We start from the raw sequence: 57,671 nt of genomic DNA on the forward strand, positions 1-57,671 counted from the left end.
TGTTCGAGGGGAAAGCCAAGTCCGACCCGGGGGCGCTCACGGCACTGCTTCGCAAGCGGGCGCCACAGGCGGAGCGTATCGGCTTTGAGACCGGCGCAATGGCGAGTTGGCTGTGGCATGAACTTCGCAGGGTCGATCTTCCGGTGGTTTGCATCGACGCTCGGCATGCCCACGCGGCTTTGTCGGTACGCATGAACAAGAGCGATCAGAATGATGCTCGAGGTCTGGCCGAGCTGGTGCGGGTTGGCTGGTATCGAGAGGTCAAAGTCAAGAGCGAGGAAAGTCAGAGGATCCGCGCGATACTCGTCGCGAGATCCCGGCTCGTGGCTATTCGTCGAGACATCGAGAACCAGGTCCGAAGTCTGATCAAAGAATACGGCTTGCTGTTGCCACGTGCGATCGGACTGCAGTTTCGCAATCAGGTCTGTGAGCTATTGGGCAAAGATCATCAGCTCCTCGGTGTGATCGTGCCGCTTCTGTCGATCCATGAACAGATCTGTAAGCAGCAAAGCAACTTCGACAACGAAGTCCGCCAGTTGGCAAAGTCGGATGAGACGACGCGCCGCCTGATGACTGTTCCTGGCGTTAGCGTGGTGACCGCCTTGACCTTCCGCCATACGATCGATGACCCATCGCGATTCCGATCAGCATCGAGCGTCGGCGCCTATCTAGGTCTTACACCTCGGCGCAATCAATCTGGCGAAACTGACATCAATGGCAAAATATCACGATGGGGCGACCGTCTTCTTCGAACTTACCTGTTCGAGGCCGCGACCGTCCTGCTTTATCGAACGAAGAAGTGGTCGTCCCTTAAGGCCTGGGGAATGAAGCTCGCCAAGAGGATTGGCATGAGGAAGGCGAAGGTCGCCATCGCGCGCAAGATCGCCGTTGTTCTGCACTGCATCTGGGTCGACGGCACATCGTTTGACTGGGGCCAAGCAAAGGAAGCCTGATCCGATCTTGTAAAGTTCCTGGTCCGGTCTGCCGGACTGGCGATGTCCCGCTGGGACGGTGTTGTGGCGACCTCGTTCATTCGGCTGGTGGCGCTCGACTGTACTCCGCTGCAGACGTTGAGGCGTCCGACCCGGACATCATCATGAGGCGCTGCGCGACCTCGGAAAGGACCATGACCCCGGCGAAGACATCAACCAGCCCGTACTGTCCAATGCCTGGCCAGTAGAGCATGTATCAGCCGCGCCCGCGCCGTCTCCGCAACCCCGACCAGCTCCGACGGCGCGGGCGCTACCACCTTGCCGTTGGAGAGTTCGAAAATGTGAGCTTGACAACAAACCGCAATTAAAGGGCCGAATGACATCTATACTACCTCCGGCAAGGTCTTCACTCGGTACTTCTGATAATCGAGAACGGCCGCTGCAAGTGGCATCGAGCGCGGCACGCTCACAGGTCTGAGGGAGACGACAAGCGCTCTCATCGCCGTCCCCAATGCCTATGACCGGCCGTCAGGGAATCACGAATAGCTCGAAAGCAAAATCCCAAAACGCAAGAAACCGCGGCCCAACACCCGGCTTTCCTGCAAAATCGAATACTTTATCGAGATAACTTCTGCCTCCGTCTGAGGCCGATCTGCATTCTTCACGGACGACCATAAAGCTCTCAATAATTGGGCCGAGAATTCTCATCAGCCGACGCGGCGACGCCATGAGCGTTTCAAATCGTCCCGTCAGGCTCAACGGTTTCTGTCAGTTCACGATCAGGACGCGAGCCTTTTCCGCCCCCCCCTATTCCGGAGCCGTCACTGCCGACTTCCGTCGCGCTTCGCGCGAGCGAGCCTTTGCGACTTGGCACGAGATCTCCACGACAAGCGCTATCGCCGAATCTCGAACCTTTGAGAAGCGCCTCCTTCGGCTCGCGGTCGGTTAAGTTGACGATGCCCCGCTACCTCCAGCAGCACCCCAGACGCCAGAGAATTGCAACCCACGGTGATCCGGGAGAACCGCCCCGGGTTTGCCGGAGGCCATTTAGTTTAAGTTCTGCCGCCATGGCGGATTGTTCCAGCATGGCGTAGTAGCGTTTCTCGGCTTCGGCCGGCGGTATGTTGCCGATGGGCTCGAGGAGCCGTCGGTTGTTGAACCAATCCACCCATTCCAGGTCGCATGTCGCAATCTCGACGGCCTCGAAGCTGCGCCATGGGCCGCGCGGGATCACCTCGGCCTTGTAGAGACCGTTGATGGTTTCGGTGAGAGCATTGTCATAGGAATCTCCGAGGCTGCCGACAGAAGGCCCCACACCAGCTTCAGCCAAGCGCTCGATGTACTTAATGGATACGTATTGGCTGCCTCTGTCGCTGTGGTGCACGAGCCCGCCACGATGGACCGGCCGTCGATCTTGCAGTGCCTGCTCCAGCGCATCGAGCACGAAGCTGCATGCGCCGCGCGCGAGGCTCGCCAGCCCACAATCCTGCGGGCATAGGCGTCGATGACAAAGGCGACGTAGACAAAACCCGTCCAGGTCGCGACATAGGTGAAGTCGGAGAGCCAGAGAACGTTCGGCCTTGGCGCCTTGAACGGGCGATTGACGTGATCCAGCAGGCATGGCGCATCTTGTCGCTGATCGTGGTCTTGATGGGTTTGCCGTGGATCACCCTTGCAAACCCATGTTCCGCATAAGTCGCGACACCGTGCAACGGGCAACATCGAAGCCTTCGCGCTTGAGCTGGCACCAGACCTTGCGCACGCCGTAGAGGGAAAAGTTTTGGTCGAAGGCGCGCCGAACCTCGATCTTCAGTGCGGCGTCCGGCTTGGCGCACGTCGACAGCCTGGCGGGATCGCGCCGTTTGGCCCCATGGGCGTGGTAGGTCGAGGGGGCGATCAGGCAACACCTGACAGATCGGCTCGACCCCATGCGCCCCACGATGATCGTCAATGAAGGCGATCATGGCTTGGACCGGCGGTCGAGCTCCGCCATCGCAAAATAAGCGCTCGCCTTGCGCAGGATCTCGTTGGCCTGTCGAAGCTCACGGTTCTCCCGTTCCAGGGCCTTCAGCTTCTCGGCCATCTCCGTCGGAACGCCGGTCCGCTGCCCGCTGTCGATCTCGACCTTCTTGACCCAGTCATGTAGCGTCTGCGGTGTGCAGCCAATCTTGGCGGCAATCGATCTCACCGCCGCCCACCGCGAAGGGTGCTCGCTGGCGTGATCCGGAACCATCCGAACCGCACGGGCCCGAACCTCGGGTGAAAACTTGTTCGTCGTCTTGCTCGTCATGGCTCCATCCTCTCGGGAGTTGGAGCCTCCGGCAAACCCGGGGCGGTTCAGACTGCAACAAAAGTGAGTCAGAGCCAATTTTTACGTCGCCCGACAGCGCTCGTCAGGTACTCGACAGCTTCCTCTCATAGCAAAATTGTGGGGAAGAACATCCGAGTGTCCGACTGCCTGCGGCGCGGACGGTTCGGACCCACGGTGGTTTGTTGCTGGATCCAACGTTGAGAGCTCATTCTGTGCCGCGGATTTGGTCGCCGCGCTGCCGTCTCGATTGCCCCGCGCATGAGATCCAAACCGAGCTCTGATTCGCCTACATCTTCGAAAGTGAGAACGGATGGATTTCACCTCAACTAGCCGACTGCAGCAACAATCGAACAGCGCCGCCCAGCAAGAGACTGCACCGGTGTCCCCGTCGACAGACGCGGCGGCCTTTGAGCGGCAGCTAAGCGAGATCACCCGTCCGGGTGATCGTGTGCTGATGCAGGCCCCCCCCATCAAGTCGCCGCATCGCCATCGGAGGCGCAGCCCATCATGCAGGCGAGCGGGCACGAATGCCCTCCAGCGTCGCAGGATGGAGGCGGCGGGCCAATGCCAGGCGCCTCGGCGCTGCAGCCTGGCCAGTCAGCAGAGGTTTACGGTACCCGCAGGCGTCCTCTTTATTCCCAAGATGCTGACCTTATTTTGGGGCTTGAGGAGGCCCTCATCAAAGGGGGGGCTGTCAAACGCACTGCCAAGGAGAATGTAGGTCATCTTCTTAGATTGGGCCGCTGGCTCTTTGAAAACAAAAAGCAGGCCATTGCTGCTCGGCTCGACGACGAGTCGTTGACCGTTGATGCGTGCGAGTTCTTCGGAAAGGGTAATCCCACGAGACTCCTTACGGCAATAGGTCATCTCCGGACCTCGCAGTCGACGGGCGGAATCGTGCCGATCGCAGACCGCGCTAAGCTGAATCCTTATCCCCAGGACGCGGCTCTCATCGAAGAGTACAAAAACGAAGCAACGACAGGTACCGCCAGTACCTATGCATTTACCCTTAGCAGTTTCAGTGACTACCTGCGTGAAAACAACAAGAAGGGCATTGCTGCTCGGCTTTCCGGCAAGGCGTTGGATGGAGATGTCGGAGACTATAAGAAGGACGTCGGTGGTAATAGGCGGATCGGTGCCGCACTGGCTCATCTCCGAAAATCGCAGGCCGGCGTTAAAGCGATGGAGCTCGATCGCCATATTTCCTCCGGTCCTGATCCCGAACGCGCGGCCCTGATGGAGTCGAGGCGGGTCAGCGACGCCGCTGCGGAGCACAGCGCGTCGCAGCGAGCTTTCAGTTGGCCAGAGAAGCTTCCTGCAGAAGGCTACGATCAGGATTTGGTTTTGGGGCTGATGGACGAACCCGCTCCGTCGCACTCGGCGCTGCAGCCGGCTCAGTCAACTGGAGTTTTGAGAAGGCAGAGGAAGCAGCCACTTTATTCCGAGGATGGTCCCCTTATTTCGGGGCTTGAGAAGGCCCTCATCAAGGGCGGGGCCACCGAAATCAGCGCCAAGGCCAATGTATATTCTCTTCGCAGCTTTGGCCGCTGGCTTGTCGCAAATAACAAAGAGTCCATTGCTGCTCGGCTCGACGACGAGTCGTTGACCGTTGATGCGCGCGAGTTCTTCGGAAAGGGTAACCCCACGAGACTCCTTACGGCAATAGGTCATCTCCGGACCTCGCAGTCGACGGGCGGAATCGTGCCGATCGCAGACCGCGCTAAGCTGAATCCGTATCCCCAGGACGCGGCTCTCATCAAAGAGTACAAAAACGAAGCAACGACAGGTACCGCCAGTACCTATGCAGTTGTTCTTAACAGTTTCAGTGACTACCTGCGTGAAAACAACAAGAAGGGCATTGCCGCTCGGCTTTCCGGCAAGGCGTTGGATGGAGATGTCGAGAGCTATGGGAAAGACGCCGCCGGGGGTAATCGGAATATCGGTGCCGCACTGACCCATCTCCGAAAATCGCGGGCCGGCGCTAAAGCGATGGAGCTCGAGCGCCATATTTCCCCCTTTCCTGATCCCGAAGACGCGGCCCTGATGGAGACGAGGCGGGTCGGCGACGCCGCAGCGGAGCACAGCGCGTCGCAAGAAGCTGGCAGTTGGCCAGAGGAGCTGCTTCCTGCGGAAGCCCACGATCAGGATTTGGTTTTGGGGCTGATGGACGAACCCGGCCCGTCGTCCTCGGCGCTGCAGCCGGCTCGATCAACTGGGGTTCGCAGGAAGCAGCCTCTTTATTCCGAGGACGCTCCCCTTATTTCGGAGCTTGAGGAGGCCCTCATCAAGGGCGGGGCCGCTGAAGCCACCGCTAAGGATTATGCAGGTTCTCTTCGCAGGTTTGGCCGCTGGCTCTTCGCAAATGACAAAAAGGGCATTGCTGCTCGGCTCGACGACGAGTCGTTAACCATTGATGCGCGCGAGTTCATCGGAAAGGGTGATCCCGCGAAACTCCTTGCGGCAATAGATCATCTCCGGACCTCGCAGTCGACGGGCGGGATCGTGCCGATCGCAGGCCGCGCTAAGCTGAATCCTTATCCCCAGGACGTGGCTCTCATCAAAGAGTACAAAAACAAAGCAGCGACAGGTACCGTACGTACCTATGCAGTTGTTCTTAACAGTTTCAGTGACTACCTGCGTGAAAATAACAAGAAGGGCATTGCTGCTCGGCTTTCCGGCAAGGCGTTGGATGGAGATGTCGAGAGCTATAGGAAGGACGCCGGGGGTAATCGGAATATCGGTGCCGCACTGGCTGATCTCCGGAAATCGCAGGCCGGCGCTAAAGCGATGGAGCGCGAGCGCCATATTTCCCCTGTTCCTGATCCCGAAGACGCGGCACTGATGGAGCCGATGCCCGTCGGCGGCGCCGCTGCGCAGCACAGCGCGTCGCAGGACGCGGGCAGTTGGCCAAAGGAGCTGCTTCCTGTAGAAGGCTACGATCAGGATTTGCTTTGGGAGCTGATGGACGAACCCGGCCCGTCGTCATCTCTTCTTGAACCAGCCGCGCGCCATGACCAGTCATCGGATCCCGGAGAGTCCATTCGTCCCTTGAACTGGGGCTACGACCGCCAGCAGTTCCCGGACGAGCCGATCGGTGCACTTGCCAGGAGCAACCTCCTGCCAAGCGAGGAGGTCGTCATCAACGATGAGCATGACACAGCTGAATTGAGGCCAGCGAAAAGGCCGAGGACCCTAGACAATCTGCAAGGCCTTGCCATTGAGCGGCAGCTGAGCGAGATCGCCAATTCAGGCGGTCGCCTGCTGACGTCGGCCCCCACCCATCAACTGGGTGCATCGCCATGGCAGGCGCAGCCGACGATGCAGGGGAGCGGGTACCAAGATGCCACGACGCCGCAGCGAGCTGTCAGTCGGCCATTGGTCCTCCCGGAAGGTTATGATCAGGATCTGCGTTTGATGGTGGAAGACGGCCCACCGTGGCCCGGGGTTCCCCCGGAGCAGGCGCAGGACATAGTCCAAGCTGGACAGCAGAAACCTGCCTGGTCCGCCTCAACCTGGTCGCCGCAGATGCCGCTCAACTTTGATTGGGGTATGTGGCCGGTCCTGGAAGCATCGCCAGCGCACTCTGCCAGGGTTCACTCAGACACCTATGGCGGTCTTGAAGCAGCGGTTAATCCGAATTCGCCCGCATCATTTGAGTTGCGTGACAACGCTTGGAGCCCGCCGCCCGACTTTGCGCCGCCGTTTGCCGGGCCGGTACCGGGTCATCACCATGGCGCTCGACAGCTCGGCTCGCCGCAGCGGCTTTCTCCGATGCCAGCCTCCTCGGACGATGAAGCTTTGGCGTGGTTGAGCGAGGAGTTGTCGCGGCGGCAGATGCAAGCACCGGCGTCACCATCAACTGCCAGGGTTCAGCATCTCGCACTGGTGAATCCGAATCCGTCCGAGTTGCGCGACGATGCTCACTTTGCGCCAGCGCCGGCTGCCAGGGCTCGCTCAAGCACCTACGGCGGTCCTCCATTGGTTGATCTGACTGCGGCCACGCCGTCTGAATCACGCGACGATGTTAATTCTGTGCCGGCGTTTCCGAGCACCTCCTACGATGCTCAGATCGGGGCTTTAGGTCCGACAGCTTCGTCTCACGGCCGCGGGCTGGTGCTCGAGGACACGGAATGGCTGGGCGACGAGCATGTCCTGAGAGATTACCAGCTCCTGGCGCAAGAGTTGGGGGGGGACAATCCGAATCTCGCCGCCCGGACGCGGTTCGTGGATCCTCTCATAACCCTTGTTAGCCTGCGCTTGGGCACCGAGAGCGAAATGCTACGCGCATTCCAGCGCATCGTCCATGATCAGAATGGTGACGACACAGCCGACTTCCTGTTCCTGCCAGTGAACAATGCCCGTGCTACGAATCTCCCCGGCACCCATTGGTCGTTGCTGTTTGTTGATCGCCGCGACCGCGAAAGGCCGGTTGCCTATCGCTACGACTCCATGGGGGAATACAACAACACGCCCGCAGCAGAGCTCGCAGCAAGGCTGGGCGCCCGCCTGGAGTCACGCGGCATGACCCAGCAGCTGAACACTTATGATTGCGGCGTCTTCGTGGTGGACGGCACGCGGGCGCTGGTTAGGCAATTGGAGCAAGGACGAGCACCACACCTGCTGAACCTCAGCAGCCTCGTTGCCAATCGGCAGGCGCTGCAGAACCGACTCAGGGGCTGATGTCGTACGCATACGACGAAGACCGCCTGATTGAAGCGTGCGCGCGGGCACGACGAACTCTATGATGGTTTGCGTGAAGGTCAGGCGGCTTGCTGACCGGCGGGCTCGGCGCAGGAGCTTCCATTCCCAGGGCTGCAGTTCGTGCAGATGCGATGCGGGAAGATCGGCGATACGGGCGAGGACGTCGGCGAGTCAGGCCTTGGGATCGACTTTGTTGAGGCGACAGGTCGTGATCATCGTCAGCATGATGGCGGCACGGTCGGCGCCACGCTGGCTGCCGGCGAAGGTCCAGTTGCGCCTTCCCAAGGCGATGCCTCTCAATGCGCGCTCAGCACAATTGTTGGTCAAGCAGATCCTGCCTGTCATTCGGCCCAAACAGGGCTCTGCGTCGAGGGTAGAGGGTACCGCCGCGCTACCGGACAGGGCTGGTATCGGTAGGGTCACGAGATCGGGACGAAGCGCGAAATTGGTTTGCATTTGCACGCCGCCAAGCCGCACCGATCGCGTCCAAGACAAGCCGCCCGAGATCGTATCGCCCCAAGATAGATAATCAGGCGCTCGGTATCCGAATACGCCCACGTGGAGGCGAGGCGCGTCAGACCGCCAAACTCCTGTGACACTGAACCGCCCCGGGTTTGCGGAGGCAATTTAGTCTAGTTTAAGTTATGCCGCCATGGCGGGTTGTTCCAGCATGGCGTAGTAGCGTTTCTCGGCTTCGGCCGGCAGTATGTTGCCGATGGGCGCGAGGAGCCGTCGGTTGTTGAACCAATCCACCCATTCCAGGTCGCAATCTCGACGGCCTCGAAGCTGCGCCATGGGCCGCGCCGATGGATCACCTCGGCCTTGTAGAGACCGTTGATGGTTTCGGCGAGAGCATTGTCATAGGAATCTCCGACGCTGCCGACAGAAGGCCCCACACCAGCTTCAGCCAAGCGCTCGGTGCGCGCGCAATACAGGCTGTCGTAGATCCACTCGGCCGAGCCGACATCAAGGCTGGTGACGACGAAGCGGATGTCGAGGCCGAGCATCGTCGCCTCAATACGGGCGACGGTACGCCGTTCGCGATCCCAGGACTTGGCCTTGTGGCGCGTCTCGGTATAGCCACGCAGAACCGGCAGGTTCTCGATGGCGCGTCGCGTGCGGATGCCGTCGGCGGCCTCGTCGACTTTTCTGGCGAGCGGCTTGGTGCCGGACAGACCGAAGATGTAGTCGATGCCGTTGGTCTCGCACCACGCCATTGCCTCCGGTGCCTCCGGCCGGGCATAGTGCCCAGCCGCAGCTTCACGCTCCGGCTGCGGTCACGCAGCTTGGTCCCGACCGCACCCACGATATCCGTGATCTTCTTCATGGTGCGGGTCAGCACCCGAACTCCATCCCCCAATAACGTGCTGTCGGTCGGATGGTGGATGTTACTCTCCACGACGGGCGTATCCACGCGCATGCGCCGGCCCGCAACGACGCCGTTGTCATGCGCTATTTTCACCATTCGATCATTGATCTGCCTGAGCACCTGCGGCCCGATCGCCAAGCCCCATCGCCCCATGGTCTTGGCATCTGGCATCTTCCCGCTGCCCACTCGGGTGAAGTCGCGGTACACGAGGTTGGCGCGCACCTCGCGTTCTAAGGCGGCATAGCTCAAGTTCCGGATGTGCTTGAGGACAGCAGACGTAACACCACCTCGGCCGGCGAGCCGAGCCTGCCGCGGCTCTTGGGATGCCGCTTCGCCAGCGCTTCGTAGACCGTCGTCACGATGTCGTCGTCCGCCAGCACCCGATAGGCATACGCCATCCAGTCTTCGCGCAGATCGCTCACATCCTCGGTGATCAACCCGTCGCCGAAGCTGAGCTGCGCTCGCCGCATCTCAATCATGCCGTCGCCCCGCGCGCCTTCGATGCGGCTCCGGACGTAGCAGTTCATGGTTGAGCTCGCAGATGTCCTCAATCGCCTGCTTCGGCTGCTGATAATTGTCGAGCCAGCGGCGGACCTCGGCGACCCGCTCGCGGCGAACGCTGAACTGTTGCGTGCGCCGCCAGCGTAAGTCACGGTCAGCACGAACACCTGATGCCCTTCGCCGCGCGCGCATTTCGGGCAGCCCGGGGTGTGCCGGACAGTGCGCTCCAACAACGACCCACGCAGCAATTCGCCGCTAACCGGCAGCTTGCCGACGAGCTTGTCGCGCGCCTGAAGGGTTCGATGGCGAACCATCTACAAAAATGAATCAATGGCGACCGCGCAAGTCAAGCCTTGCTCCGTTCGACCTTGCAGTTTTCCGCCGAAGCGCTGATTCTACACGCGGCCAAGGCCTTCGAATTTTGCGCCGGGAAGTAGACTAGTGGCTCTGCACAGTGATTTTGACAGGTTGGGTCCGGCGGTTAGATTAGCTCCGGCAGGAGTTTCGGATCAATGAGGACCTCGATGCTGCGAGGCGTCCTTGGCTGCCGTCTGATGAGGCCGGCGCGTTCCAGCGTCAGCACCATCTGGTGAACCGAAGGCGGGCTGACGCGGAAATATTCCTGCATGTCGGTTTCGGCCGGGGGCCTGCGATGCAGCCGGGTATAGAGGTGGATAAAAGCCAGATACTGCCCCTGCGTGGGCGTGAAGGGTTTTGTCGAAGGACTCACGCCGGCCATCCGATTCAGTTGTTCGTGCGTGCCTCGAACGAGGAGGCAGGCCATGAATGTACGCTATCGAGTCGAACTCAGCCAAATCGAGCGCACCGAACTGAGGGCGCTGCTCAGCGGCGGCAAGCATGCGTCCCGGAAGCTCAAGCGCGCGCAGATTTTGCTGGCCGCCGATGCTGGGACCAGCGACGAGGAGATCGCAAGGAGCGTCGTCGTGAGCGGCCCGACCGTGTACCGGACTATAGCGCGACAATCAGGATGAGAGCGGCGCGTCAATCAAGATGAGACGAGGCGGCCGAGTCAGGAGATAATTGACGCTGGCCGCCTACTTGGCAAGCGTTGATTGACGCTGCGCGACAATCAAGCGGCGCTGCCAGCGTCAATCACAGTCTTGTCGAGTTCGTTGGGGGTCGTGTGAACAGGTGGCCGGCCTGGACCGCGCTTGCGATCGAGGGCAACTTTTCGACGGTAACTTTCGACGTTCATCTCGAGGATCGTGGCGTGGTGGACCAAACGATCGATGGCAGCCAACGTCATTGCCTGGTCCGGGAAGATACGCCCCCATTCGCCAAATGGCTGATTGGCCGTGATCAGCAGCGAGCGTCGTTCGTAGCGGGCGGCGATCAACTCGAACAGCACACTGGTTTCCGCCTGATCCTTGCTCACATATGTGATGTCGTCGAGGATCAGGAGGTCATAGCGATCGAGTTTGGCGATCGCGGACTCCAGCGCCAGCTCGCGCCGCGCGACCTGCAGCCGTTGCACCAGATCAGTGGTGCGCGCGAAGAGAACGCGCCAACCGTTCTCGACGAGAGCCAGGCCGATCGCCGTGCCGAGATGGGTCTTGCCGCCGCCCGGTGGACCGAACAAGAGCAAATTGGCGCCGGCCTTCAACCAGGCGTCGCCAGCGGCGAGCGCCATCGCCTGTGCCTTTGATAGCATCGGCACGCTTTCGAAGTCGAAGGTGGCGAGCGTCTTGCCGGCGGGCAAACGCGCTTCCACCATGTGTCGCTCGATCCGACGGCGGGTGCGATCGGCCGCCTCGTGCTCGGCAAGGGCGGCGAGGAAGCGGGCGGCAGGCCACCCTTCCTTGTCCGACTGTGCGGCGAGCTTCGGCCAGATCGCCTTGACGCCCGGCAGGCGGAGCTCATTGAGAAGCAGCTCGACACGGGCAGCATCGACGGAGGTAGCGATACCGGTCATGCTGCCTCTCCCAGGTTCGAGCGGCCCGACATGACGCTGACGGAGGCGAGTTCATCGTAGACGTCGAGCGGCGCCAGCTTGACGGCGACACGCGGGATCGAGGCCGCCTCGGGTCGGAAGCGGTCGCGCAGCGCGGCAAGATCGGGTAACTGTCCGGCGTCCAGATCCATCGCGATCACCTCGGCGAGTTCTGCTTCGCAGGCGCGCTCGTGAGCCAGCGCCAGAAGCTCGACCGTCACCTTGCAGGCGCGCCGGTCATCACCATGCTCCCGCAAGGTCTCGAACAGACGTTTGTAAGCTGCACGCGGGAAGAGTTGGTCGCGATAAACGAGATTGAGGAGCGCCATCGGCTTGCGCCGCAGGGCATGGATGACGTGCCGGTAATCCACAACATGACCGCCCTGGCTCTCGGACACAGGCCGACCGCGCCGCAGCGTCACGACCGGCGTGACGCCAAGGAAGCATTCGAGCCGGTCGTCGAAGATGCGCACACGCAGGCGATGGCCGATCAATCTTGAAGGCACGGTGTAGAATACGCGCCGCAGGATGAAGCCGCCTGACGACGTCACCGGGATCACTTTCTCCTCGAAGTCGGTCGTGCGGCCTTTTGGCAGCGGCGCCAAGGCCTCCTTCTCGAGCGCGATCGGCTTGGCGAGGTTGGCGTTGCGCCGGCCGACAATCTCGTCGACAAAAGCCCGGTACGCATCGAGACTGGCGAACTCGCGCGTCCCCCGCAGCAACAGCGCATCTTCCAGTGCCCGCTTGAGATGGCCGTGCGCGCTCTCGATCGAGCCGTTCTCATGTGCGATGCCCGCATTGTTGCGCGTTGGCGCCATGCCATAGTGGCCCATCAGCCCGGCGTAGCGCTGCGTCAGATCCCCCCGTGCGTCGGCGGCCAGATTGCGGAATGCTGCCGACAGGCTGTCGCTGCGATGCTCCCGCGGCACGCCGCCAAGCGCCCACAGCGCGTTCTGCAAGCCCTCCGCCAGGGCGACGAAGCTTTCGCCGCCGAGCACGACATGGACATGCTCGAAGCCGGAGAACGCCAACCGGAAGTGATAGAGCCGGTGATCGAGCGGCTCACCCGCGATGGTAATACCGAGCGCGCTCACGTCGGTGAAGTCGGACAGACCCAGGCGGCCGGGCTCGTGCTGCTGGCGGAAGATCACGTCCTGTTCGGGGCCGTTGAGCGCCCGCCAGGCGTTGATGCGCCGCTCCAGCGTGCGGCGGATGTTCGGGTTCAAGTCATGATGCCGTCGGCGCAGCTCGTCCAGCACGCCGATCACGCGGATGCCGGGCGCAGCCTTCAGGATCGGAACGATCTCGGCGTCCCAATACTGCCCGAGCGGATCGGACCGGCGCCGGCCCCTCGGCGTCTTCTTCTGCGATGGCGGGCGACAATCGCCCTCGATTCGATACGCGCTTGCCTTCGAGAACCCCGCCTTGGCCGCGGCGGCCTCGGGGGACAGTGTCAGTCGGTACGTCATGTACAGCCTCATCTGGTGGTCGGTGATGTGGAGGCCAGGCAAGGCATCGATTCCCTCTTGTCGAGACGAACCAACAGCTTGCACCAGCCGCACCCGGCCGCCAGACGGGTCCAAAAACGCGCGACGCCGATGGGGACGGTCCTCCGGTCGGGCTGCGCCCTCCCTTCGGTCCGTCCCCATCGGCGCAGTCTCACCTTGATTGTCGCTGGAGTCTCACCCTGATCGCCGCCGCGCAACCGGACCAAGCGACGCTTCGTGGAAGGCAATCTGGAGCGGACGCTGAGCGAAGAGCCGCGTGCCGGGGCGGAATGCAAACTCACGGCAAGGAAGAAGCCTTGCTGGTGGCGACAGCCTGCGCCAGTCCCCCAAAGGGCCGTGCCCGCTGGACGCTAAAGCTGCTGGCGGCTGCGATGGTCAAGCTCACCGAACACAAGAGCCTGTCGCACGAGACGGTTCGGCGGCGCCTGGCCGAGAATGGCCTCAAGCCCTGGCGCAAAGACATGTGGTGCATTCCGCAGGTCGGCGGCGAATACGTCGCCCGCATGGAGGATGTGCTCGACCTCTATGCCGAGGTGCCCGACTCCAGACGGCCAGTGGTGTGCTTCGACGAAAGCCCGGTGCAACTCATCGGCGAGGTGCGTCAGCCCATTCCGGCCAAGCCCGGCCACCTCGAACGTTACGATTATGAGTATCGCGCAATGGCACGGTCAATCTCTTCGTTCTCTTCGACGTGCATCGCCCCTGGCGCAAGGTCAAGGTCACCGAGCGGCACGAGATTACGCCCAATGCATGCGTGATCTCGTCGACATCCATTATCCCGACGCCGAGATCATCCGGGTCGTCCAGGACAATTTATCGACCCACTCCGCCGGCGCCCTCTATCAGGCGTTCCCGCCCGCCGAAGCCAGGCGGATTTTGCGACGGCTCGAGTTCCACTACACCCCAAAGCACGCAAGTTGGCTCAACATGGTCGAGATCGAAATCGGCGTCCTGCGAGGCCAGTGCCTGGATCGCAGGATTGACGACCCCAAGCGACTGCGCCGCGAAATCACCGCCTGGGAACGACAACGAAATGCCGCCCGCTCCCGCATCAAATGGATGTTCACAACAGACAAGGCTCGCGCCAAAATGGCAGGCGCCTATCCCGCCACTTCCAAAGAGTCATAATCACTGTGACGAGGTACTAGACGCAGATCTCACGCGGGCCCACGCCAAGCGCAGCGCGTGCCGCAACACGCAGTGCCCATCGAGACGACACGGAGTCGTCGTCAATATTCCGGCGGCACCACCGGCGGACGATCCTGATGGTCTAGGAGCCCAACCTGTTCCAGCACCGAGTGAATAAAATGCGGGGCGCCTGCCTCATGGGGAGACAGCCCATAGAATTCCTGCGCCGCCATCGAGACCAACTGCTCCTGCTGTTCCCGCGGAAACTGCTCTAGGGCTTCCCTCGCTTTTGCGGCGAACTCGGCCGACACTACCTGAGTTTCCAAAAAGCGATCATGTTGGGTGGGATTTCGGCGCAAATGCTCCAGCCAATTCGCTGTGTGTTCGTCTTCGTCCGGGTGGACGAGAGGTATCAGTTGTTCGACGCGATCTTTCAACCACAGGGCGCCGTCCTTGTCGGTACTCAGGTCCTCTCTCTCCACCTGGACGTGCGCCCACGCGCTGTCTTTCAGCCGCACCGCCGGGCCGTTCGACCAGCCGTCCTGCACGATGGTCGTCTCTCCATCGCGTCCGTTGCCGCGGCGTAGCTCGTTCCATGCGTGTCCAGTTCGCGTGGCCGAGATGGTGTGATCGGCGTTCAGTTCCATAATTTCCACCTCGCCGCCTGCATTCACGACCGATTCACCATCGCGCAAATGCGGCGCGTGCGAGACTGCAGCGAGGCGCGCGAATTGATCGCAAAAGCCTGCGCCCAGCGCGCCCGCCAATGCCATCTGGTTGTTGCGATCGAGTCCGCGGTAGGCCAGACGTGAGGCTACGACGTTGTGCCCGTGGGACGGCTCGCCATCCGCATGAACGTTGCCGCGTCCGTGCCTGAGCAGCAGGCGAACGTCGTGCACTGTCTGACCGGCCGCGGTGATCCGAGCGGGGCTTCTGACCGGATCGCCAGTCATCATGGCCGCAATGAGGTAGGCGAGTTGCTGCATCTCATGTCGCTGTAGTGCCACACCGCGTCGTTGTTGCAACGTGTTCGGCGACGTTCCCAGAGCAACTCGGGGAGCCATCGCGGCCGGTCCCGATGCCGTCGAAATTAGCGCGGACCATTGGCGATCGCTGGCGCTGCGGGCCGTTGAGTGCGATGCGCCGTCGGCGCTCGAACTATCATAAGGCGAGCCTACTACTGAAGGCTTTGAACAACAAATTCCCACAAGCAATCTCCTTTATGCTGATGAAATTTCACTGCACCAATGCTCCTACAGAGGAGCTCAGGCGGCACCGTTAAGCCAACGGATTGGAGCGGCCGGGATATCCCCTTCGCGCCCGGCACGCGGAAAACGGAACATGATAGCCTTCATGCACATTCCCGTTAGTCTATCTAGACTCTCATTCCGCTGGTCCGCCGCGGAAATTGAGCGCACGCGCCACGTACCAAGAAAGATCATCGTCGGACGACGCTGACTCGACACATCCTTCGTCTTCGTCGCTACTTCGTTCAGCGGGATCCTCGCTCTCGGCTTGAAGATACAGCCGGGGCTTGTCTGCCCGCTGCCATTCACCCTCGTTGTTCATCGTCCACTTATCGGACCGTCGAGGGTCAAGCACGAACTGGTTCTACCCCACGTCAACAAAGCCCATCTGCTCCAGACGGGGCTTCGCCGCATCGTTGTGGGTTGGCTGGATGAACATGTGATTCTGCTATCCACGCGATTCGCTCTTATCGACTGATCTGCGCTGTAGTCAATATCGGTCTTCTTAGGACTTGCTAGCAGGGTAAGCGAGCAATCTGACAACAAGCTGACGCACAGAAGAGTGCAGAGCCGGCCCCGGAATTCTGCACAGGGCGATAAGTGGAGTTTCTGCCTGACAGCGGGCACGCCGTGCCTGCGAATCAGGAGCGACAATGAGCAGAAGAACACGCCGGAACCACACGCCGGCCTTCAAGGCGAAGGTGGCGCTCGCCGCCGTGAAGGGCGATCGAACGCTGGCTCAGCTTGCCGAGCAGTTCGACGTCCACCCCAATCAGATCACGGCGTGGAAGGCTCAGCTTGAAAGCAAGGCCGCCGGTGCGTTCGGTCCCGGCGGCGGCTCCGGAGCGGAACAAGCAGCCATCGATGTGAAGTCGCTGCACGCCAAGATCGGCGAACTGACGCTGGAGAACGATTCCTAAGAAACGGCAGCATCTACTTTTCGGCTCCAAGGGATGGAGAACAAAGCCGAATGGCTTGGCACGCCGATGCAAATTGTTGACCACTCGCGTCCGGTAACGCGTCTCGTAGGACGAGGCCTTGGGATCGACATAGTCCATTCCGTATCGCACAGCATTGTAGAACAGAACTGCGATCTTCCGGGCCGTGGCGGTCACGGCCTTGGCCTTGCCGATGCGTGCTGAGAGCCGTCTATAAAAGGCGCCGAGCGCAGTGTCTGTACGCCCCACGGTCACGGCAGCAAGGCGCAGAAGTGCCGCCGCTCGGCCGCCGGATCGGCGCGTTCGGGACGAGAGCATTTTGCCGCCGGAGACCTTGTTGCTCGGCGCCAGTCCCAGCCAGGAGGTAAAATGCTTTGCACTTGGCCACGAGGAGAGGTCGTCGCCGCATTCAGCGATCAGCTTCAGCGAGAGGTAAGGACCGAGGCCGTCGATCGCGGTGAGGTCCTTTCCGAGCAACGCGAACAGCGCCTCGCGGACGTCGAAAGCTGGAGCGTTCGCCTGATCGGTTCGATTCCGACGCCGCGAGACCTGCGGCGCTGATCCGTGGCCATGACCGCGATGGAAGCTCAGTTCCTTCAACACGGCTTCAATTCGGGCGTCGCAGGCAGATGCCTTCTCGTGGTAGGCGTCGTAAAGCGCAAGTGCCTGCTCGAGCGCAAACAGATGCTCGGCGCGGTAGCTTCCGGTGAGCACCTTCGCGATCGTCTCGGCGCTGGAGCGGCAACTATAATGGCGCAAGCACGCCAGCGCCTCAGGATCGCGCTCGCCGGCAAGGATCGCTCGTATGATACGCAGGCCGGTCACGCCGGTGATGTCGGTGACGACGTGGTGCAGCTGAAGATTCATCTCCGTCAAGGCCTTCTGCATATGCTGGATGTGTGAGGCCGCGTACTCCAGCAGACGCTCGCGCTGACGCACGTAGGCTCTCAGCTCGGCAATCTGCCCTTTGGGCCGAAAGCTGGCCCGCAAACCCGAATGAATGGAGCCGCTGCAGCCATTGCGCATCGCTGACATCGGTCTTGCGCCCCGGCACGTGCTTGGCATCGCGCGCGTTGACAAGAAACACGTTAAATCCCCGGGCATCGAGAAGCTCGAAGATCGGAATCCAGTAGACGCTGGTCGATTCCATGACGACAGTCTCGACGCCGCATTCAGTAAACCAGTCGACTAGCCGATGCAGATCAGCCGTGAAGGTACCGAAGCTGCGGACTGGCTCCGGTGCGCGATCTGCCCTCACGGCAGCCATGTGCATAGTCGCTCCGACGTCGATGGCAGCCGCGTCCGGGTGCACCATCTGCATCTTACCTCCGTTCCTCGACTTCGATCTTTTGGGGTTCATCTCTAATCCTCCTGCTGACGGCGGCGGAAGGGCTGGGCTGCGCTATCCGTCAGATTCCTAAACGGGATCGCCGGATGGCGTCACCACTCTCAAGTGCGCGACAACCCATGGACCAGGTTTTTTGACGGGGTCACGTGCCACCAAAATCGTATCGGCCGCTCCCTCCCGGTCGGCAATCTAGCGCCGGTCCGTTTCTATCCCACAGGGGGAGCGCAGCGCCGCGCATAGTTTTTTAGAAGGAGCGCTCACCAAGGCGGGATTGCTGAGCGCAAAGCGATGATCGACCGTGAGCACGAGCTGTCGATCACCAGGCAAGCGGAGGCTTTGAACATCGGCCGCGGCAGCGTGTACTACCTGCCGCGGCCGGTGCCGGACGCCGACCTTGCGATCATGCAGCGCCTCGACCGGCTGCATCTGGAGTTCCCTTTTGCCGGCTCTCGCATGTTGCGAGGGCTGCTGGCTGCCGATGGGTGCAAGATCGGCCGTCGGCATGTGAAGACGTTGATGCGGCGGATGGGGATAGAAGCGCTCTGTCGCCGTCCACGCACGACAAAGCCCGAGCCGGGCCACAAGATCTACCCGTACCTGCTGCGCGGAATGGAGATCACGCGGCCGAACCAGGTGTGGGCGATGGACATCACCTACATCCCGATGGCCCGCGGCTTCGTTTATCTGGCGGTTGTGCTCGACTGGTTCAGCCGCCGCGTGCTGTCGTGGCGCGTATCGATCACCATGGAGGCGACGTCCTGTGTCGAGACGCTTCAGGATGCCCTGGCTCGTCACGGCAAGCCGGACGTCTTCAATACGGATCAGGGCTCGCAGTTCACCGGACAGGCTTTTACCGGCGTGCTCGCCGACAACGGCATTGCGATCAGCATGGACGGCAAGGGAGCCTGGCGAGACAACGTGTTTGTCGAACGGCTATGGCGCAGCGTCAAATACGAGGAGGTGTATCTGCGGGCCTATGACAGCGTCAGCGAGGCCCTCGCGTCGATCGGCCGATACCTCGACTTCTACAACGGTCGGCGCCCGCATTCGAGCCTTGACGGCGTCACCCCCGATCAAGCCTACTTCAACCCGCTGCCACTCCGCTTGGCAGCCTAACCATGGCAGAGACTCCACTTATCGACGCGGAAAATCTGTTCAGACAACCGGAGCCAGCTCAGGCTCTGACGTATTTCCACACGGTTACGCAAAGGAGACTCGCGCTTGTACTGCCAAAGGCGATTGCGGCTCGTGCGGACATAATTTCATCACAGCCTGCTTCTTGCGCCTTGGCCGACTTCGGCTTGGTTTCGCAAAAGGCTGTCAGGGCGCTCTTGAACAGGGTGATCACAACACATGAATTGTCCGCAACAAGCACCTTGGCTCGCTTTTTATGGGCGGAACGTTCCAAACGGCTTTCTGCATTCTATCCTCCCGTGGCACACTGCAGACAAGCAGGCGTACCACGGTAGCCTGAACGGGAATGTTAGGAAAGCCGCACAACAGGACCAACTCGTCTCCAGGCGACTACCCGACCCAACTGTCGACTGACTGAAAGAAGACGAGCGCGAGCGCTGCTGCATCGAATAAGCCCATTCGGCGGTCCTCACTCATCCACGGTTTGCGAGGCGGCGGGACATGTCGCCCAAGCGCAGGAATGTGCCTCGCGATCAGCCCGGCTAGGCTATGCTTGTTTGTGCATCCGTAGCGCTCGAACGCTGCTCTGACCTGATCGCGCGAATATGCAAAAACGGGAACGTCGCGGTCTTTCGCGAGCATCGAGGCATCGAGACCTGTGATCCACCGCGCTCGTTGTGTGCCCTGCGCGGACGTGTCCTGGATAACGAGGACATCAGGAGCATATCGATCGACGATTTGCGTGATCCGCAGGCGACATCCGTTGCATTTTCGAGGCCCGCGTATCTCGCGTATTCCCCAATCGAACGGCGATGCATGGCCTTCGAACACGACGAATGCGAAACCGCGCGTGTTTATGTAAATTGAGAGAGTGAGCCCATGTCGATCAGCGCGCGTCATACGGCACGAAACACGCGCTTTTCAGCCCGTTCTAGTAATCTCTCCAGGAAGTCCAACTTGAATTGCGTCGTGTTAGATGGGTTTCCTTGAAGCTCCTCATAGAGATCATTTGCGCGCCGAACGGTGACCTCATGGAGCTCCGACATAAGCGCTGGAAATAGCTCCGACGGAGTTGTGTCAAACAGCAGCGCGAATATAAACGCGGCCTCAAGGCTCGATTTGCGCTTCGCGCCCTCAAGGCGCGAGATAGCCGTGCGGCACTTGACCCCGATAAGAAAAGCAATCTCCTTTTGCGTAAATCCAAAGCGGCGGCGAAGAGGTCGAACGTATGATCCAAGATCGTGTTTCATAATTTGCGTGGCCTATGGCTGGCACACACGCAATTATTCACTTGAGAACGCCTCGGTTCGAGGGCACGAAAAAGTGCCGACTCGGTACCGAAATAAAACGCCGTACCCCATTTTGGCTTAGGCAATACTGCCAGCGGTTCGATGAAAGGAGTGTGGAGCGGAACAGGGAGATGTGGGGAGTTCGCGCGGCGTGACCGTGAGTTCGAAAATGGCGATCAGCCCTTGATCAGCGCCACCCTATGGCGTACCTGCTACTTCCCCGAAGTCCCCATGTCCCCTTCTGTATCCATCATTACGTTATCGGCAAAAACATTCACGCCGTACCGTTCGCATAGAAGCTCCACTTTCTCCTTCTCGCGGGAACGACATTCACCCCGTGAGATTTGTACGTTTGACGATTGAGCTTGTTGCGGAGGATGCTCCCTATCCACCGGTTGGTGATTGGCCGATCCTATTCGGCGCCGTGCCGATTGATGAAACTCATCGTAATCTCGCCGACGGCAAGAACGGGCCGCCTAGAGCATTTTCCGATCATGTTGCGTCGCAACCAGCCGCGACGAGATAATTTTGACATTCCTCGGGTGAGAAGCGTTTGAGAGAGTTGGCGATTGCTTGCCAGAGATCGGGCATGGTGCGCGCTGCGGCGGCCCGCAACAACGCTTTCAGTTTGGAGAAGGCCATTTCAATCGGGTTGAAGTCTGGACTGTGGGGCGCAAGATAGAACAGGCTTGCTCCGACAGCCTGGATGGCCTCTCGAACGCCATGGACCTTGTGAGTGGGCATGATACGGTATCGCCCGGCCGCAGCGATGGGGCGAGCAATTGCTCGACGTAGGCCAGGAACGCGTCGCCATCCACTGGACCGTCCAGAACAAGCGGCGCGATCAGACCGTCGGAGCGCAATTAGCGGTGAATGTCATCATCGTCTTCCAATGTCTGTGTGGGATAGCTGCACGACATCGCTCGCCGCGTGGCGAGCGCCCGTAACGCCGCGCCATTTTAGTGTTGGCGCTGGTTTCGTCGATGTAAGACGAGACGCTCAGGGTCAAGATCGATTTGCCCTTCGAACCACTCCTCACGCGCGGCATTTATATCGCCGCGCCGTTGCTCGGCGGCGTGCGCTGTCTTTTTATAAGTTTGATCTTTCTGCGCTGGAAAAAACGCTAGAGCGACGTGATGCCAGTCGATATTCCACGACGTTTCAACAGTTCTCGCAACTCGGCGAGCGTGATATCCGGCTTCGCTGTCACCGCCTCCAGAATCAATTGCGAATGCGCTTCGATGCGCTGCGATTTGCGGTCACCGCCCTGGCGTTTAGGAACGATGTCGCCAACTGCCTTGAGGCGAGCGCGCCAGCGGATCGCGCTGGCCGCGCTGGCACCAAAGCGCTCAGCAGCCTGTCGACAGGATACGCCACCGTCAATCGCGGCTACCACCCTTTGGCGAAGATCAACTGAAAGCGCCCTGGCCATACATGCTGGCCTCCCTCGCCAGCATGTAGCTTGAATCTGACTCGCGCCGTTTTGGGAATCCCCACCCGATTCTTTCTGGTCGGAAAATGCTCTAGACATCACCCGCCCCTATCGCGCTTCGATCTGTGTCGTTCCCGGTCTTCGACGAATCGTATGTGTAGAGAAATCGCCAGAACGCGTAGCCGGTAAACGCCAAGGCGATCGTCCCCCAGCCAGGCGAATCGGCCCAAAATCCGGTAGCCATCCAAAGGGCGCACAGCGCGACCAGCACGACGCGGCGCCAAGGCGGGTTCAAAAAGGGATGTTCGCTGTTATCCATCACATCATCCCGGTACGTCGATGTGGGCAACAGAGCCATTCGTACACGAAAGCTGCCGGCAACGGAAAAGCATCCCAATTGCCAGTCAGCGCCAGGGAAAGGTGGGGGCTTCCACAACATAGCCCGCCTTGGTCGTCACCCGCATGAGTTCGGCATAGCCCATTTCGGCCATTCTGAGCGGCGGATTCTTCCTCGGATCCTGCTCGGCCTCAACAACGAACCAGCCCTCATAGCCATAGCCAGCGAGCTTCTGCACGATTGCGCCGAAATCCAGCGAGCCGTCGCCGGGAACAGTGAAGGCGCCCAGCGCGACGGCGTCGAGGAAAGATTGCGTCCTCCAATCGAGCGCTTTGATGACGGGGCCGCGGATATCCTTCACATGCACGTGGCTGATGCGCTTGTGGTGGTTGTCGATGACGCGCAGCACGTCGCCGCCCGCGAAGGCCAAGTGGCCAGTGTCGAACAGCAACGGGATGCCTTCTCCCGAACACTTCATAAAGGTATCAAGTTCGTGCTCGAACTGCACAACCGCGGCCATGTGATGATGGTAGGAGAGCGGCATGCCCTGCCCAGCGCACCATTCACCAAACTCGGTCATCCTCCTGGCATAGGCCTTCATGTCGGCGTCGCTCAGCACTGGCTTGGTCGCTAGAGGCCTTGAGCGATCGCTCTGGATCGAATGGCCAACTTCACCATAGACGATGCAGGGTGCGTTCACGGCCTTGAACAGATCAATCATTGGCTGGATGCGATGCTTGTTGGTCGCGATGTCTTCGTTGACGAGCGTGCCAGAGAACCAGCCGCCGCACAGCGCAACGTTAACCATCTTTAGAATCGACGACATGACCGTCGGATCGTCGGGGAAGCGGCGGCCCTTCTCGATGCCGGTGAAGCCGGCCGAGCGAGATTGGCGTAAACATTCTTCAAGCGAAACATCGTCGCTCAATTCGGGAAGATCGTCATTCCACCACGCGATGGGGGATATGCCCAGTTTGGCCTTCACGTGATACTCCTATCAGCCTAGGAGAGCCCTGAGCCAATTCTCATCTCTGCGTCGCAGTTCGCTGGTTCTCGGCTTGCCGAAGGGCGGGACTGTCCGGCGGACCAGCGGCGATGCTTCTGCAACCCGCGACACCGTCGAGCGATGGATGGATGGGAATTCGCGCAAAGGTGCATTGCCACTTCTAATTCCCGACGCGTTGTTGCTTCACTGCTTGCTCATAGGCCTTGCGCGCTTCCTGCACCTGCTCGCGCGAGCTGACTTCCGGAACCACGACATCCCACCAGTGTCCGCCAGCCTCGGTCGTGACGTGAGGATCCGTATCGATCACGATGACGGTGGTGCGGTCGTTCACTTTCGATTTCTCCAGAGCTGCTTCCAGCTCGGCGATCGATGCTACATGCTCCGAGAATGCGCCCATGCTCGCGGCATGTGCAGCAAAGTCAATCTTCGGCAGCGTATCGTGCTGGCTGTCCTTCAACAGATTATTAAAGTTAGCGCCGCCGGTTGCCATCTGGAGCCGGTTGATGCAGCTGAACCCGCCGTTGTCGAGTACGACGATGGTGAGCTTCAGGCCCAGCATGACGGAGGTGGCGATCTCGGAATTCAGCATCAGATACGAACCGTCGCCGACCGGGATTACGATCTGCTCGTTGGGCCGCGCCAGCTTGACGCCAAGGCCCGCCGCGATCTCATAACCCATGGTCGAGAAGCCATAATCGACGTGATAGGAGCCGGGACGGCCCGCCTTCCACAATTTGTGCAACTCGCCGGGGAGACTGCCTGCAGCCTGCACCAGCACGACGTACGATCCAAAAACGCGATCGAGTGCGCCAATGACCTGTGCGTCAGACGGAAACTGTGCATTCGTGCTGGCTCGCGCGGTGTCTGCTTCCACCTGCCAAGTGGTCTTGCCCTTCTCCGCCTTGCCGGTCCAGCGCACGGGTGCTTTGTAGCCCTTCAACGCGGCCAGAAGCTCGTCCAGTCCTCCACGCGCATCCGTCACGAGTGGCAGCGCGCGATGCTTGTGGGCGTCGAACGGTTGTACGTTGAGGCCGACGATGGTTTTCCCGTCGTTCTTGAACAATGCCCACGACCCCGTGGTGAAATCCTGCAGGCGCGTACCGACCGCCAGGATCAGGTCGGCCTCCTCGGCAAGGCGGTTGGACGCCGATGTACCGGTGACGCCGATGGCGCCCATGTTCAAGGGATGGTCATCCGGCAACGACGACTTGCCGGCTTGGGTTTCGCAGACAGGAATTCCCGTTGCCTCGGCGAAGTTTGTCAGCGCGGCGGACGCCTCGGAATAGAGCACGCCCCCGCCGGCGATGATCAACGGCTTCTCCGCAGCCATCAGCGCCTCGGCTGCTACGGTGAGCTCGCCCAAATCGGCGCGCGGACGTCTTGGCATCCACATCCGCTCCTCGAAAAAGCTCTCGGGGTAGTCGTAGGCTTCCGCCTGCACGTCCTGGCACAATGCCAGCGTCACCGGCCCGCATTCGGCCGGGTCGGTCAACACCTGCATAGCCCGGTTCAACGCCGGAATGATCTGTTCAGGTCGAACGATACGGTCAAAATAGCGAGACACCGGCCTGAAGCAGTCGTTCACGGTCGCCGTGCCGTCGGTGAAATTCTCGGCTTGCTGCAAAACCGGGTCCGGGATGCGGTTAGCGAAGGCGTCGCCGGGCAACAGCAGGACAGGCAAGCGGTTGACGTATGCCATGCCTGCGGCGGTCAACAGATTGAGTGCGCCTGGTCCGATCGAGGTCGTCACTGCCATGAAACGGCGGCGGAAATTCGCCTTGCCGTAGGCGATCGCCGCATGCGCCATCGCTTGTTCATTGTGAGCACGGAAAGTCGGCTGTTTGTTACGCACGGCATAAAGTGCTTCGCCCAGACCGGCGACGTTGCCGTGACCGAAGATCGCCCAGACGCCGCCGAAGATCGGTACCACCCTGCCATCAATTTTGGTCCGCTGGCACGTCATGAAACGTATGAGGGCTTGTGCCATCGTCAAGCGGGTCGTCTTGGGCATGAAATTGCTCCAGCAGAAGTTTATGCCGCCTTGCGCTCGCGGGAGGCTAGCCATGCTTGGCTCAGTCGCTCGAAACGAGCGGCCATGTCGGCGATCGCCTCCTCATCTGACATCTTGCCCGCCAACCACTCTTCGGCGGTATGGGCGATGATCGTGCGCCCGACGGCGAAGCCCTTGATGATCGGAACGTGCGCCGTCGCCACAAACGCTGCCTCGAGCTGGTCCTGCGGTGCTTCCAGTCCGAGCAGCATAACGCCCCTGCACCAAGAGGCGTGCTTGACGATGGTCGCTTCGATCCGTACCCAGGCGGTGGCGGAAACCTGCGGTTCAAGCTTCCACCACTCCGGCTTGATGCCCAGCGCGTAGAGTTCGTCGAGTGCGCGCTGGATCGTGTCGTCCTGCAGCGTGCCGTGCTTGCCGGCGATAATCTCGATGAGGAACTCGCGGCCGACCTTGTGCGATGCGTCGAAGAGCGCGCGAAGCTTTTCCTGCTGTTCCTTCTTCAGTGGCGCGGGATCGTCGGCATGACAGAAGCACAAGCACTTGATGCAGTGATCGAGCGGCCAGCCGATCAACTGAGATCCGATGTCCTGTGAGAACTCGAAACGCAGCGGCCGCGAACCTGGCAGCTCGACCGGCCGGCCGAGCCAGGAGAACGGATGGCGCGCGAATTCGAACAACGCTTCGCGGCCGAAGCGCTCGTCGATCAGCATACCGTAGTCGTCGCGTCCGGCAGCCACTCGGACTGCTGCCTTTACCGCCAACACCTTGAAGGCATTGATGCGCGAGGGCTCTGCGTCCACCCTCACGGCGACCTCCTCGAGCTGGCTGCGGTGATCGCACGCCAGCGCCATGACCGAGGGGATCTCGCGCCGTCGCGTCGTGGCCCAATGGATGTGGTTGATCGTCTCGTCCTTGCGCAGCGCGGTGAACGGGCTGCCGTGCTCGAGGAAATATCGTAGCTCCTCGAACGTTGGATACTCGGGCGCGCATAGCAGCCGCGACACGGCAAATGCGCCGCAGGCATTCGCCCAGGTCGCTGCCGTGGCGAGGCTTTCACCGCCCAGCCAGCCGCGCAGGAAGCCCGACATGAAGGCGTCGCCGGAGCCGAGCACGCTGAAGACTTCGATAGGGAAGCCCTTGCCGAAAATGCCATCCTCGAGATTGTCGCTGATGTTGCCATCATAGACGACACAGCCCATGGCGCCCCGCTTCAGCACGATGGTCGCATCGGAAAGCGCCCGTATCGCCTTCAAAGAGCCAACAACGTCATCCTCTCCGGTGGCTATTCGAATTTCCTCCTCGGTCCCAACGATTAGGTCGCAGTCGGCGAGCACGGCACGAAGCTTGTTGGAAACGGCATCCGATTTCACATAGCGTTCGGCCGCATACCCGGCAAGGCCCCACAGGTTCGGCCGGCAATCGATGTCAAACACCACCTTGCCACCCGACGCCTTGATCGCCTTGAGCTGGGCGGCTTCCGGAGCGGAGAAGTGCGTACCGGTCACCACGATTGATCGCGCGGAGGCAATGAAGCTCCGATCGACGTCCTCAGGCGAGAGCGCCATGTCGGCGCGATCCGGGCGGACGAAAATCATCGGCGAAACGCCTTCGTCCTCGACGGCGAGCAGGACCAGCGCACTCAGTCGGTCCGGATCGCTCTTCAGCGCCTCGACATTCACACCCTGACGTATCAGTTGCTCGCGGATGAAGGATCCCATTTGCTCGCCGCCGACGCGGCTCAGCAGCGCCGAAGGCAGGCCGAGCTGCGCCGTGCCGACCGCTACGTTAGCCGGACACCCGCCAACCGATTTGGCAAAGGAGGCGACGTCTTCGAGCCGCGAGCCAATCTGCTGGCCGTAAAGGTCCACAGAAGCCCGACCGATGGTGACAACATCGAGCTGCCTAGCTCTGGCGATCTCAACCAAAGCGACCTCCTAGCTATGAAATGGCCCTTTCGTATTTGAAACACTGGTTTTTTCTGGTCAAGATGAAATGTTTATAGCATAAATGTCGGGCCCTACTTTTGATGACGGATCTCCGCGACGCGAATAGCCAGCGCGGCCACCAGGGACGTGCTGGCAGCCAGGGAGGGCAATCCTCCAAAATCTGACTCCGCCACCTCGAACCGCACATTCGAAAGGTCCGAAAGCGGTGAGAATGCACTGTCGCTGATCCCGACTGTGGGGACTCCCCGAACTGCAAGAGTGCCGGCGTAGGATGGTCTCCTGGGGGTGAAAAACTTATGGCTATGGCGGCGGCGTGCGGCGTTGCGAAAGAAATGGTCTCGGGATCAAGTCTCGACGATGAATCGATCAGAACATTCCTGGCCTTTAGTAGCTTCCCCAATATGTAGGCAAGATAGCTTGCGACGGGGAACGATCATCGTTTGGCAAGTACATATATTACATTAGCACCAGATAGAATTTTTGTTGCCTGGTCAAAGCGGTCTCTCTCAATCGAATCGGAAAGCGTATCTATCGATTGTATCGATGCATGCATCAGGCCTTTCAGGACGTGGACGCCTTCACCTTCTGCTCCAATCATTTTCAGCGAGGTAAGGCGCTAATCACAGGAGATGTTACGGTCGCGAAGCCGTTCGCGGTATACCGATTGAAGCTTGGTGACTCCCTCAAATCCAAAGTGTTTCGCGAAACGAACCAAGGTCGATGCCTGAACGCCGGCTGAAGCGGCAATGCTGGCGGCGGTACCGAGGGCGACTTCGTATGGATTGTCCAACGAATATGCGGCGACCTTGCCTGATCCATTTGGCATTCTTGTGCGTTGGTCGAGGATACGCTGCCGCAGCTCTTCAAAACCCGCTGGCGGCCCACGGCGGGTTTCGTCTGTCAAATTCACGTTCACCTACGCACCAGATATTCCATTTCGACTGTAACACGGCACCGGTGCCATGGGCATGTGGTCAACGCGTCAGCGTTGTCCGCCATGTTAGCGTCGATTGGTCGTCCGGCTCGGTCGTCGGCTTCTCGGCGATGGTGGCCGCGAGCTTAGCTCAGCCTCGACGTGGGGCAAAGTCGTTTATCCCGACCTCACGCACCTGCCGGCGGTCGTCCCGGTCCTGATCGGTATGGCTGTTTGCCGGTGCCATCAACGGCGCGCTCATTGTCTACACCAAGATCCCGCCGTTCATTGCCACGCTTGGTATTATGGTGTCTGCCCGCGGATTGGCGAAGTGGTATACTAAGGGGCAGCCGATTTCGGGTCTGATGGCTTCACCTTCTTTGGTAGTGGCATAGCACCAGTTATCATCTTCCTGGTGATCGCGGTGATCTTCCAGGTTGCTCTTCGCTATTGGGCTGGCAAGTTCACCTACGCCATAGACGCGAATGCGCAGGCGGCCCGTGTGTCCGGCATCAACAATCGAGCGTCATTTGATCAAGGTGTACGCCATCGCCGGCACGTTGGCCGGTCTGGCGGGTATCGTGACCGCAGCCCGCGCCCAGACGGCACAGGCAGGCATGGCCACGATGAACGAACTGGACGCGATCGCGGCAGCAGTTATCGGCGGCACCCTAGCTCACAGGCGGCTCCGGAAGGATCGCCGGAACGGTCATCGGGACGATCATCCTCGGCACGATGATGTCTGGCTCCACGTTCCTGTATGTCAACATATTGCCAGGCGATCATCAAAGGCGTTATTATCGTCGCCGCATGTCGTGACCGACACGTACCATCAGCGCAACATGAAGCCCATCAGCGCAACAGGAAGCGCCGACACTTTAGCGACCATTTCCGGCACAATAAGGGTGAACGTGTCGGGGACGCGTCCACCCTTCAGCTTGAAAGAGGAAGGAATGACAGTTCGCTTCGGGTTGCTTGGTGCAGGGCGCATTGGGAGAGTTCATGCCCAAGGGGTCGCTGCAACCCGCAAAGCTAAACTAGTGGCTGTGGCTGACTCGTACCAAAATGCCGCGCAAGATATTTCGTCTGCCTATGGCGCCGAGGTCCGGAGCGTTGAGGAGATCGAAATCTCGCACGACATCGACGCTGTCATCATCTGTACACCGACCGACACGCATGCCGTTTTGATCGAACGGTTCGCGAGGGCCGGTAAGGCGATCTTCTGCGAGAAGCCGATTGATCTCAGTATCGAGCGCGTCGAACGATGTCTCGCCTTAGTCGAGAAAACCGGCCGGGCACTGATGCTGGGTTTCAATCGCCGCTTCGACCCGCACTTCGTTGCGGTACGGAAGGCGATCGACGAAGGGGCCATTGGTGATGTCGAGATGGTCACGATCGTGTCGCGCGATCCCGGCCCGCCGCCGCTTAGCTATATCAAGCGTTCGGGCGGAATCTTCCGCGATATGACTATCCATGATTTCGACATGGCGCGCTTCCTGCTCGGCGAAGAGCCGGTCAGCGTTAGCGCCGAAGCGTCCGTGCTCGTCGACAAAATGATCGGAGAAGCCGGTGATTACGATTCAGTGAGCGTTATCCTGAAAACCGCCTCCGGCAAGCACTGTACTATCTCAAATTCGCGTCGTGCCACCTATGGCTACGACCAGCGTATCGAGGTGTTGGGATCAAGAGGGATGGTGGCGGCCGAAAACCAGAGGCCGGTATCGATCGAACTTGCGAGCGGCTCCGGCTACACCCGCCCGCCGCTGCACGACTTCTTCATGAATCGCTATGTCGACGCCTATGCCAACGAGATCTCCGCCTTCATCGCCGCCATAGTCGAAAATCGCGCTATGTCGCCGAGTGGCGCCGATGGTCTCGCGGCGCTTCGGCTGGCCGGCGCTGCGCTCAAATCGGCAGAGACCGGCCGGGTCGTACGGCTCGAGACGTAATTGTTTGGCGCATGAACAACAGCATGGCGGCGCGCCGCTGCCCCATGACGTCGGAGAACGCGATGATTGAGCCATCTTTTGCCATCAATCATATTCTGGCGCCATCGCTGCGGCAGGATGCCTTTTTTGAGCTGTGCCGCAGAGTTGGCGCGTCCGGAGCTGAAATCCGCAACGACCTCGACGGGAACGCGATTCTGGACGGAACGCCGGCTGAGGAGGTGAAAGCTGCGGCCGAAGCAGCGGGTATCCGCATCCTCACCATCAATAGCTTGCAGCGCTTCAACCAGTGGAATGCGGCCCGGGAAGCCGAAGCGATAGAGCTTGCCGACTATGCGCAGGCGGTCGGTGCAGGAGCCATCGCGCTGGTGCCGCTCAACGACGGCAGCGGTCGGGAAGGCGGGGTACGCCAGCGCAATCTTGTCGCCGCGCTCAGGGCTCTCAGGCCGATCCTCGCCGATCGGGGCCTTCGCGGCTATCTCGAACCGCTCGGCTTCGAGATATGCTCTCTGCGCCTGAAGAGCGAGGCGGTTGATGCGGTCCGCGAAATCGATGGGGTTGACATATTCCGTTTAGTTCACGACACCTTCCATCACCATCTCGCCGGCGAAACGAAGCTCTTTCCCGAAGTGACCGGGATCGTCCATGTTTCTGGGGTTACGGATCCGAAACTCGCGATCTCCGGCATGCGCGATGAGCATCGCGTGTTGGTGGATGCGGACGATCGGCTCGGGAACATGGCGCAATTGCGCACATTGCTGGCCGTTGGGCTTGACATGCCGCTTTCGTTCGAGCCGTTTTCTCTGGAGGTTCAGACGCTCGCCGATCCGGCAGGGCCGCTGTCTACCAGCATTGCATTTGTTCGATCCAGCCTTTAAATGAGAGCCATATGTCTGCCTTTCGCGGTGAGGTGGTTCGCCTCCTGGAAAATCCCATCAGTAGCGTTCCTAAGACCAGTGATGTAGTCGTCGGTTAAGAAGCCGATTTGAGTGGTGTGCGGTGGCTGAGAAGAAGGCAGCCAGGAAGAGGTACCAAAGAGCCCTTAGCCAAGCGAGGATGCGGCGGAAGTTGTAACCGACGGCGGAGAGGATGACGTTGGCGGCATCGTCGGCGCGGCCTTTGAGGTAGCAGCGGCCGAGGTGCCCTTCAGCCTTCAAATGGCCGATCACGGGCTCGATAGCCGGAGCGGCGCCGCAGCTGGCGCTTGATAGTGCCGAAGACGCCGCGCTTCTGGCCGGAGATGAGACGCGGCGCGGGTTCTGTGCGTCATGGCCGCGGTATCCCTTGTCGACAAAGGCGCGCTCGATCGCGCAGCCGGTGAGTGTCTCGGTTCGGTCGATGACGTCCCGCAGGGTGTGACCGTCGTATCCGCTTGATGGGCGCGGACCTGCATGAGCACGGGAGAGGACGGGACAGCGACCTCGCTCAGCTGCCTGTGAAAGGCCGCCGCCTCTACCGACGAGTCGGCCGGAGGGGCATCTTGCGCGTCCACGCTATCCGTTTGTTGACGCACGCGATTCATTAAGACGAAGTTGATCTGTACTCACTTTCGAAGATGAAGGGCCAGGAGCGCTGATCGTATGCGTCTGGACTTGAGCGCTGGCATTTGACGGTTCAGCCGCCAAGCGAAAGGAAGTCGTGGTCACGACGCTCCCGATCGAATTTCAATCGTGACCCCGCTGTCGATCTGTTCGAGGAGTTCGTGCTGGCTTCGGCTCATCGAGGATTTCCTCTCGGTGATAACGGCCACTTGATCGTGTCACCACAGCGGCGCTCCGGCGCGAGACAAACCACCTGTAGCTACATCCCCAGGCGCGCCATCTGGGTCGACATGTGCTCCGTCTCGGGAAGGGGATACCACGGGTGGCCACCAACTGCGGTGCTCATCAAGGACCTACAGAACGCCGGCGTGAGCTTCCCGCGGTGGATCACGACGTTCTCGCGCCCCGTCGCAGCTCGAGCGCTCTGCCAGTCCTGATTGTAGCCGCGTTGGTCATTGGACTTCACGTGGCAAGCGGCGAACTCGGCATCGCTCAGCGTTGCCAACTGCCAGGCATGTACCGGCCGCTTGGTATGGATGTGCACCCACATCGGGCTTGGCATCGCGCCATTGCGCAGGGCCTTGGGCTGCAGCTTGATCTCGAATAGTGTCCCCGGATCATCCTTCAAGGCGCGCGGTGGATTCACAGACGCCAGCTCCCCGGCCGCCCGCAACTGTTCAAGATACTTCTGGGACGGAAACGCGTAGGTCTTCATGCAATCGATCGTGATCGCCGCCTTTCGCGCCTTCAAAGAGTTCGCCTGTCCCTGCACCTCGGACAACATCGCCTTGAGCCGGGTTATTTTGTCATGCACTTCCGGCACTTGCGCAGGCGTGAGTAGGACACGTCGGCGAGGCTCCTCCAGCGCGACTACACTGGCCTCAATCTCGGAGGCCTGCGTCTGCAGTCGCTTAACGACGAGATCCACGACGTGATCGGCGTCCTCGGGCTTCATCTGGCGCGCTTGCGAGACGGTGCTTTGCTGAGCGGGCAGATCGAACTGCAAAAGTTCGTCCAATCGCTCGATTAATCCGGTCAGTGCTTTCCTGGAGGGCGGAGCCTGCAATATCTCCAGGTGCCCAGTCGCCGACGATGACACCCTCGCGTCTGCCTCCTCCGCGCTCGCGAGTTTCTTTGTACCCAAATCCGAGAGTACGATCACCTTGCCTGTTGGGGCCGTGGCAGCGTCGGGCGTGGCGAGCTGCGGCTCGCGCAGCCCGCCCGCCGAACTTCGCTCGCCTGCGGCCGGGGCGCGCTTGCCTTTCCCCTTCCTCCGCGCCGCGCCCCCTTCAACCACTACGGCAGTCCGGGCCCGCGGCTCAATCATGGCGGGCGTCTTTGGCTGCACGACCAAAAGACGCGTGACGTCGTCCGCGGTGACCCATGCACCTTCCGCGATCTGGCCCAACAGTTCCAACGGAAGGTCGGCATCCGTTCCGGCGCCCCTTAGTCGGGTAACGATGCCGTGCACCCCTGAGGCAAATTCCGAAAGCCGTTCCATGACTCCTTCCAGAACGGTGCAGTGGTCTGCGTCGAGCGCCGCTCCCTCCAGAACGGCGTGGGAAGTCGAGTTGAATGCCGGAAAAAAATCCGCGATAAAGGTCCCAAGCAGTCGCACCCGCCCATCCTCACCCATGAGGGCGTCGTTCACGGCTGGGCCGAACGTGGCCGCCTTCGACTCGATCAAGAGTCGCGCGAGAGCGATGCGCGATTCCAGGTACATGCACTTCGTATACAGTGCCCAGCCGGTATGCTGGCGTAGCGCGGCCTCTTCCTCCTCCCGCATCTTGGACGTGGTGCTGGGCAAGTTGGCGGTGTCCGTATAAACGGACCGCATCCGCTCCGAGCGCAATACCTTCTTTCCCCACCAATCCAAGCAGGCTTCGTAATGCTTCGCCACGCTGGATACCGCCCGGCCCAGCTGGTCGGACGGAGCGCCGGCATCTCGCATCCGCTCGAACACGGCTGCTGCTTTGCTCCTGTTCTTATCCAGCTTGTCGCCAATCTGGATGGCCACAGCGTTGCCGTTGTTCCCCGAGGCGAGAGTCTCGTCGCGGAGTTGACGAACCTGACTGTCGGAAAGAAGCCTGCGCGCCATGTCCGAGGGGAGGCTCGCGTAATACTCCAGAACTTCCGAGCCCGCCTTGACGCCTTGATCAATCAGGTCTTGCGTCTCCGATAGGCTCCGAGCTTGCATAACCGCAGCTTGGGCAGCAATAAAGTTCCCAAGCAGACTGCGCATTTTTTTCTGCGCTGATTTTCCGTCGCCACTTGAGGAACTCGGGATTGGCGCACCCGAAGCTGGTGGTAGGCCTGCGAGCGGCGCCGTTCCACCCTGAGGCCCGAGGCGCATCCCCACCACGACGGAGTCGAAAGATTGCCTGCCTTCGCCGAGGGCGGCCCCGGGCTCCGGGCTCGAACTGCTCGATCCCCATGTGCTGCCGGCTTCCGCAGGCCCAATGTGCGAATTGCCAGTTCGGCCAATGCCCGTCATATCTCCCCCATCAAGTCGAGAATGCGCAGCCTGTCCGGTAGACCAGCTGGCTGACGAGTAGCTGACGCAGGGCGTTTTTCCGAGGTGCACGGTAACGCCCGGATCGCCGCGGGCATCAATTCCTGGAAGCTGGCGTGCTGCTGGAGGCAGCGGGTAACCTCCGCGACCTCTGCGCACGAGTCCACACTGGTCGTTATCGGCCACAGCCGGTGCGACGAGTCTACATCCCCAAAGCCGACGGCGGTAAGCGGCCTCTCGGTGTGCCGGCGCTAGAGGACAAGATTGTCCAAAGCGCGGTAGCCGAGGTGCTGAGTGCCGTCTACGAGGCCGACTTCCTCGGGTTCTCTACGGCTGTCGGCCGGGGCGGAATCCTCATATGGCGCTTGACGCCTTTGCACACGGCGATCATGAGCCAGCGCGTCAACTGGGTGCTCGATGCCGACTTGAGAGCGGCGAGAAGCAAGATACAGACAGGGGTACGCCGCAAGGCGGCGAGCATTAGCCCGCTCCTTGCCAACATCTTCCTGCACTACATCCTCGATCTCTGGTCCACCAATGGCGTCGTCGCCATGCACGCGGTCGCGTCGTGACTGTGCGTTATGCGGACGACTTCGTCATGGGCTTCGAGAACAAGGCAGATGCGCAGGAAATGCTCTTTGCCCTCAAGACGCGGCTGACCGGCTTCGGCCTAACGCTCCATGAGGACAAGACGCGGCTGATCGAGTTTGGCCGGTTCGCGGCCCTCTCGCGTCAGCGGCGCGGCGAGCGGCGGCCAGAAACCTTCGCCTTCCTCGGCCTCACCCACTACTGCGGGCGGACCAGGGACGGCGGGTTTATCGTGAAGCACAAGACGGAAGGGAAACGCCTGACGCGCAAGCTGACGGCGTTGCGCCAGGAGACCTGGCGGCTCATGCACGCGCCACTGCCTCGCAGCATGAGTGGTTCGCCGCTGTGCTGCGTGGACACTACGGCTACTACGGCAGGCCGCACAATTATCCAGCGCTCAACGGCTTCTACCGCGAAGTGCGTCGGACCTGGATGCGCTGTCTGAGACGGCGCAGCCAGAAAAGTCGGCGCATGGGCTGGTCCGAGTTCGAGACCCTGACGGCACGCTTCCGTCTGCCCGGTCCACGCATCACTCGCACGTGGGCACAGGCGCGGATATGACGCGGGTTACCCTCGGGAAGAGCCGGGTGCGGGAAAGCCGCCTGCCCGGATCTGTGAGGGCAAAGCCAAATTGTCGCGCGCCATGGAAAGCTGCCCCCTCAGCGTCACGAGGAATGGCCCCCTCCTCGGATAGCTGAGGAGAGAGTGAATGAAGCGGGAACGAATCACTGAAGGCTCGCCGTGGAATGATCCACGGGGGCAGGTGATGAAGACGCCGGATGACATGGCGGAAATGATGCGCCTGAGAGCGTGCGGGTGGGGCGTGAAGCGGATTGCGCGGCAGCTTGGCTGCAGCCATCACACGGTGAAGGACTACGTGGCGGCGGGCGGGGTGAAGCCGTTCAAGTCGCCTGAGCGGCCGAAGCGTCTCGACGGCCTTGAGGGCTGGCTGCGCGAGAGGCTCATTCGGCATCGCGGCAATGCCGACGTGGTGCGCCAGGACCTGTTGGCCGAGAAAGGCGTGGCCGTCAGCCGACGGACACTGCAACGCTCCGTGCAGCCCTATCGCCAGGCGCTGAAGGCGGAGGCGCTGGCGACGACGCGGTTTGAGACGCCGCCGGGCCGGCAGCTGCAGATCGACTTCGGGGCGTCTGGTCGAGATCGGAGGGGCGAAAGTCAAGGCATTCGTGTTCGTGGCAACGCTTGGACACTCGCGACGGCTCCATGTGCGTGCGTTCCGGGCCGAGAGGCAGGAGCATTGGTTCGCCGGGCTCGAGAGCACGTTCACGACCTTCAGCGGTGTGCCGGAGGAAGTGCTGATGGACAATCCACGCGCGCTTGTCGTGCGCCACGACGCGGTGAGCCGGTCGGTTCAGTTCAACGACAAGCTGATAGCCTTCGCAAAACATTGGGGCTTCCGTCCTCGCGCGTCCGCGCCATATCGGGCGCGCACGAAGGGCAAGACGGAGAACGGCGTCGGCTACGTGAAGAAGAACGCGATCGCCGGTCATTCCTTAGTTGGGAAGCATTCGAGGCGCATCTCGACAGGTGGGAGCGTGAGGTTGCGAACGTTCGTATCCACGGCACGACCGGCGAGGCGCCGATCATCCGCTTCGCGCGTGACGAAATACATCGGTTGAAGCCGCTCGGCGAGCAGCCGCCGTTCGGATCCTTGCGTGAACTGACCCGCGTCGTCGGCAATGATTGCGCCGTCGAGATTGATACGAACAGCTACTCGGTGCCGTGGCGCCTTATTGGCGAGCGCGTAGCGGTAACGATCGCGGCCGGCGAGGTGCGGATCCGCCATGGCGTGCACCAGGTCGCGGTTCACGAGCAATCGAAGGGGCGCCGGCTGCGGATCGTCGATCCGGTTCATCTCGACGGTGTTGCCGGGCGCAATGGCGCGGTCCGCCGGCCGGAGACTGCAGCGGCGGTGCCGGGATCGTCTCCACCGCATTCGTTGTTGCGTCCGCTTACCGAATATGAAGCCGTGATCGGGGGAAGCTTCTGATGACGCGCGCAAAGAAGGCAACCGAAGCACCGACCGATCCGCTCGATGCCATGCTGGCGCGATTGCAGCTCTCCGGCATCCGCGATCAGCTCGACAGCCTGCTCGACGAGGCGGCGCGCGCGAACCTGTCGGCGCGTGAGACGCTGATCTTGCTGTGCGAACGTGAGATCGCGCGCAAGGATCATCGCCGCATCGATATGGCGCTGAAGCTTGCACACTTCCCGGCCGTGAAGGAGCTCGCAGGCTTCGACTTCGAGGCGCAGCCCTCGATTGATCCCAAGCAGATCCGCGACTTTGCCGCATCACGTTGGATCGCTAACGGAGAGAACGTGCTGTTGCTCGGGCCGCCCGGAGTCGGCAAGACGCACTTGTCGATCGCGCTGGGCGAGAGGCGATCCTGGCCGGGTACACGGTGCAGTTCACCACGGCGACGACACTGGTCGCAGGCCTTGCCAAGGCGCATGGCGAACGGCGTCTGGATGAGAAACTGCTCGCGCTGTCGAAGCCAAAGCTGCTGATCGTCGACGAGCTCGGCTACCTGCCGCTGGAACCTGACGCGGCGCATCTGTTCTTCCAACTGGTCAGTCGGCGCTATGAAACTGGCGCCATGCTGATCACCTCGAACCGCAGTGTTGCCGAATGGGGCACCGTGTTCGCCGATCCCGTGGTCGCCACCGCGATCCTCGACCGGCTCTTGCACCACAGCCACGTGCTGACGATCCGCGGCGACAGCTACCGGCTCCGAGCCAAGCGCAAGAGCGGCCTCATCAAGCCGCCCGCCGCTGACGGCCCTCCGGTCGGCTCCGCCTCCCTCCGTCCCGTCAGCGGCGGAGCCAACCTTCAACCGAGATCATAATCCCGATGGTGGAGGCAGTTCTTCATGACGCAAAGGGGGCAGTTCCGGATGGCGTTTGACAGCCAAATGGCCGAGCTACTCGACCACGACCGTGCGCCGCCGCCCCCAGAAGGGTTCGAGTGAAGTTCGTCGTCAGCAAATAAGGGGATATTGCCGCAACAACGGCCTAACCACTATACACGAAACGAAGGTTAGGCCGAGTTGGCAGTCATTGTGAGTGTCTCGCACCCGGGCGGCCTGTGCTTTCTCGTTATCCGGCTTCCGCACGGCGGTAGCAGAGCCATGAGGTCCCGAAGCAAGAGCAAAAGTTGAACTAAGGGGCGAAATCAAACTGGGTTGTTGCAGTGCAAATGCGTGATTGTCCGACGTACCCGACCCGACCGCGATAGCTAATGAATCAGTCGCAGACGGCGTAATGGAGGCGGCGCCCGCATGCCAGGTTAGCTCGTTGGATGCTGCGCTTCGCTATGATACTCTGTTCGTACCATCGCAGCCGGCGTTGTTCGGCCAGGAAAAGCGCTCTCCACATCAAACCGTCAACGAAATCTCACTCCGCGGCACGCGAGAAAATGAGTTTCGCGATCTTCATCCGGTTGGCCGGAGTTCGTAGGTTTGCCGGCAAGGCATCGACGGCTTGATCGAACAGGCGTCCCAAAACGAGAAGGTCTTCCGGGTAATAAGCGCCGCGGTCCCCGGACATGTGCGTGGTGCGAGCGCCGCCGTCATGATTGCTTGTTCTTGTCTCGCCGAGCTGGCCGAGCTCCAGCTCCGCCGTGATCATTTCATTTGTGAGTGCGTTGAGCAGTCGGATCGCGTCAAGCGCGTCACCATCCTCGCCTACGAGAGTGGCGAGGATGGTCAGTTGCAGGTCGATCCGATCCTTAAGATTCTGTACGCGGGAATTGGAGGGGGCAAGTTCCACGATGTGCTCCTGGTGGTGAAGTGAATGTAAAGTACCTGATGGTTTGTGTTGCGTTTCGCGGTCCGCGAGAGCCGGCAGGTGCGGCGCGACAAGGAATGTCTCCGTCCCAGCTGCGTGTTCATTGAGGCGATCGTCGCGCTCGCTCGACGCCGCACAATGGCAGGGCCTGCGGGCCATGACTGCGACTGACGACTGAAGCCGAGCAGCCCGCGGATGTGCTGTGAGACGCCGCCCGGCATAGCCGCCGAGAGCCAATTGGGGCTCATCGGGGATTGCAGGGCGATCTTCCGCCACAATCGTCTGGGCTGCCACGCTCAGATCGTTAAATGCTCGGCACAGTGAGCGTGCGGCCAGGCGGGGAAAAGGAGCCCGCGAACAGATGGGAGCTCGGCAGCTCGCCCAGCTGCGCCAATTGCTTAGATGATGGTGTGATGCTTGCCGGAAACTCAAAGAGCGCTCGCCCCCGTCGAAAGTTGATCGACAACAGCGGATAAAGCCGGATGAGCATCGTGCAGGTTTGTAGAGCGTAGATCTGGCCTTCGCCGACCGAGCTGGGCTCAGCAAGCGAGCGCAGTGAGGATTTACGGTCACACGACGTTGCAGAGTGGACGGCAAGTTGGCGAAGTTGATCTGTCCATGTCGTCGCAGATCGGGTCCTCGTCCGGGCCGTCGGACACGTATCTTGCAATCGGGGCAGGTACAGACCTGCCAGCACGGCCTCGCTTGCAGCCGCCAGATTGACGGCGCTGCCGACCTGGTCAGGGCGAAAGGTCCAAGCTCCGGCGAGGAGGACGGTTCACCTGGCCGAATCCTAAACGACGTACGCATTTACCGAGGCCACTGGAAGTGCGCTAACGCCGATCGTCTGAAACGCCTTTGGGGGAATGGCCATGGTATCAGCGAGGACGCGGTTGATGACTACGCGCCGCACGCGGCGATCAGGGGACAGACTAAAAATGGTCCGCACATGCGTCGATTTGGACGAATCGAACGTATCTTTGTGGATCCAGGTCGGGGTGGCTTGAACTGACCTGCGACTGTGCTGAAGGCAAAAGGGATCCATAGCCACACGACATTCGTGAAAGGTGCTTTCCGGAAATCGCGATCGACTTATGGGGTATTTGGCTAAATCCGGTAAAATCGAAAGTTTTGATGGGATCGATCCAGTTCGCGGATAGCCCGGGGCGAGGAGTCATTGACCTTTCTGGATGGCGCTGGATTCTCGCGCGGTCCACGAGCCGATGAGACGGGCCGCGGGGCTGACCCGGTGCTGCTCCAGGTGCTCGAGCATGCTCTATTGGTCCGAGGACCCCATGTTGGGCAAGGCAGCGAGCGTGATGGCAGGCGGATATCGGCGTTGTCGGCAGGGCGGCCGATCATGGCACATAGCGTTGCGGCGCTGAACGCAGGTAGCAAAATCGGATCGAACGTTTCAGCCAAAGCCAGGCATGATCTCGGATTGGATTGTGGTTGCTGTGTACAGCGAAACCTCCAACGGAAGGTTCCCGAATGCAAGCTGGCATAGTAGATATTAGTTGGCGCCCGCCTCCTCGCTCTGGTTAAGGAGGAGCTGTCGGATGGAAGCTGGCTTTCCGACAACGCACAGTTCGCTTCAAGCGCTGCATCGAAGGTCAGCTGCAAGTTAGGCGGTGTCGGAGTGGCATCAATTCGTGAGGGAATCTAAAGCTCCTTAGCCATCGTTGATAAGCGGCTTCCGCGGCCGCGCGGGCATCTTTGTCAGACTGCGCAACAACGACCATGCGCAGCAAGCCGAGAAATGGCATCCGATCGTCCGCGGCGGTCTTATGCGCCAGATGAGAGCGGAACGCATCTGTCATGTTTCGGACAGCAGAGGAGTGGCCTGCGCACGCCAGATTGGCGCCGTTTGCAGCAGCCCACGCCGCTGGCTCCGGGCGATTGCTCGCGATCCAGGTCGGCTGATGTGGGCGCTGATGAGGCCTCTGTTCACAGTGTCTCTTTTGAATTTGCCTCTCTGGCGCGCGAGGCGCCTGACACCAAGCGTCCGGGAGATGGTCGCATGGCTACTTTGAAAGCAGTTCGCGAAGCTCCGCGACATCGAGCATGTGCTTGACCAGAAGCATCTTTAGCATCGCGTTCTCCTGCTCCAAGACCTTCAATCGCTTGGCCGCAGGAACGTCCATGCCGCCAAACCTGGCGTTCCAATTCTGGATGGCCGCTTCTGAGGTCCCGTGTTTGCGAGCCAGGTCAGTTGCCTTCGCCCCAGCCTGATGCTCCCTCAAGATCGCGACGATCTGCTCTTCCGTGAATCGTGGCCGCTTCATTTGACAGCCCCTGTTAGGGGGGAGCTTGCATTCCAGCCGGAGGAAGCGCGGAATGATTGGTCATCTGCCGAGCGCGGGTTGGAGGGGGCCGCAGACGATCCGACTGGGGCCAAATGGGCTTCATCGATCTGCCCTAGAGGCCCGTTAGGCGAACCCTTGTCGTCGATAGCTGAAGGATGCGTCAGGATCCCGTCGCCGACGTTGAAGGTATTCCGGATCTTGCCAAAGCACTCGATTGGCGCGTCAACATGCTCGGCTTGATGAGTGCGTGCCACATGGTGAAGTCTTGGTCTGTATGTGTGCCTTGCGATTTGAGCGCAGCGCTGGGTGAGTTGTGCGTTGCGGCGCTCGGCAGCGAGAAGGGGTTTCCATTGACGTCGAAGTTGTAATTCGCGCAGAAAACTGTCTGGCGGAAGGGCATAACGAGAAACTTGCGCAGCTCGAATTAGCGCGAGAGGACGTAAACGACGCAGCGTCTGGCGCCCTGGAAGCTGTGCAGGGCAGGGGCACTTGTCAGCACGGGAACTCCATAGGCTGGAATGTTGCCGAAAATCGATTTTCGCGGCTACGGCGGTTGAAAGGATAACGGCCAGCACCTCCCGACAGCGCCAATCAAATGCTGCAGGGCGAATGGAGGGCTCATATGGCCAACAAGCCCATCGATCAGGGTAGCCAACCATTAAGCGATCAGGCCGTTGCTTAAAAGACTCGCAAACAATGAGGATTGGCACGGTACTACTTGTCTATCATCGGACGCAGCTCGTTATCGAGCGTGTCGACATCGGGGAGCTCTGCTAGCGCTGCAGCAAACGCAAGAAGTGCTCCGAGAGCCGCCAGTACAAGGGCGGACGCAACTATTGCAGCTGCCAGGTCTTGAGAACGTCTCATGTCATTCGCTGTTTAGGGAAACGATGCGTTCGCGCCGGTCAGTTCTGCTCGACGGCTTCAACACACCCGTCGCGTAGCGATAGACCAGAAGGGCGGGAGCCGCGTTGTTGCCATCCAACCGGAGCGGCCCGATCAGGTTATCGATCGCCCCTGAACGAAGTGCCACGACAACTCGCGAGGCGTTGAAGGAACCGGCCCGCCCCACCGCCTGTCCGCTTCGGCGTGGACTTCGGAGCCTGGGATCGACGAGAGGGAACAAAAGTGGCCGACGACTGACTGGACTCGGTCCATTGTGAGCCTATTGGCAACTGCGACCGCTTGCTTCGGATCGCTGGCGTCGTCTGCGACGCTCAACATCACTTTGGTATCTGGTATTGGGCCCGAGGCGTTCAATGCCTCGACGGAGGCCGCCGCACCATCGCGCATTTGCGCGCCAAAACGCAGCGCTGTTCCCGCTCATCGGGCCAGCCACGGCAATATTGACGTCGGAAGCGTGCGCAGTCGAGGCGATGGCGCAGAAGACGAGCGCTGCTCTTGCAGCCGAAGCGTAGCGCCCATTTAGCATTGTAGAACTCCCAATCTCAAATGAAGTGAACGGCCAGCGCCGCGGTCAGCCAGCTGCAGCTCGATGCGGTTGCTTCCGGCAAGCGAATCCATGCGCGGCAGTTCGCCAGACCTCAATCTCGCTAGAGCCTACAATTTGACGTTACGTGCGGTTCAAGCCCCATTCGGGGTTCATGCCGCCAGTTGCAGCAAGTGGCCGTGCGTTAGGCGGGCGGATCGCCAAAGACGCGCTACGCAGACAGGCCCAGTGAGGCCGCAGAACGGCAGGCACGAATCAGAACCAGCAGATCAACCGGCGCTTCAACGCGCTTTGATATTGACCGGGCCGTCCGACAATCCGCCCGTCGGCGCCGCAATCAGTACGGCTGATCTTCCAATCCAGCAAGGGCGAGATCGAGATACTGCATGAGGTGGGGATCCCAACCGGCCAGAGTGCGAGGTGCGCTTAACCGTGCAAGCACCTTCAGGATCGTCGAAACGCGCGAATCGGCGCCGGCTATTTCGCCGATCAGCGAGCGTGCTGCGATCGCGACGGCCTTTGCCCGCTCGCCGCAGGGATGCTCAGCCCTATCCATGCATTCGCGCAGCTCATCGCGGATCCGCCGCCACCGCTCCTCGCGATCTGCAGCCAGCTTGCAAGTGCATCGGGAGGGCTGGCTACGCGTCTCGACCCGTGACATGGCATCCAAGGTGGCGGGTAGCTCATCAACACTTACCTGGATTTCACTGTCCGTCGTCATGTTGCGTAAGCGATCTCGCAACAGGGTTGCACGAGCGACTTGAAGCTCTATCCGCTCCAAATGCTTGCGCATGAGGTCCGTAAGTGAAGTCGTACGCTCCATAGCCTTACCGATCTCGAAAAGGGAGAAACCAAGCTCACGCAGCGCTCGAATCTGATGAACCCGTTGAACGCTTTCGCGGTCGTACATCCTGTGGCCGCCGTCGGTGCGTTCGGAGGCAGCTAAGAGCCCCGTGTGTTCATAGTGATGCAGCGTGCGTACCGTCACTCCGGTCGCCTCTGCAAGTTCGCCAATGCGCCATCGACGCCTTCGTGGTGTAGCTTTGCTCATGTTGTTCAATTTCAAAGCCTACAACCTGACGTCACGTATGATTCAAGCTATTTCAAAGCTCTAGCTGGATCGTCTTCCATTCCAGCGCAAGAGATGGTGACTATCCTTAGAATGGCGGGCAATCAACCCTGAGGGGAAATGGTAACTAGTAAGTTCATCAGGTATGCCAGTCGAGCCTCGCTCGCTGCTGTCCGCTCCAAAATGAGTTTTGCGATCGCCGTTCGATTATCGGGAGTCCGCATCGATGGCGGCGACGCGGTGATTGCACTATCAAAAAGACTTCCCAAGCCGGAAAGTTCTTCCGGATCAAATACGCCGCTGTATTGCTCCAACGCTCAGCTCCTGTTTGTCATCGCGCTAGGGTAGCGCACGTCGTCGAGACGTTTGGCCGCGGTAGGGCCAAAAGAAGTCGGACCGGCGGCGCGGAGCGACGAAGATGCGATGCGCTTGAAGGTGATGCGATACGGCAACACGGCTGCGCGATGCTGCGTCGAAATTGCGGGGATGTACCTCATCTGCACAATCGATCAGCACAGCGCTCACTGTGGGTGATGATGTGACGCCGGCTAATCCGAATCGAGCTCGCGCCTGGGAGCTGCTGATTCTGAGAGTGGACGGCGCGTGGTCCGAAGCTGATTCCAAGTTGTGCATCGAGCCTGGTGAGCTAAAGAGAGAGGCCGGGTGCAGCGTAAGACCCCGGCTGGAGCGGCGGCGGGCGCGTCGTGCTTCGTCTTTGAGGGTTAAGTTGCAAACAACGCAATCGACCGCGTTGCGTCGCAGTTCGCGCGCCGGTCGGATGATAGAATGCGAGCGGCACAGCGGCTGATAGCCATCGGCCGAAACTGACCGAAGTTTATCTGCCAATAACCGGTGTCATTGGAACAAGCGTGAATTGGCCGCGTCGAGACATGCGTCCGGATAGAGGTTACGCACTGCGGACGTCCTTACGACAACGGCGAGCCAGACTTTGCGAAGTCTGCGCCAGTGTCCGCTTGGTCCGAAGCGTTGATGATGAAGCGCTCTTCACGTGTAGATGCCATGCGGGCCGCCTCCTGCAGCAGTATTTCTCGCATCCAGACGCTTTCCGGATCGCTGTTGTGACGGACAGTCCATTGGACCGCCTCGGTAAATGTGGGGAATGGCTGCGGGAGTTCGGCAATCCGAAGGGGTATCATTCTTTGGAAATGCTTAACGAGCCTCGATGGCATGGTCCCTATGCGGGTCGTGCCTGCCAGCAGGGGCGGAATCATGCTGAAGCTCTGCACGAGAATGTCGATGCGCCGGTTGAGGCCAAGGTCGAGTAAAAAGTATTCCTCGGTGGGGGTCTTGCGCGCACCTCCGAGTTTCACCGCAACGTGCCCCATGGACATATATCGATCAAATGTTAGCCGTCGGAGCAACTGGCTGTTCTTGCCGCAGCCTACGCAAACGAGTCTCTCCTCAAACAGGCTCATCTTAGGATGCGCGCACGACATGAATAATTCCGGCAAGATGATGAAATCGGCCTCACCGCGCCGGAGAATCTCATCGTGATCATCAGCAAGCGCCGCCAGTTCGAAGCTGACGGCGGGAGCTTCTCGCGCAACGCGCTCTACGACGTTTCGGAAGAATACGACTGTTATGAAATCGGAAAGGCCGATCCTGAATCGGCGCTTTGATTGAGCGGGATCGAACACGTTCCGAGCGATAATGGAGAGCTGAATGTGCGTCAGCGCCTCGCGAACGGGAGCTGCCAGCGCTTCGGCGCGTGAGGTCGGGACAAGTTCGCGGCCTCTCATTGAAAACAGATCATCGTGGAAATAGAAGCGCAGCCGGGCAATGGCCGCGCTCATGGCTGGCTGACTAAGGTTGATCCTGCGTGCTGCTGCAGTGAGGTTGCGCTCAGTCATCAGAGCGTCAAGCGCGACGAGAAGATTTAGATCCAAGTCCTTGAAGCGCATATCGTCTTATCCTGCGCGAGTGTCGTTGCGGTACATTAGAGTAGCGAAAGCGGCTCTGAAGCGCTCTCATCGGATCGCCTGAAACGAATCCGTTCCCATCCTGCGATCGCGAAAGAAGCTCGCGGAAGCCATCGTAAGAAGGGCGCGGAGGGCGGTCGGCGAACGACCGGCGACTAGAGTGTATCGGGAGCCGCGGAGCTGATCGATTTCGACACTCCGGCAACCCCGCAACGCGACCTGGTCAATTTACGGCTGGCGCTGGCCCTGGTGCTATGGCCAGAGCCGTAAGTTCGCCGATGCCCCTGTCGATGGCCGCGCAACGCGTCCCAGCAGCGTGCCTACAACCTGACGCGGCGTGGAGTTCAAGACATTGATTGGACGAATCAAACATTATTGAGAAGTTGCCGCGATGGTGAGCGCTGTGCTTTCACGCAAGCTCACCGAGTCACATTTTGCGGCATCTACGGTCAGCGCCTGCCAGGCGTTTGCGACTGACCGACGGCTTGAGTGGCCTCTTAAGGAGGGCGCCGCCCGACACGGCGAAATGAGAAAGCGGCCGAATACGACCAAAGGCCGAACACGGTATTTGCAGCGTGCGGAGAGCGGCTCGTGGCCCCGACCTAGCAGCGCCTGCGAGCTGGGCTCTTCTGATTCGCAGATGTCATGTGGGATCCCTCCTCCAACAGTATCCGCCGCATCCAAATGCTTGCCGGGTCCGTGTTGTGGAAGGCTGGCCACTGAACGGCCTCGGTGAACTGGGGCAGCGGCAGCGGTGGCTCGACGATCCGCAGAGGCGTCCGCTTTTCGAAGTGTCTGGCGAGCCGTAAGGGCATTGTCCCTATGCGGCTCGTGTCGAACAGTATAGGCGGAATGAGGCTGAAGCCCTGCACAACGACCTCAATGCGTCTCTTAAGGCCGTGCTCAAGCAAAAACCATTCCTCGAGGTTGGGCCTTAGCGCCCGCCCGAACTTGGCCGCAACATGTCCCATCGAATTGTATTTATCAAACGTAAGCTGCCCTGACAGCTGCCTGTTCGAGCGGCATCCCACGCATACGAGAGTCTCTTCAAATAACGTCGCCTTCGGATGCGCGCTCGACATGAACAATTCCGGCAGAATGAGAAAATCGACCTCGCCGCGGCGGAGTAGCTCATCGGGCTCATCCGAATATGGTAGCAATTCGAAGCGTACTGCCGGAGCTTCCTGTGCGATACGATCCACAATCCGCCGAAAAAAGACGATTGTCATGAAGTCGGAGAGAATGATCCTGAACCGTCGGTTCGACTGACTTGGGTCAAACGCGTCCCTTGAGATGATCGAGAGTTGAATATGCAGCAGGGCCTCGCGGACAGGGCTCGCAAGCGCCTCCGCGCCGGGCGTTGGGACGAGCTCGCGACCTCTCATCGTGAACAATTCATCGCGAAAATAGATGCGCAGCCGCGCGATCGCAGCACTCATCGCGGGCTGGCTCAGATTGATTTTCCGTGCCGCCGCAGTGAGGTTTCGCTCGGTCATCAGAGCATCGAGCGCAACCAGAAGGTTTAGATCAAGTCCCTTGAACCGCATGTTGTGAGTCTATCCATCGTGTGGATGAGTTCTATCGAAACAACGGAATGTTGGATAGCAAACATCAGTTTGGAAACTGATTAGGCGTACCACGATGGCTGCTTGCCATTACGCGACGCGAGTTCCGAAACGGCCTGCTGGGGTGTGCGAGCACCTGCCGAATCCGTTTAGGGGCGGGTGTCGGCGCGCTATCCGAGCAACGTCTGTTCTTCTCGGTGCGACGAGCGGCCTGACACGGCGCTCGCTCGTGCTGCCGATAAACGTTCGTATGTGTCTTCCATCCCTTTCCATATTTGTGGTTTACCCGCGTACACTAGAGATGGCTTACGCCTCACCCTAGTGTCGGAACCGAGAGGCAGGCGCACATTGCGGATGCCAAACGTCACCCGCGACCGGCCAAATAGTTGCTTGTCCATCACATTCAGAGCGTGTCGAAGATGCATATGACCCAAGTTGATCTGGGGCCGATCGGGAGCGCTTGCGGTGAGATCTCGTTCATCGATGGGGCGCCATCAGACCGCACAGCATCGATAGCAATCCTGGACCGGACCGAACCTCTTGATAATGCGGGTAGGTGCCGGACAATCCAAGCGCCACGTCGGCATGTCTGGCAGATCTCGGACATGACATTGACTGGGATGACCAGCGCCGACTGCACGATCGCCTCTTCTCTGGCCAAGGCGCCACTCCAAGGGGGCCGTTCTGCCGCGCCGCTGGCGAACTGAGCCGGGCGCCGGCGCCCCACGTCAGTGCATTCGAGTATTGATCAGCGATTCAGCCGATAGCGAGTTGTTCACGTGACCACCTCCGCTCTTAACGTCACTGGTGCAGGGAAGCCCGTCATGAATATTCCCGGATCTCGGTCGGCGGAAAGTCGTTCCGCGCGCCCTCAAGTGCAGTGGAGCCTGCATTGGGAAAGCGAGCTGCGGCTGGGCGACCATACCGAGCTCGCTGAGTTTTTCCGCGAAAGCTATGGGCCGACGGGTGCTTTTAATGCGCAGCCATTTGAGGGGAGTCGAAGTTGGGCCGGTGCAAGGCCGGAGGTCCGCGTAATTGGTTACGACGCGCACGGCGTAGCTGCTCACATCGGCGCCCTACGCCGCTTCATCAAGATTGACGGGGGCGATCTACTCGTGGCCGAACTGGGACTATATGCGGTGCGTCCGGATCTCGAGGGGCTTGGAATCAGCCACTCAATGCGCGTGATGTATCCTGCGCTGCAGGAGCTCGGGGTTCCGTTCGGCTTTGGTACGGTTCGGCCCGCGCTTGAGAAGCACCTTACCAGATTGATTGGAAGGCGGGGGCTGGCAACCCTCATGTCCGGCATTCGCGTCCGGTCCACCCACGCAGATGTGTATCCCAATTTGCCGCCGGTCCGGATCGAGGACGTTCTCGTGGTGGTGTTCCCGCTCGGACGCCCGATCAGCGAGTGGCCGGCCGGGACGATCATCGACCGGAACGGGCCTGAGCTGTGAAAGGGCTCGTCCCCCTGTCTGCGGTGCGTCGCGACTACGCCGACGTCAGCGCAAGTCGCTGTGTCTATTTGACCTTTGATGATGGGCCAAATCCATTTTGCACGCCCGACGTGCTCGATGTGCTGACGCAACATCGGGTGCCGGCGACGTTCTTCGTTATCGGCACGTACGTGACCGATCAGCCTGAACTCATTCGACGAATGATTGCGCAAGGACACGAGGTTGCAAACCACACAATGACGCATCCGGATCTCTCCAGATGTGAACCAGCGGTGGTTCACGATGAAGTGCTAACGACGAGCAAGGCGATCCGTTCGGCATGCCCGCAGGCTTCGCCCAGGCACATGCGAGCACCCTACGGCTTATGGACCCAAGCGGTGCTCGCTACGACAGCGAGCGCTGGCCTCACAGCTCTGCACTGGTCGGTCGATCCGAGAGATTGGTCGCGCCCAGGCGTCGATAGGATTGTGAATTCAGTGCTGGCGGCCGTTCGTCCAGGCGCAATTGTACTTCTGCACGACGGGTATCCTCCTGGTGAGGAAAGACTCTGCAGCGATGCCACTCTGCGTGATCAGACGGTGATGGCGCTGTCACATCTGATACCGGTTCTGCAACAGCGCGGGTTTGCAATCCGTCCGCTTCCTCAACTTCACTAAACAAAACTGGCCCCAAAATGGACCTGCTCGCTACAACCAGCGCTGTCGCCGTTTCATCTTATGCGCTGCTCTCAACTGTCTACAAGAGCGCGCAAGCGCTCTATGCTCAGCCGGCGAATACCTCGTCGCTGCAGACCGATCTGGGCCAATCCGAGGTAGCTCTGCCCAGCGTGGACGTCATCGTGCCTTGCTTCAACGAGGACCCGAACACGCTCTCCAAATGTCTCGAGTCGATTGTAGGTCAAGACTACGGTGGAAGACTGCAGGTCTATGTGGTCGACGACGGATCTGCAAATCGCGATGTCGTGGGGCCTGTACACGACCTCTATGCGAACGATCCGAGATTCAGCATCATCCTGCTGGCCAAGAACGTTGGAAAGCGCAAGGCGCAGATCGCCGCTATACGTAGCTCGTCCGGGAACCTGGTGCTCAACGTCGACTCGGATACGATACTAGCCGCTGACGTGGTCAAGAAGCTTGCATTGAAGATGCAGGAGCCGGAAGTCGGCGCCGCCATGGGACAGTTGATAGCGAGCAACCGCAGCCAAACCTGGCTAACCAAGCTAATCGATATGGAATACTGGCTAGCGTGCAACGAAGAGCGCGCGGCACAGGCTCGCTTCGGTGCAGTCATGTGCTGTTGCGGCCCCTGCGCGATGTATCGTCGCTCCGCCCTCGCTTTGCTGCTTGATCAATACGAAACGCAACTCTTTCGCGGAAAGCCGAGCGATTTTGGCGAGGATCGCCACCTAACTATCCTCATGCTCAAAGCGGGATTTCGAACCGAGTATGTCCCGGATGCCATCGCGGCAACAGTCGTACCCGACAGCCTTGGGCCGTATCTGCGTCAGCAACTGCGTTGGGCACGGAGTACCTTTCGGGACACGTTTCTTGCATTGCGCCTGCTGCCCGAACTCGATGGCTATCTCACGCTAGACGTTGTCGGACAAAATCTCGGCCCTTTACTTCTCGTATTGTCATCACTGGCTGCGCTTGCACAGCTCGCAATCGGCGGTTCGGTGCCCTGGTGGACGGGATTGACAATTGCTGCAATGACAATAATCCGGTGCAGTGTCGCGGCGTTTCGTGCCCGCGAATTGCGCTTTATCGGCTTCTCGCTCCATACGCCCATCAATATATTTATCCTACTTCCTTTGAAGGCTTATGCGCTTTGTACATTGAGCAATAGCGATTGGCTGTCGCGTAAGCTCGTCAATGTGCCGAGCGCAGGGGACAAGAAGGCCACTATCCCGGCTACTAACACTGGATCGAGCGCTGCAGCTACTGCAGAAATTGTTGAAGCAATTCGCAAGCGGAGGTCGCGCGGTTCCTCGGGCGAGCCGGCGACTGACAATATGTGCGGTGGCGATTGATCGAGCCAATAACAACAGGTTAATCGACCCATGAGACTGGACAAGAACTATCATCTGTTCGAGCGTGATCTTGCTGTTGGTGATCAGTGGCGCCTCGACAGTAACCCGTTGGAACAGGAGCGTTACGCGCAAATGGTTCGGATGTCGCACTTCCAATGGGGATGTTGCGCGTGCCCTTGAAGTCGGAGGTGCAGCCTTCGCATTCACGGAAATGCTGGGACCCCACTGCCAGCGAATTACCGTGCAGGATGTCATGCCGCAGGATTAAGCGCGCACGGCAAAGAACGGAGAGGCGGTCATGGTGAGCATGCTTGCGCCAAATGGCGCTCTGGTCCTCGGATTCGCGCGTGATGCTTGTCGACGCTGGGACCATGCTGCTGAGACGGCGATTGCTCTCTTGAATGAGAGTTTATCCGAATCGAGCGTCAGCATTGCCAGACTGGTTCGGTCGACCAAGATTGCCTGCTCGTTCTGTTCCGGAAGTCGAATAGCTCGTCGAAACAATCAAATTGCGGTCGTTGGGCCGAGGGGCGTATGCGCATCTGCGGCATCAAGTTGACACATGACGGGGCAATTGCTGTCGTCGAGGATGGGCGGCTTGTCTTTTGCACCGAGCAAGAGAAGCGCGGCAATAATCCTCGCTATCAATCCATCGATAATCTCGATGCAGTTGTACTTGCATTGGCGGAGCATGGCCTGGATCCGCGTGATATTGATCAGTTCGTCATCGACGGCGGGGATGGCGAGCGCGAGTCGCAATTCCTGGTCCTCAGTGGGGCCGTGCCGATCGCGCTGAAAGGGGCGCCATATGTCGAGCGCCGTGCTGAGGGCCTTCTTGATTGTGTCGACGGTTTTGGCTTGATCCTTGCCAGCAAGGTGTTTCCCTACAAGAGTTACCCGCACGTCACCGGCCACGTTGCCTCAGCATATAGCACCAGCCCCTTTGCCGTCTCGGGTAGGCCCGCGTTCTGTCTGGTATGGGACGGCTGGATCTCTCCACGTCTTTACTATGTTGAACCACAGGGGGGGCGGCTCGTTGGATGCCTGTTTCCGATGATTGGCCACGCCTATGCTGTCGCCGGCCTTCACTTCGGGCCTTACAGTCGGCCGAATCGCACCAATTCGGACTTGGGCATCGCCGGCAAATTGATGGCCTACGTCGCGCTTGGTTCTGCCAACGAAAGCATTGTGGCGGTGTTTCAGGAGCTCTACGACAGGCGCTTCGCGGCGGACACGCAGCAGGCTCGTCGCTATCGCGCGGACATCAACACATGAGGCGCAGTCTGCTCGCCTCGAAAAAGTCGTGCATAGCTGCGAGTGACGCTTCGGCATTGGCCGAGCGAGCGGAGGACGTCCTTGCGTCGTTTCATGTGTTCCTGGAACGTCTCCTTATCCGGGAAATCGCAATGGTGTTGCTGCGGCATTCGTCGCTTCCGGGAGCGCGGAATCTATGTATAGCCGGCGGCTGCGGTCTTAACATCAAGTGGAATAGTGCGCTTCGCGCGACGGGACTGTTCGATGACGTCTGGGTGCCGCCATTTCCGAATGACAGCGGCTCGGCAATCGGTGCAGCTTGCAGTGCGCTGGCGGCGCAAGATGGGTTCGTGCCACTGGAATGGTCAGTCTACAGTGGTCCTGCCCTGCAAGCCAGCGAGGTTCCGCCAGAATGGGAGGCCGCGCCGTGCAGTCTGCGCGATCTTGCGGCCATTCTCGCCGACAACGAGCCGGTGATCTTCCTTTCCGGGTGCGCGGAGCTTGGGCCGCGGGCGTTGGGCGGCAGAAGCATTCTTGCGGCCGCGACTTCGCCGGCAATGAAGGATCGTCTCAACGACATCAAGCGCCGCGAATACTTCCGACCGGTGGCGCCGATTTGCCTAGAGGATCGGGCGCCAGAGATATTCAACCCCGGTACGCCGGATCCGTACATGCTGTTCGATCATCAGACTAGGACGGAATGGCGCGACAAGGTCGCCGCCGTCGTCCATTTGGACGGCTCTGCGCGACTGCAGACAATCTCCCGCAACTCTTCACACAAGATTGCCGAGCTCCTCGTCGAATTTGAGAAACTCACCGGCATTCCGCTGCTCTGCAATACGAGCGCCAATGTTCACGGCCGTGGCGTCTTCCCGGATGTTGCCGAAGCTTGCCAATGGGGACGCGTTGAACATGTGTGGTGTGACGGCCTGCTCTGGACCAAGACGGTCGTAGAGACGCCATCGTCGGCTCAACGACTTCTGCCAACCTAAGGTGAACATGTCCACCGCAGCCATCGACATTGCCGGCGTAAAAAAGTCCTTTGGCGGCAAGATCATCGTCAATGAACTGTCGTTCTCGGTTGCACGCGGAGAGTGCTTTGGCCTGCTCGGGCCCAATGGAGCTGGCAAGAGCACCATTGCGCGTATGCTTCTCGGCATGATTGCGCCGGATGAAGGCAAGGTTACCGTCCTTGATGAGCCCGTGCCTGCACGCGCTCGAGTGGCACGTGTGCGCATCGGCGTGGTGCCGCAGTTCGACAACCTTGAACTCGGGTTTACCGTACGAGAAAACCTGGTGGTATTTGGCAGATACTTCGGCATGAGCGCTCGAAAGATCGAGGCGCTCCTGCCGTCGTTGCTAGAGTTTGCGCGGCTCGAAAGCAAGGTGGATGTGCGCGTCGCCGAGCTGTCAGGTGGCATGAAGCGGCGGCTGACGCTGGCGCGTGCATTGATCAATGACCCGCATCTGCTGGTAATGGACGAGCCGACGACGGGTCTGGATCCGCACGCCCGCCACCTGATCTGGGAACGTCTGCGAGTTTTGTTGGCCCGTGGCAAGACGATCCTACTGACCACTCACTTCATGGAAGAGGCCGAACGTCTATGCGATCGGCTGTGTGTGCTGGAGGATGGACGCAAGATCGCCGAAGGCAAACCGCAAGCGTTGATCGACGAACAGGTCGGATGCAACGTGATTGAGATCTATGGCGGTCATCCGCAAGAGCTGCGTGAGATACTCAAGCCCTATGTACGTCACCTCGAAGTGAGCGGAGAGACGCTGTTTTGCTATGCGCAATATCCCGAGCAGGTGCGCATCCAGCTGCGCGGGCGAGCGGGTCTGCGCATTCTGCAGCGTCCGGCAAATCTCGAGGACGTGTTCATGCGCCTGACCGGACGCGAGATGGAGAAATGAGTGATGAGTGAAGGTTATGCGGGGGTCCTGCCCGCTAACGCCTACAACTGGGTCGCGGTATGGCGTCGAAATTGCCTGGCATGGAGGAAAGTTGCGCTTGCGTCGGTTCTCGGCAACCTCGCAGATCCTATAACCCATCTTTTTGGCCTTGGCTTCGGCCTCGGTCTCATCGTCGGGCCCGTTGAGGGAACTTCCTACATCGCATTTTTGGCTGCGGGCATGGTTGCGACCAGCGCCATGACTGCCGCAACGTTTGAAACCATGTATGCAACCTTTGCTCGCATGGATGCCAATCGTACCTGGGAAGCAATCCTGTCCACACAGCTTACGCTTGGCGATATCGTTTTAGGCGAATTGGTTTGGGCGGCTAGCAAATCCGTTCTTGCCGGGACGGCAATCGGGCTTGTCGCTGCCACGCTTGGCTATGCGTCTTGGCTTTCCATTTTCTATGCGATGCCGACCGTCGCGCTTACTGGGCTTGCATTCGCCAGCCTGGCAATGGTCGTCATATCTCTTGCGCCAAGTTACGACTACTTCGTGTTTTACCAGACGCTTGTCCTTACCCCTATGGTGTTTCTGTGTGGCGCGGTGTTTCCGATGAGCCAACTGCCTTGCTCATTTCAGCACTTCGCCGACTTGTTGCCGCTAGCGCATTCGGTCGACCTCATTCGCCCCGCGATGCTAGAGCGCGAGGCTGGCGGCGCTTTGTTTCATGTAGGTGCGCTTTGCATATACGCGGTGTTGCCCTTCTTCGTATCGACCGCACTGTTGCGGCGCCGGCTGCTGCGTTGAGGGAAAGAACTAAGATAACCGGGAGAATCCAGCTGATGCAGTCGCACCGTGCTCTCAGGTGAGTCGAACAAGGCCCGACCTGCGATGGCAGCAGTTGCAATGCCTGTAAGAGGACGCGATCAAGCCAGGTCCACATCAGCCTGTTCAGTTGATCGATGCGGGGCTCCGGCACTTCAACGGGCTGAGCGCCGTGTCCGGGCGGCGCTGGGAGAACCTTGGGTTGTGCTACGGCCCCGCGCGGCCGACGGAGCGCGATAATACGAAGCAGCTGGAACGGCCATTGGTCGTCCCGTCATGATCAAATGGAGAACGAGATGTTGTGTCTGGGAATATGTGGCGGTCTGGACAGAATTCACGAAAGCTCGCCCGAGCTGCCGAATACCTTCTTGCACGATGGCGCTGCGGTTCTTGTACAGGATGGCCGCGTGATCGCTGCCGTCGAAGAGGAGCGCCTCAATCGAGTTAAGCACTCCAACAAGTTCCCAAGCAACGCGATGCGATACTGTCTTTCGGCTGCGGGAGTCGAGCTTCACCAGATCGATCGCATTGCGTTCTACGCGACTGAGGCGTACTGCAACACTATGCTCGAGCGCCTAGCTGTTTCTCAGCCGCTTCCGCTGGACGCCAAACTGTTGCTGCGACAGCTACTGGTACGGGAGTTCGGTACCGAGGTCGATGCGTCGCGGGTTTCATTCGTAAATCACCATGAAGCGCATGCGGTCAGCGCGTTTGCCATGTCTGGGTTCGAGCAAAGCCTCATTTTTTCGGTTGACGGCGGTGGCGATTTTCTCTCGGGCCTATTGGCGGTAGGGTCGGGCACCGGAATGACGCAACTTGCACGCTTCCCAGAAAGCAACTCTCTGGGATTGTTCTATCTCGAAACGATCCGTTACCTCGGCTACGGGTTGTTCGACGAGTACAAGGTGATGGGGCTTGCTCCCTACGGGGACCCCACTCCTTATCGCGAGCTGTTCGGACAGCTCTACGAGTTGTTGGACAATGGAGACTATCGCGTCCACCTTGACCGCATCGGTCCGGCGCTGCTCCGAAACATCCAGGTCCGACGAAAGGGAATGCCGTTTACCCAGCAACATCGGGATGTCAGCGCATCGCTGCAGGAAGCTCTGGAGCGGATCGTGTTTCACGTCCTGCTACACTATCGCGAAACGACAGGCATCACGCGTTTGTGCCTAGCTGGAGGGGTAGCCCATAACTGCACCGTCAACGGTAAGCTACTCTATTCCGGCCTTTTCGACGACATCTTCGTCCAACCCGCGGCCCACGACGCCGGATGCGCGCTTGGCGCCGCATTGATGATGTCGAGCGAGCTGGGCAGGCCAACGCCGCGCGAGCGGCTGTCAGACGTATATTGGGGGCCCGGCCTCGGAAACGAGCAAGCCGTGGAACAGGAGCTCAATGCATGGTCCGGTCATCTCGACATTCAACGATGTGACGACATAGCAGCAAGTGCGGCCGACTGGATGGCAGATGGCGCCGTGATCGGCTGGGTTCAGGGCCGCTCTGAGTTCGGGCCGCGTGCGCTCGGCAACCGGAGCATTCTTGCGGACCCGCGGCCGCCGGAAAACAAGGACCGGATCAACGCAATGGTCAAAAAACGCGAGGGCTATCGTCCGTTTGCGCCATCTGTGCTGGAGGAGAATGCGAACGAGTTCTTCGAGCTCCCTGACGGCAAGCAGGACTTTCCCTTCATGAATTTCGTGGTCCGGGTGCGCGAAGCCCAGCGTAAGGTGCTCGGCGCAATCACGCACGTCGATGGTACCGCTCGGCTGCAAACAGTATCGCGCAAGACAAACCCCGCCTATTGGGATGTTATCAATGCGTTTAAAAAGCGTACTGGCATCCCAGTGCTTCTGAATACGTCATTCAACAACAATGCCGAGCCGATCGTGGATTCGGTTGCAGACGCTATCACGACATTTTTGACGACCGACCTAGACGGACTTGTTGCGGGGCCGTTCCTCGTCAAGAAGCGAGCGGCAAGGCTGCAGGATTGGGGTGCGCTAAGCGTTTCATTGCCGCCTTATGCGTCCCTTCATCGCGTTCGCTCCTACACCGCGGCAGATCGCCAGGAAACGGTCTGCGAGATCCGTACGGGACCTTCGGGCCGCGACAGCATACGCATTTCACATGAGTTATTCGAGCTGCTGATGCGGATCGAGGGCGAGGCGCCGCTTGGCTGGCTTCTAGACACGACCATGGCCGATCACGACAAGCGTGAAGATATCGTGAAGGAACTGCGGCTCGCGTGGGAGCAGCGCTGTGTTCGGCTGCGTCCACCGCGTGCGACCTGCGACTGCAATAAAAGGAAAAGTGAAGCGCAGGCTGAGCTCACGAATGACCCTGGCAATGCATGCGTGGCGGGACCGGGATAGGGCGAAACGGTATCGGACCGAAATCGGGTACGTCGGCGCAGCGTCTCTGAATGGAAGTGCAATCGGAAAGCATTCAGAGAACATCATCCATCAGAGGCTCGCCGCCATGAAATTCTACCGACGCAGCTCGCCGGCATCACGAGTGCCGCCGATGACAACGGATGCGATCACACGAGATGCATCTATAATGACGTCTTATGTCCACCCAAGAGCCTGGAACGAGGCAATGCGTATGGTTAGCGGTATAAAGAGCGGTCGGTTCGTTGTTTCCAGGCGAAGGACCGGGTTCGGCGACTGCCTGTGGTCGCTGGCGGCAGCTTGGCGCTTTGCACAGCGGACCGATCGGACGCTGGCAATCGATTGGCGCGGATCCTGTTATCTCGATCAGCCATTCACCAATGCCTTCCCAGTCTTTTTCGAACCAGTTCACGATATTGCTGGGGTACCGATCATCTGCGACGACCAGATCAACCACCGCTCATTCCCGGGGCCGTTCTTCCCGGGATGGTGGAACAAGCCATCCATCGACTGCGTCTATCGGCCGGATCAGCAAATTTTCCGCGAGCGCGACGAGCTCGATCAACTGTTCCAAAATGAGGAAGATAGTGACGCTAACACGGTTGTGTGTGACGCCTGTCTGATGTGGCGCTGCGATCAGGAGGCCGAACGAGAGATCTTTCGCAACATTAAACCGCGATCTGAAATTCTGGCACGGATTGAGGCCATTTACCGCAAGCAGTTTGAGCCGTACAGCATCATCGGCGTTCATGTTCGACACGGCAACGGCGAGGATATTATGGGGCATGCTCCCTATTGGGCCGATCCGGAGCGCGCCCTGCGGCAGGTCTGTCGTGCCATCGAAAGGGCCAGGGGGTTGCCGTACGCCAAGCCTGCGAGGGTGTTCCTGTGTACGGACAGTGCGCTCGTTCTTGAGAAGGTTTCGGCCTTATTTCCTGATGTTTTCACGATTCCAAAACGTTTCCAGGCGCTTCAGGCTGGGCCTCTGCACAGCGCCGCGCTCGGAGCCGAGGGCGGGTTTTCAGCCCTTATCGAGATGTATCTCCTTGCGCGCTGCGACACTGTAATTCGCTTTCCCCCGACGA

At 60.0% G+C, this 57,671-nt stretch carries 32 protein-coding genes, 21 pseudogenes and 1 other annotated feature (2 of these 54 only partly in view); of the genes and pseudogenes, 26 read left to right on the forward strand and 27 right to left on the reverse strand.

The features are described 5' to 3' along the window. Both WDM24_RS06790 and WDM24_RS06795 read left to right on the forward strand, forming a co-directional pair. Positions 1-953, forward strand: the 3' portion of a protein-coding gene (locus WDM24_RS06790; RefSeq protein ID WP_338823119.1) for an IS110 family transposase. It extends 76 nt beyond the left edge of the window; 953 of the gene's 1,029 nt are visible here — the last part of the coding sequence; its start codon lies beyond the left edge, outside the window; it ends in the stop codon at positions 951-953. A 651-nt stretch (positions 954-1,604) separates the two neighbouring features. After that, a pseudogene (locus WDM24_RS06795) lies at positions 1,605-1,870 on the forward strand (IS6 family transposase); the annotation flags it as partial. A 122-nt stretch (positions 1,871-1,992) separates the two neighbouring features. On the opposite strand, the pseudogene WDM24_RS06800 reads toward WDM24_RS06795, so the two are convergent. Then, positions 1,993-3,222, reverse strand: a pseudogene (locus WDM24_RS06800) (IS3 family transposase); the annotation flags it as partial. Beyond that, positions 2,821-2,938 (reverse strand) — a sequence feature (AL1L pseudoknot). (Overlaps the previous pseudogene by 118 nt.) Before the next feature lie 585 nt (positions 3,223-3,807). Here WDM24_RS06800 and WDM24_RS06805 point away from each other — a divergent pair. Beyond that, positions 3,808-7,923 (forward strand): Ulp1 family isopeptidase, encoded by a 4,116-nt coding sequence (locus tag WDM24_RS06805; RefSeq protein ID WP_338830724.1) that lies wholly within the window; start codon positions 3,808-3,810, stop codon positions 7,921-7,923. Between the two features lie 114 nt (positions 7,924-8,037). On the opposite strand, the pseudogene WDM24_RS06810 reads toward WDM24_RS06805, so the two are convergent. The 5 genes and pseudogenes from WDM24_RS06810 to WDM24_RS06830 all read right to left on the reverse strand — a co-directional run. Beyond that, positions 8,038-8,283: pseudogene (locus WDM24_RS06810) on the reverse strand (transposase domain-containing protein); the annotation flags it as partial. 27 nt (positions 8,284-8,310) lie between these two features. Then, positions 8,311-8,531, reverse strand: a pseudogene (locus tag WDM24_RS06815) (hypothetical protein); the annotation flags it as partial. Between the two features lie 55 nt (positions 8,532-8,586). Further along, positions 8,587-9,167 (reverse strand): annotated as a pseudogene (locus WDM24_RS06820) (transposase); the annotation flags it as partial. 26 nt (positions 9,168-9,193) lie between these two features. Continuing rightward, positions 9,194-9,783, reverse strand: a pseudogene (locus WDM24_RS06825) (transposase); the annotation flags it as partial. Positions 9,784-10,295: 512 nt separating this feature from the next. Beyond that, positions 10,296-10,553: a LexA family protein gene (locus WDM24_RS06830; RefSeq protein ID WP_247389996.1), complete on the reverse strand. Its 258-nt coding sequence runs from the start codon at positions 10,551-10,553 to the stop codon at positions 10,296-10,298. Positions 10,554-10,596: 43 nt separating this feature from the next. Here WDM24_RS06830 and WDM24_RS06835 point away from each other — a divergent pair. Next, a pseudogene (locus WDM24_RS06835) lies at positions 10,597-10,794 on the forward strand (helix-turn-helix domain-containing protein); the annotation flags it as partial. Positions 10,795-10,904: 110 nt separating this feature from the next. Here the strand turns inward: WDM24_RS06835 and istB (WDM24_RS06840) are convergent. Next, positions 10,905-11,747, reverse strand: coding sequence for an IS21-like element helper ATPase IstB (gene istB, locus WDM24_RS06840; protein ID WP_176535476.1), 843 nt, complete (start codon positions 11,745-11,747; stop codon positions 10,905-10,907). Beyond that, positions 11,744-13,276 carry an IS21 family transposase gene (gene istA, locus WDM24_RS06845; RefSeq protein ID WP_422389058.1) on the reverse strand — a complete coding sequence of 511 codons (1,533 nt, stop codon included), beginning with the start codon at positions 13,274-13,276 and terminating at the stop codon, positions 11,744-11,746. Before istA (WDM24_RS06845) ends, istB (WDM24_RS06840) begins: the two co-directional genes overlap by 4 nt. Before the next feature lie 195 nt (positions 13,277-13,471). On the opposite strand from istA (WDM24_RS06845), the pseudogene WDM24_RS06850 reads away from it, so the two are divergent. Continuing rightward, positions 13,472-14,401 (forward strand): annotated as a pseudogene (locus WDM24_RS06850) (IS630 family transposase); the annotation flags it as partial. 101 nt (positions 14,402-14,502) lie between these two features. On the opposite strand, the gene WDM24_RS06855 reads toward WDM24_RS06850, so the two are convergent. Next, entirely contained in the window at positions 14,503-15,387 is an 885-nt protein-coding gene (locus WDM24_RS06855) for a type III secretion protein (RefSeq protein WP_338696154.1), read from the reverse strand. A gap of 914 nt (positions 15,388-16,301) precedes the next feature. Here WDM24_RS06855 and WDM24_RS06860 point away from each other — a divergent pair. Beyond that, positions 16,302-16,562: pseudogene (locus tag WDM24_RS06860) on the forward strand (transposase); the annotation flags it as partial. Positions 16,563-16,766: 204 nt separating this feature from the next. Here WDM24_RS06860 and WDM24_RS06865 read toward each other — a convergent pair. Together WDM24_RS06865 and WDM24_RS44425 are read right to left on the reverse strand one after the other, a co-directional pair. Further along, positions 16,767-17,690: pseudogene (locus WDM24_RS06865) on the reverse strand (transposase); the annotation flags it as partial. After that, a pseudogene (locus WDM24_RS44425) lies at positions 17,572-17,946 on the reverse strand (IS110 family transposase); the annotation flags it as partial. The pseudogenes WDM24_RS44425 and WDM24_RS06865, both read right to left, overlap by 119 nt. Positions 17,947-18,174: 228 nt before the next feature. Between WDM24_RS44425 and WDM24_RS06870 the strand changes: the two are divergent. Next, positions 18,175-19,050 (forward strand): annotated as a pseudogene (locus tag WDM24_RS06870) (IS3 family transposase); the annotation flags it as partial. A gap of 1,799 nt (positions 19,051-20,849) precedes the next feature. Here WDM24_RS06870 and WDM24_RS06875 read toward each other — a convergent pair. The 6 genes and pseudogenes from WDM24_RS06875 to WDM24_RS06900 form a co-directional block, all read right to left on the reverse strand. Beyond that, a pseudogene (locus WDM24_RS06875) lies at positions 20,850-21,789 on the reverse strand (IS630 family transposase). A gap of 91 nt (positions 21,790-21,880) precedes the next feature. Further along, positions 21,881-22,108: a DUF3329 domain-containing protein gene (locus WDM24_RS06880; RefSeq protein ID WP_338830725.1), complete on the reverse strand. Its 228-nt coding sequence runs from the start codon at positions 22,106-22,108 to the stop codon at positions 21,881-21,883. Positions 22,109-22,193: 85 nt separating this feature from the next. Further along, a complete protein-coding gene (iolE, locus tag WDM24_RS06885; RefSeq protein ID WP_338823127.1) occupies positions 22,194-23,111 on the reverse strand; it encodes a myo-inosose-2 dehydratase in 918 nt (305 codons plus the stop codon). A 181-nt stretch (positions 23,112-23,292) separates the two neighbouring features. Then, on the reverse strand, positions 23,293-25,143 hold the full coding sequence (iolD, locus tag WDM24_RS06890; RefSeq protein WP_338696157.1) for a 3D-(3,5/4)-trihydroxycyclohexane-1,2-dione acylhydrolase (decyclizing): 1,851 nt from the start codon (positions 25,141-25,143) through the stop codon (positions 23,293-23,295). A gap of 20 nt (positions 25,144-25,163) precedes the next feature. After that, on the reverse strand, positions 25,164-27,071 hold the full coding sequence (locus WDM24_RS06895) for a bifunctional 5-dehydro-2-deoxygluconokinase/5-dehydro-2-deoxyphosphogluconate aldolase (protein WP_338696159.1): 1,908 nt from the start codon (positions 27,069-27,071) through the stop codon (positions 25,164-25,166). A gap of 637 nt (positions 27,072-27,708) precedes the next feature. Then, positions 27,709-27,996, reverse strand: coding sequence for a hypothetical protein (locus WDM24_RS06900; protein WP_338830726.1), 288 nt, complete (start codon positions 27,994-27,996; stop codon positions 27,709-27,711). A 101-nt stretch (positions 27,997-28,097) separates the two neighbouring features. Here WDM24_RS06900 and WDM24_RS06905 point away from each other — a divergent pair. The 3 genes and pseudogenes from WDM24_RS06905 to WDM24_RS06915 all read left to right on the forward strand — a co-directional run. Beyond that, positions 28,098-28,853: pseudogene (locus tag WDM24_RS06905) on the forward strand (ABC transporter permease); the annotation flags it as partial. A gap of 105 nt (positions 28,854-28,958) precedes the next feature. Continuing rightward, on the forward strand, positions 28,959-29,954 hold the full coding sequence (gene iolG, locus WDM24_RS06910; protein WP_338696165.1) for an inositol 2-dehydrogenase: 996 nt from the start codon (positions 28,959-28,961) through the stop codon (positions 29,952-29,954). Between the two features lie 62 nt (positions 29,955-30,016). After that, on the forward strand, positions 30,017-30,829 hold the full coding sequence (locus tag WDM24_RS06915; RefSeq protein ID WP_338832346.1) for a TIM barrel protein: 813 nt from the start codon (positions 30,017-30,019) through the stop codon (positions 30,827-30,829). A gap of 69 nt (positions 30,830-30,898) precedes the next feature. On the opposite strand, the pseudogene WDM24_RS06920 reads toward WDM24_RS06915, so the two are convergent. Beyond that, a pseudogene (locus WDM24_RS06920) lies at positions 30,899-31,324 on the reverse strand (IS5/IS1182 family transposase); the annotation flags it as partial. Positions 31,325-31,751: 427 nt separating this feature from the next. Further along, positions 31,752-33,986, reverse strand: coding sequence for a hypothetical protein (locus WDM24_RS06925; RefSeq protein WP_338830727.1), 2,235 nt, complete (start codon positions 33,984-33,986; stop codon positions 31,752-31,754). A gap of 134 nt (positions 33,987-34,120) precedes the next feature. Here WDM24_RS06925 and WDM24_RS06930 point away from each other — a divergent pair, with 134 nt between their 5' ends. The 4 genes and pseudogenes from WDM24_RS06930 (at position 34,121) to istB (WDM24_RS06945) (ending at position 37,459) form a co-directional block, all read left to right on the forward strand. Next, on the forward strand, positions 34,121-34,576 hold the full coding sequence (locus tag WDM24_RS06930; protein WP_338696169.1) for a hypothetical protein: 456 nt from the start codon (positions 34,121-34,123) through the stop codon (positions 34,574-34,576). After that, positions 34,573-35,037 carry a reverse transcriptase domain-containing protein gene (locus WDM24_RS06935; RefSeq protein WP_338696171.1) on the forward strand — a complete coding sequence of 155 codons (465 nt, stop codon included), beginning with the start codon at positions 34,573-34,575 and terminating at the stop codon, positions 35,035-35,037. The genes WDM24_RS06930 and WDM24_RS06935 overlap by 4 nt, the downstream gene beginning before the upstream one ends. A gap of 264 nt (positions 35,038-35,301) precedes the next feature. Next, positions 35,302-36,603 (forward strand): annotated as a pseudogene (istA, locus tag WDM24_RS06940) (IS21 family transposase). Further along, a pseudogene (istB, locus tag WDM24_RS06945) lies at positions 36,603-37,459 on the forward strand (IS21-like element helper ATPase IstB). Before istA (WDM24_RS06940) ends, istB (WDM24_RS06945) begins: the two co-directional pseudogenes overlap by 1 nt. 547 nt (positions 37,460-38,006) lie before the next feature. Here the strand turns inward: istB (WDM24_RS06945) and WDM24_RS06950 are convergent. The 3 genes and pseudogenes from WDM24_RS06950 to WDM24_RS06960 all read right to left on the reverse strand — a co-directional run. Next, the gene (locus WDM24_RS06950; protein WP_338696173.1) at positions 38,007-38,381 is read right to left on the reverse strand and encodes a NolY; all 375 of its coding nucleotides are present in this window, start codon (positions 38,379-38,381) and stop codon (positions 38,007-38,009) included. 1,432 nt (positions 38,382-39,813) lie between these two features. Then, positions 39,814-40,342, reverse strand: a pseudogene (locus tag WDM24_RS06955) (LLM class flavin-dependent oxidoreductase); the annotation flags it as partial. Positions 40,343-40,426: 84 nt separating this feature from the next. Next, positions 40,427-40,684, reverse strand: a pseudogene (locus tag WDM24_RS06960) (transposase); the annotation flags it as partial. A 176-nt stretch (positions 40,685-40,860) separates the two neighbouring features. Between WDM24_RS06960 and WDM24_RS06965 the strand changes: the two are divergent. After that, complete coding sequence (locus WDM24_RS06965) at positions 40,861-41,073, forward strand: hypothetical protein (RefSeq protein ID WP_166104865.1); 213 nt, start codon at positions 40,861-40,863, stop codon at positions 41,071-41,073. Between the two features lie 631 nt (positions 41,074-41,704). Here WDM24_RS06965 and WDM24_RS06970 read toward each other — a convergent pair. The 5 genes from WDM24_RS06970 to nodD1 all read right to left on the reverse strand — a co-directional run bounded on the left by WDM24_RS06970 (position 41,705) and on the right by nodD1 (position 46,711). Continuing rightward, positions 41,705-41,998 (reverse strand): ABC transporter substrate-binding protein, encoded by a 294-nt coding sequence (locus WDM24_RS06970; protein WP_338696179.1) that lies wholly within the window; start codon positions 41,996-41,998, stop codon positions 41,705-41,707. Between the two features lie 494 nt (positions 41,999-42,492). Then, a complete protein-coding gene (locus tag WDM24_RS06975) occupies positions 42,493-43,206 on the reverse strand; it encodes a MerR family transcriptional regulator (protein ID WP_338701034.1) in 714 nt (237 codons plus the stop codon). A gap of 122 nt (positions 43,207-43,328) precedes the next feature. Then, positions 43,329-43,538 carry a hypothetical protein gene (locus tag WDM24_RS06980; protein ID WP_176533550.1) on the reverse strand — a complete coding sequence of 70 codons (210 nt, stop codon included), beginning with the start codon at positions 43,536-43,538 and terminating at the stop codon, positions 43,329-43,331. Positions 43,539-44,150: 612 nt separating this feature from the next. Further along, positions 44,151-45,146 carry a LysR family transcriptional regulator gene (locus WDM24_RS06985; protein ID WP_338696185.1) on the reverse strand — a complete coding sequence of 332 codons (996 nt, stop codon included), beginning with the start codon at positions 45,144-45,146 and terminating at the stop codon, positions 44,151-44,153. Between the two features lie 620 nt (positions 45,147-45,766). Next, positions 45,767-46,711, reverse strand: coding sequence for a transcriptional regulator NodD1 (gene nodD1, locus WDM24_RS06990; protein WP_029084501.1), 945 nt, complete (start codon positions 46,709-46,711; stop codon positions 45,767-45,769). Positions 46,712-47,553: 842 nt separating this feature from the next. Between nodD1 and WDM24_RS06995 the strand changes: the two genes are divergently transcribed. From WDM24_RS06995 to WDM24_RS07045, 11 genes and pseudogenes are all read left to right on the forward strand, one after another. Then, on the forward strand, positions 47,554-48,186 hold the full coding sequence (locus tag WDM24_RS06995) for a NodA family N-acyltransferase (RefSeq protein WP_338696191.1): 633 nt from the start codon (positions 47,554-47,556) through the stop codon (positions 48,184-48,186). Beyond that, a complete protein-coding gene (nodB, locus tag WDM24_RS07000; protein WP_166104841.1) occupies positions 48,183-48,842 on the forward strand; it encodes a chitooligosaccharide deacetylase NodB in 660 nt (219 codons plus the stop codon). The genes WDM24_RS06995 and nodB overlap by 4 nt, the downstream gene beginning before the upstream one ends. Positions 48,843-48,859: 17 nt before the next feature. Next, the gene (gene nodC / locus WDM24_RS07005; protein ID WP_338696196.1) at positions 48,860-50,215 is read left to right on the forward strand and encodes a chitooligosaccharide synthase NodC; all 1,356 of its coding nucleotides are present in this window, start codon (positions 48,860-48,862) and stop codon (positions 50,213-50,215) included. A gap of 30 nt (positions 50,216-50,245) precedes the next feature. Beyond that, positions 50,246-50,314, forward strand: a pseudogene (locus WDM24_RS07010) (hypothetical protein); the annotation flags it as partial. Continuing rightward, positions 50,295-50,483 carry an SAM-dependent methyltransferase gene (locus WDM24_RS07015; protein ID WP_338832347.1) on the forward strand — a complete coding sequence of 63 codons (189 nt, stop codon included), beginning with the start codon at positions 50,295-50,297 and terminating at the stop codon, positions 50,481-50,483. The pseudogene WDM24_RS07010 and the gene WDM24_RS07015, both read left to right, overlap by 20 nt. Positions 50,484-50,522: 39 nt before the next feature. Further along, on the forward strand, positions 50,523-50,774 hold the full coding sequence (locus WDM24_RS07020; RefSeq protein ID WP_338701036.1) for an SAM-dependent methyltransferase: 252 nt from the start codon (positions 50,523-50,525) through the stop codon (positions 50,772-50,774). Continuing rightward, positions 50,750-52,461, forward strand: a pseudogene (gene nodU, locus WDM24_RS07025) (nodulation protein NodU). The gene WDM24_RS07020 and the pseudogene nodU overlap by 25 nt, the downstream one beginning before the upstream one ends. A gap of 1 nt (position 52,462) precedes the next feature. Next, complete coding sequence (gene nodI / locus WDM24_RS07030) at positions 52,463-53,383, forward strand: nodulation factor ABC transporter ATP-binding protein NodI (RefSeq protein WP_338696200.1); 921 nt, start codon at positions 52,463-52,465, stop codon at positions 53,381-53,383. A 3-nt stretch (positions 53,384-53,386) separates the two neighbouring features. Further along, positions 53,387-54,175: an ABC transporter permease gene (locus tag WDM24_RS07035; RefSeq protein ID WP_338696202.1), complete on the forward strand. Its 789-nt coding sequence runs from the start codon at positions 53,387-53,389 to the stop codon at positions 54,173-54,175. A gap of 314 nt (positions 54,176-54,489) precedes the next feature. Continuing rightward, positions 54,490-56,568, forward strand: coding sequence for a carbamoyltransferase (locus WDM24_RS07040; RefSeq protein ID WP_338701038.1), 2,079 nt, complete (start codon positions 54,490-54,492; stop codon positions 56,566-56,568). A gap of 106 nt (positions 56,569-56,674) precedes the next feature. Then, positions 56,675-57,671 carry the 5' portion of a nodulation protein NodZ gene (locus WDM24_RS07045; RefSeq protein ID WP_338696204.1) on the forward strand. The gene runs 116 nt beyond the window's last position, so the window shows 997 of its 1,113 coding nt (coding positions 1-997); it begins with the start codon at positions 56,675-56,677; the stop codon falls past the right edge of the window.

The organism is Bradyrhizobium sp. 27S5, assembly GCF_037217225.1.
GTDB classification, from domain to species: Bacteria; Pseudomonadota; Alphaproteobacteria; order Rhizobiales; family Xanthobacteraceae; genus Bradyrhizobium; species Bradyrhizobium septentrionale.

Coding starts and splice junctions, on each gene's coding strand:
- WDM24_RS06805 (WP_338830724.1), top strand. CDS start 3,808: ATGCCAGGCGCCTCGGCGCTGCAGCCTGGCCAGTCAGCAGAGGTTTAC.
- WDM24_RS06830 (WP_247389996.1), bottom strand. CDS start 10,553: ATGGCCGGCGTGAGTCCTTCGACAAAACCCTTCACGCCCACGCAGGGG.
- istB (WP_176535476.1), bottom strand. CDS start 11,747: ATGACCGGTATCGCTACCTCCGTCGATGCTGCCCGTGTCGAGCTGCTT.
- WDM24_RS06855 (WP_338696154.1), bottom strand. CDS start 15,387: ATGCAGCAACTCGCCTACCTCATTGCGGCCATGATGACTGGCGATCCG.
- WDM24_RS06880 (WP_338830725.1), bottom strand. CDS start 22,108: ATGGATAACAGCGAACATCCCTTTTTGAACCCGCCTTGGCGCCGCGTC.
- iolD (WP_338696157.1), bottom strand. CDS start 25,143: ATGCCCAAGACGACCCGCTTGACGATGGCACAAGCCCTCATACGTTTC.
- iolG (WP_338696165.1), top strand. CDS start 28,959: ATGACAGTTCGCTTCGGGTTGCTTGGTGCAGGGCGCATTGGGAGAGTT.
- WDM24_RS06915 (WP_338832346.1), top strand. CDS start 30,017: ATGATTGAGCCATCTTTTGCCATCAATCATATTCTGGCGCCATCGCTG.
- WDM24_RS06925 (WP_338830727.1), bottom strand. CDS start 33,986: ATGACGGGCATTGGCCGAACTGGCAATTCGCACATTGGGCCTGCGGAA.
- WDM24_RS06965 (WP_166104865.1), top strand. CDS start 40,861: ATGCGTCAGGATCCCGTCGCCGACGTTGAAGGTATTCCGGATCTTGCC.
- WDM24_RS06970 (WP_338696179.1), bottom strand. CDS start 41,998: ATGCGCGATGGTGCGGCGGCCTCCGTCGAGGCATTGAACGCCTCGGGC.
- WDM24_RS06975 (WP_338701034.1), bottom strand. CDS start 43,206: ATGAGCAAAGCTACACCACGAAGGCGTCGATGGCGCATTGGCGAACTT.
- WDM24_RS06985 (WP_338696185.1), bottom strand. CDS start 45,146: ATGCGCTTCAAGGACTTGGATCTAAATCTTCTCGTCGCGCTTGACGCT.
- nodD1 (WP_029084501.1), bottom strand. CDS start 46,711: ATGCGGTTCAAGGGACTTGATCTAAACCTTCTGGTTGCGCTCGATGCT.
- WDM24_RS06995 (WP_338696191.1), top strand. CDS start 47,554: ATGAATATTCCCGGATCTCGGTCGGCGGAAAGTCGTTCCGCGCGCCCT.
- nodC (WP_338696196.1), top strand. CDS start 48,860: ATGGACCTGCTCGCTACAACCAGCGCTGTCGCCGTTTCATCTTATGCG.
- WDM24_RS07020 (WP_338701036.1), top strand. CDS start 50,523: ATGCTTGCGCCAAATGGCGCTCTGGTCCTCGGATTCGCGCGTGATGCT.
- WDM24_RS07035 (WP_338696202.1), top strand. CDS start 53,387: ATGAGTGAAGGTTATGCGGGGGTCCTGCCCGCTAACGCCTACAACTGG.
- WDM24_RS07040 (WP_338701038.1), top strand. CDS start 54,490: ATGTTGTGTCTGGGAATATGTGGCGGTCTGGACAGAATTCACGAAAGC.